The sequence below is a fragment of the Paludisphaera sp. genome (assembly GCF_037189885.1).
Classification (GTDB): Bacteria; Planctomycetota; Planctomycetia; order Isosphaerales; family Isosphaeraceae; genus Paludisphaera.
Genome location: NZ_JBBCIR010000071.1, coordinates 1 through 56,080, shown reverse-complemented (window position 1 = coordinate 56,080; position 56,080 = coordinate 1). Strand labels below are relative to the sequence as shown.

Here is a 56,080-nt window from a genome sequence, read left to right as displayed (position 1 = left end):
CGAACCAGACGCCGCCGATCTCGCCATAGTTCGTGCAAAGCTCGCGGACCTGCCCCTGGTAATAGGCGACGTACTTGGCCCAATCCCCCTTCGGCTCGCGGCCCGCGTGCCGGCCGGTCTTGCCCAGGGGGAAGAAGTCGGGGTGATGCCAGTCCAGGAGCGAGTAGTAGAAGAACAGCTTGACCCCATGCCTGCGGCAGGCCTCGGCCAGGGCGCGGATGGGGTCCTTGCCGTACGGGGTCGCGTCGACGACGTCGTAGTCGGTCAGCTTGCTGTCGAACATGCAGAAGCCGTCGTGGTGCTTCGTCGTGACGGTGACGTAGCGGGCGCCGGCGGACTTCACCAGCTTCACCCACGCCTCGGCGTCGAACCGGGACGGATTGAACTGGGGCGGGAGCTTGCGATACTCCGAGACGGGGATCTTGTCGTTCTCCATGACCCACTCCCCCTTGCCGAGGAGCGAGTAGACGCCCCAGTGGACGAACACGCCGAACCTGGCGTCCTCGAACCACCGGCGGGCGATGGCGTTTCGGGATTGTTCCGGCGGGGCCTCCTGGCCGCTCGCGGCCCCGACGACGGCGGTCGCCGCGATGATCGCGGCCAGCGGGAACCCGGCGGCGAACCGTCCTCGCGTCTCCATGATCCCTCCTCCCGATGCGGCGGCGAGGGGCCCAGGCCCGCGAGACGTCGCGGCGACGAGGGCCCGACGCGCGCCATGATAGCCGGCGCGTCGGCGGGCGTCGCGTCCCGAGGGCGCCGGCGGTCGGAAATGGGCCGATCGGGGCGAATCCTGGTCCGACCGGCGCCGTTCCGTCGCCTAGTTCAAGGTGAGGGCGTGGATCGACGCGCGCGGGCGGGGCCTCGGATCGGCCCGCGGGACGGCGCAAGCTAGCGAGAGGGCCTGAGATGGCGACCGCGACGACCCCGAAGGAACAGGCCGGGACGATCATCCCCCCGCCGGCGGGCGAGAAGACGCCGGCCCGGACGCCGGCCGCGCCGCGGGGGCGGTCGCGGTGGCCGATCGCGCTGGGGCTCGCGCTGGTCGCGGTGGCGGGCGGTGCGTTGGCGACGAGGTCCGCGGCCCTCCGGGCCGACTCCAGGCCGACCACGCCGCTCTACCGCGTCGTCCGGGCGCCGCTGCCGATCACCATCAAGGCCCACGGCGCCCTGGAGAGCGGCAAGAATCGCGAGATCGTCAACAAGGTCGAGGGGCAGACCACGATCCTGTTCATCGTCCCCGACGGCACGATCGCCAAGGCGGGGGACCTCCTCTGCGAGTTGGACTCCTCCGCGATCCGCGACAAGCTGATCACCCAGCGGATCACCATCGAGCAGGCCCGCTCCGACCTGGCCTCCGCCATCAAGACCCGCGAGGTGGCCGAGTTCTCGCTCCGCGAGTACGAGGGGGGCACCTACCCCCAGGCCCGCCAGAACGCCGAGATCGCCCTGAAGACCGCCGAGACCAACCTGGACCAGGCCCTGGGCCGGTTCGCCTGGTCGAGCCGCATGCACGAGCAGGGGTTCGTCGCCAAGTCGCAGATGGTGGCCGACCAGGACGCCAAGATGAACAGCGAGATCACCCTCGACCGCACCAAGGGGCAGATCCACGTCCTGGAGGACTACACCCGTCGCAAGCGGGTGATCGAGCTGAGCGCCTCCGTGCAGAAGGCCCGCAGCGACGAGCTGGCCAAGCAGGCCAAGCTCAACCTGGAGGTGACCAGGCAGCGGAAGTACGAGGGCCTGCTGGAGGCCTGCAAGATGACCGCGCCGATCGACGGCCTGGTCGTCCACGCCAACGACAGCATGATGCGGTTCAGCTCCAGCCCGGAGATCATCCAGGAAGGGACCACGGTCCGCGAGAACCAGACGCTGCTGCGGATCCCGGACGTCTCCCTGATGCGGGTCAACGCCAAGCTGGACGAGGCGGTCGTCAGCCGGGCGGCCCCCGGCCAGGCCGTGCGGATCCGGGTGGACGCCCTCCCCGGCGCGGTGCTGCCGGGCAAGGTGCTGAGCGTCCAGAACATGTCCGACCCGGTCAACCGCGACTTCCCCGAGGCCCGCTTCTACACCACGATGATCTCCGTCGAGGGCGCCACGACCGCGCTGCGGCCCGGCATGGCGGCGAAGGTCGAGATCCTCGCCAGCGAGGCCCAGGGGGTGCTGGCCGTCCCCATGCGCGCCGTGCTCCAGGCGCGGGGCGAGAGCTTCGTCTACGTCGGCGGCGCCGACGGCGCCATGCTCCGCCGCGGCGTCCGGCTCGGCGGCGCCAACGAGGAGATGATCGAGGTCGTCGAGGGCCTCGGCGAGGGCGAGGTCGTCTCGCTCGACCCCATGGCCGTCATGACCGAGGACGAGAAGCGTCAGGCCTTCGCCGCCATCGAGGCCCCCACCGCCGACGACTGGCGCTGATCCATTGCCCGCCCCGGGCCGACCCCCTACACTTGTCACGGCAAGTCGGGGTCCGGATCCCGCGGAGTGTGGCGCCATGCTCATCGTCTCGCTCGCCCTGTCGTCGCTATTGCTGTTCGTCTCCGTCCGGGCCGCGCGCAGGCCCGAGACGGCGGCGGGCAAGGTCGTCCTCTGGACGATCGGCCTCCTCTTCCTATCCACGGCCTACGCGCCGGTCGGCCTCCTGCCGGCGGTCTTGCTCCAGGCGCTGCTGATGCTCGCGACGGCCGTCGCCTGGAGCCTAGCGGGCGGGGGCCCGTCCGCGCTGGTGAAGGCGGCGTGTGCGGCGACGCTGGCGGCGTATGTCCCGGCGTGTTGGTTGGCGCGCAGCGACCATGGGGAATACGCGCGTCTTCGAGGCCTGTACCCTTACGAGTCGATGGAATCCCGGGTCCGCGAACCCCGGCGCGCCGTAGGGGACGCCCCGCCGGGCCCGGACGCCCTGGCCCGGCTGGCGCGTCTTGAAGGCAACCTGCAAGACGGCATGGGCGGATACCGGGCCGCGCAACTCCGCCGGCTCCACGAGGACGCCGTCTGGCTGTTCATCAACTCGCCGGGGTTCGGCGTCGCCCGGATGGGGTTTCCCACCGAGTGGACCCTCAAGCGCGGCGGCCTCATGCCCGCGCCGCGTCAGCTGTCGCCCCGGGCGACGTTCGATGGCTCGCCCGGCGGCTTCGCGGCAATCGACGCGACGGAGGAGGATCCGCTCGGGCGGCTGCTGGACGAGAGCATCCTCGGGTACGCGAACGCGCGAGGCTTCGGCTACATCAAGGACCGTCGCCACATCGCGGGGTTCCAGGGGCACGGGTTCTCCGAGATCCCGGCGGCGGACGGGAGCCGCTGGCGGGCGCGGTCGCTGGAGCTGGTCGGCCTGCTGGACGACGAGCCGGTCGTGTACGTCTCCGACGAGCTGCCCGGCATGGGTCGCCCGCGCGGCGGGACGCGGCCACTCGACCGCTTCGAGGGCCCCGCGCTGGAGATGCTTCGGCGCGGGGAGGATCTGTGCGTCGTCCGCGACGGCGAGGTCGTCCGGATGCTCGGCGCCGTGCGGAGCGGCCGCCGGTGCGTCGAGTGCCACGGCGGCGATCGGGGCGATCTGCTGGGGGCCTTCTCCTACGTGCTCGGCCCGGAGGGCGTCCCGTCGGACTGAGCGCCCTCGCTTCGGATCAGCCTGGCGAGGAGGGCCTCGACCTGGGCGGGGTCGGTGGGCTTGACGAGGTGGTCGTCGAAGCCGGCCTCGCGGGTGCGGCGACGGTCCTCGTCCTGGCCCCAGCCGGTGAGCGCGGCGAGGTGGATGTCGCGAAGGTGGGGGCTGGAGCGGATCCGATGGGCGACCTCGTAGCCGCTCATCCCCGGCAGGCCGAGGTCCAGCAAGATCAGGCTGGGGCGGTATGACTCCAGGATCCGCAGCGCCTCCGGCCCGTCGTGCGCCGCGCGCACCTCGTGGCCCTTGATGGAGAGCAGCATGGCCAGGGTATCGGCCGAGTCGCGGTTGTCGTCGACGACCAGGATGGCCAGCGGCGGCGCGGCCGCCCCGCCGGCCTCGGGGGCGGCGCCGGGCGCGACGGCGGCCGCCGGCCGGACGAGGGGCAGGCGGACGATGAAGGTGGCGCCCAGGCCGGGGCCGGGGCTCTCGGCGACGACGGTCCCGCCGTGCATCTCGACCAGCCGGCGGACCAGGGTCAGGCCGATCCCCAGCCCCCCCTGCGCGCGGTCGAGCGTCGCGCCAACCTGGGTGAACATGTCGAAGATCCGCGGCAGCATCTCCGCGGGGATGCCGGCGCCGTCGTCGGACACGCGGACGACGGCGCGGGAGCCCTCGCGGCCGACGGCCACCTCGATCCGGCCGCCGCGGGGGGTGTACTTCGCGGCGTTGTTGAGCAGGTTGGCGACCACCTGCACCAGCCGCGTCCGGTCCGCTTCCAGCGGCAGCGGCTCGTCCCCGGCGTGGACGACCAGCTCGTGGCCGCCGGAATCGATCATCTGGCGGCTGGTCTCCACGGCCGCCTCGACCACGGCGCGGAGGTCGAGCGGCTCGCGGCGGAGGGCGACCTTGCCGCTGGTCACGCGGGAGACGTCCATCAGGTCGTCGACCAGGCGGACGAGGTGGGAGAGCTGGCGGTCCATCATCGCCAGGAGGTTCTCCTGGGACTCCCCCTCCGGGACGCCCATGCGGAGGATCTGCACGCCGTTGCGCACCGGGGCCAGGGGGTTGCGCAGCTCGTGGGCGAGGGTGGCCAGGAACTCGTCCTTGCGGCGGTCGGCCTCCTGGAGCCGGTGATACAGCCCGGCGTTCTCGATCGCCACGGCGACGCGATCGGACAGCTCCTGGGCGACGCGGAGCTGCTCCGGGCCGAAGAGCTTGCGGGGAGAGCCGCTCAGGAAGGTGAGGCCGCCGATCACCCGGCCTCGCGAGCGGATCGGGACGCAGAGGTACGACCGGACCCCGGCGGCGCGGAGGCGGGCGAGTCGCTCCCGGCCGGCGGGCGAGGCGTCGACGTCCATGGCGTCCAGGTCGGCGACGACCTCCGGCTCGCCGGCGCGGAGGACGTGCGGGACGACCCCGCCGAGGGCCTCGGCGTCGCTGGCGGCGGCGCGGACGGCGGCCGATTCGGGCGACTCGCCCTGGGTGAACGCCAGCCGCCGCCGCTCGCCCGAGTCGTCCAGGACGTCGACGGCGCACCAGTCGGCGAAGCCGCCGACGGCGAGGTTGGCGATCCGCCTCAGGGTGCTCTCGTAGTCGACCAGCTCGGCGAGCGAGGCGCCGGCGTCGGCGAGGAACCGGATCCCCTCCTCCGAGCGCTCGCGGGCGGTCGCGTCCCGGAACAGCTTGCCGAAGCCGACGAGCCCCCCCCCGTCGCGCAGCGGGACCATCACCCCCTCCGCGAAGAACGGCGAGCCGTCCCGGCGGGCGTGCCAGCGCCGGTCCTCGGCCCGCCCCTCGCGCGCCGCCGTCTCCCGCTCCCGGGCCGGGACGCCGGCGGCGCGGTCCTCGGGCGTGAAGATGACGTCGATGGGGCGTCCCAGGGCGTCGGCCGGGGCGAAGCCCGTGACCTCCTCGGCCCCGCCGGCCCAGTCCACGATCAGCCCGTCGAGGTCCATGATCACCACGGCGTAGTCGACCGCGTTCTCCAGGAGCAGCTCCAGCCGCTGGTCCTTCTCGCGGAGCTGCTCCTCGGCCCGCTTGCGGTCGGTCAGGTCGACGCCGTGGATCAGCACGCCGGAGACGACCCCCTCCGGCCCGAGCAGCGGCTGGAAGACGAAGTCCAGCCAGCGATCCTCCATCTCCCCGCCGGGGCCCCGCGCCAGCGGGACCCTGCGCTCCGCGGCGTGGTAGGGCTCCCCCGTCGCGTAGACGCGGTCGAGGATCTCGAAATACCCCTGCGAGGCCACCTCCGGGAGCACGTCGCGCACCGGCTTGCCGGCCAGGTCGCGACGCCCCAGCAGCTCCATGTAGCGCTCGTTGGCCCGCTCGAAGACGTGGTCCGGGCCGCGCAGGACGGCCACGAAGGCCGGCGAGCGCTCGAACGCCTCGGCCAGCCGCTCGCGCTCGTCGGCCAGGTGGGCCAGCAGCCGCTCGCGCTCCTGCTCGGCGGCGCGCCGCCCGGTGATGTCGGTGAAGAGGATGGCCACCGTCCGCTCGGACGGCTCGCCGAGGCGGAAGGCGTAGACGTCGAACCAGCGGCCCAGGGCCTCCGAGCCCTCCACGAACCGCGTCGCCTCGCCGGTCGTCGCCACCCGGCCGTAGGTCTCGATCCAGCGGCGCTCCAGGCCGGGCACCAGCTCCAGGGCCGTGCGGCCGACGGCCCCCGCCAGCCCGGTCCGCTCCTCGAAGACCTCGTTGGCCTCCAGGAAGCGATAGTCCACCGGCCGGTCGCCGTCGAACAGCACCTCGACGACGCAGAAGCCCTGGTCGATCGACGTGAAGAGGCTCCGATAGCGGGCCTCGGAGCGCCGCAGCGCCTCCTCCCCCGCCCTGCGGGCGTCGATGTCGATCACCGCGCCGACGTGCCCGCGGTACTCCCCCGAGGGGCCGAACCGGGGCCGGCCGGAGTCGAGGACCCAGCGATAGGTGCCGTCCCCGCGCCGGACGCGGTGCTCCAGGTCGATGGGCTCGCGACGGGCGGCGGCCTGGCGGAACAGCCGGTCGGCGGCCTCGCGGTCGTCGGGGTGGACGGCGTCGAGCCAGCCGAAGCCCAGGCCCTCCCCCTCGGCCTGGCCGGTGAACTCGCCCCAGGCGCGGGACATGAAGGTCGTCGCCCCCGATGGGTCCGTCACCCAGAGCATGGCCGGCACGACCTCGGCAACCGCCCGCAGCCGGGCGACAATGCCCGCCCGCCGGCCCACGAGCCGGCCGACGGCCGTCCCGGCCAGCGCCCCGCCGCCGACGGCCGCCGCCACCTCCGCCGCGCCGGCCCCCTCGCGGAGCAGCCCGCCGGCGCCCCAGCCGAAGGCCGCCGCGCCCGCGACGATCGCCGCCAGCGCCGCGGCCCCCCCGCCCCGCCCTGGATCCGTTCGCATCCGAGCCCCCCAGCCCGCCACCGGCCTCGGCGGCCCACGGGCCGGCCCCCGCCCCGCGCCCCGGGCGAGGATTACCGGTCTCCGGCGCCATTCTACCGCCGGATCCTCGGCGATCCCAGGGGACGTGGCTCGGATCAGGCGCGCCGTCGCCGAAACGCAACGGCCAGCCCCAGCCCCGCCGCGGACGCCCCCAGCGCCAGGCCCGAGGGCTCGGGGACGGCGACCGACCCGGGGACCGCGATCGTCGGGCTGAAGTTGTTGAACGCCAGGCCGATGCCGTCCACCTTCGTCCCCACGAACGTCAGCCGGATCGCCCGCACGCCGTCCGGCAGGCCCTCGAAGCCGAAGGTCCACGGCAGGCTGTCCAGCCCCGACAGGTTGTTGACGCCCTCCGGCGACAGCAGCGTCCGGAGCACCGACCCGGAACCGTCCAGCACGTCCACCCGCCACTGCTCGAACCGGCCGTCGGCGCCGGCGTCGATGTCCCAGATCTCGCCCGAGAACTCGCGGATCACCTGGTCCGTGTCGTAGTCGATCACGAAAGGCCCCGGCAGCACGCCGATCCCGTCGGGCTGGCGGAGGAAGAACTCCCCGAGCTGGTCCTCCAGCCCCGAGCCCTCGCGCACCTGGTCGTTGAGCCCCCTCCCCGCCGTGGTGGCGACGAACCCGTCCGTGCCGTTGTTCCCGATCCGCTCGAACACCGGCAGCGCGTCCACCCCGTCGTCGAAAACGTTGTTCCCGTTCCTGTCGAAGAACATGCGGACCGAACCGCCCCCTTCGAGCATGTACGGGTTGACCAACCTGCCGCCGTCGGTCGGCGCGGCACCGTCCGGGCGGGTCTCGAAGTCCAGCAGCCCCGCCGCGCGGGCGGGGACGCCGGCCGCGCAGCCGAGGGCGAGGATGAGGGAGAATCGGGCGATGGTCGGTCGAATCATGAGTCTCTCCTGGTGATCCCGGGCGGCGCGAGTCGGAAAAATCACGCGCCACGGCGTGGCGTGATGTTACGATGGAACATCCACCGAACATGACGAAATGGATTAACTCCAATCCGGCCGAGGGGCGTCATGGGGACGATCGACGACGAGAAGACCGACGGCGCCCTGCTGGAACGCCTGGGGGACTGGGCCGACCATGAGGCCTGGTCGGCGTTCGTCGGCCGCCACGACCGCCAGGTCCGCCGGGTCGTCGGCTCGTACCGGCTCGGCGCCGAGGCGTCCGAGGAGGTCTACCAGGCGATCTGGATCGAGCTGGCGAACCGGATGCGCGGCTATCGCTACGACCCCTCGAAACGCTTCCGCGCCTGGCTGGATCGGCTCTGCCGCTCCCGGGCCGTCGACCACTGGCGCCGCCGCGAGGCCGAGCGCGCCCGCGCCGGGGGCGAGCCCCCGCCGACGCCGACCGGGCTCGAGGCCCCCTCCCCCCCGGACGACGACGACCCGACGCGCCAGGCGCTCCTACGCCGGGCCGAGCGGATCCAGGAGGCGGTGAAGGCCCGGGTGGACGCCCGCACCTGGGAGGTCTTCTGGCGGATCGCCGTCGACGACGCGCCGGTCGCCGAGGCCGCCGAGGCCGCCGGCATCTCCTACGCCGCCGCCTTCGCGGCCCAGAAGCGAGTGCGCCGGATGCTCCGCGAGGAGGCCGGGCGGGGGGAGGCCGCGGCGATCGAGGCCGACGCCGGGGCGTCGCCATGACCCCCTGCCCCGACCCCGACGTCCTGAGACGCCTCGGCGCCGACTCGCTCGACGCCGAGACCTACCGCCGCCTGGAGGCGCACCTCGCCTCCTGCCCCTCGTGTCGCGACCGCCTGGATCGGATCGCCCGGTCCGAGGCCACCGCGACGGAACGCGCGGACGCCCCCCCCGCCCCCGCGCCGACGATCCCCGGCCTCGTCCTGCTGCGGGAGATAGGCCGGGGGGGCTGGGGAGTGGTCCACGAGGCGGAGCAGACGACGCTGCGACGGCGCGTCGCCGTGAAGATCCTGGCCGCGGCCCCGGACCTGGACGCCCGGGCGCGCGGGCTGTGGCTCCGCGAGGCCCGCGCGGCGGCCCGGGTGCGGCACCCGAACGTCGTCCGGCTGCACGACGCCGGCGAGCACGACGGCCGACTCTACCTGGTGTTCGACCTCGTCCCCGGCGGCAGCCTGCGCGACCTCGCCGACGCCCCCGTCCCGCCGGCCGTCGCCGCGCGGATCGTCGAGGCGATCGCCGGGGCCGTCGAGGCGATCCACGGCGCCGGCCTGCTCCACCTGGACGTCAAGCCGGCCAACATCCTGATGGACGGCCCCCCCGGCGCGGGCTGGGACGCCCTGACGCCGATGCTCTCCGACTTCGGCATCGCGCGCGAGGCGTCCGAGGTCGCCGGCGCCACGGTGACGCTGGGCGTCCGCGGGACCCCCGCCTACATGGCCCCGGAGCAGGTGGCGGGCCGCCCCGGCACGATCGGCCCGGCGGCCGACGTCCACGCGCTGGGCGCCACCCTCTACGCCCTGCTGACCGGCCGCCCGCCGTTCCACGGGGCCACCCCCATCGAGACCCTGGACCTGCTGCGCGACTCCGAGCCCCCCCCGCCCCGAGCCCTGGCGCCGAGGATCCCCCGCGACCTGGAGACGATCTGCCTGAAGGCGCTCCGGAAGGCCCCCTCGCGGCGGTACCCCTCGGCCCGGGCGCTGGCCGACGACCTGGCCCGATGGCGCGAGGGCCGGCCCATCCAGGCGCGGCCGGCCTCGTGGGGGGAGAAGGCCGCGCGGTGGTGCCGCCGCCACCCCGCCCCCGCGGCGCTCGCCGCGGCGCTGGCGCTGACGGCGCTGCTGGCCGTCCTCGGCCTGACCGCCCTGTGGCGGCGCTCCGAGCAGCAGCGCGGCCGGGCCGAGGCGGCGCTGGCGCGGGCCCTCCAGGGGGAAACGGCGGCCGACCGGCTGGTCGTTGACCTGGTCGGCATGCTCCGCGACGCGGTCGAGGCGCCCGAGCGGTTCGCCAGCGAGCGCAGCGACGACGCCACCCACGCCATCCTGGCCCTGACGTCCCACCTGCGCCGCACCCCCGAGCTGGCGGCGAAGCACGCGACCACGCTCGCCCCCCTGGAGATGGAGCTGGCCAAGTTCCGCTCCGCCCGCGTCGACTTCGACGGCGCCGCCCGGCTCCTGGACGACGCCGTGACCCTCCTGGCCGCCCGATTCCGGGCCAGCCCCGACCCCGACGTCGGCGCCCGCATGGCGAGGGCGATCCTCCACCGCGCCCAGTCGGCCGCCCAGCGCCAGCGTCACGAGGAGGCCGCGGCCGACGCCCGCCTCGCGGCCCGCTCGCTCGCGGCCCTGCCCGACGGCCCCCACGCCGCGGACGAGGTGGTCGACCTGCACGTCACCCGCGGCTACCTCGCCGAGTTGCTGGACGGGGCGGGCCGGGCGGACGCGGCCCGGGATCTCGCCCGGGAGCACGCCGTCGAGATGGACGCGCTGGCCCGCCGCTTCCGCTCCTCACCGGCCGTCGACCTGATCGCGAGGCTCGCCCGCGCCGAGGCGGCGCCCGGCCCCCCGCCCCCCGCCACCGGCTGGACCAGCGAGGCGTTCGCCCTCTTCCCCGGGGGCGAGGGCATGCCGCCGAGCCTCGCGGGGCTGCTCGGCGACCTCAACGCCCGCGAGCTCCTGGCGCGGGCCGTCGCGGCGGACCCGACCGCCGGGCCGGGGGCGATCGCGGCGGCGATCCTCGCGGAGTTCGACGCCCGCTGCGACGCCTGGGACGCCCCCCCCCGGTTCCGGGCCGACCTGGCCGACCGCCTCGGCCACGCGGCGTGCGTCGCCGCCATGGACGCCCGCCGCGCCGGCGACCTCGCGGGGGCGCGGCGCGTCGTCGCCTGGATGGCCCGCCTGGGCGAGTCGCTGGCCGACCGCCCCGGGCTCCTCGGCTGCGGCCCCGTCCTGATCAGCCTGGCGCGCGAGCAGGAGGCCAAGGTCGGCTGGGCCGAAGGAGACCTCGCCGCCGTCGACCGCTCCCTCCGGGCGTCGCTGGCCGAGGCGGCGCTGGCCTTCGACGAAGCCCCCGAGGAGGCGGCCCCCCGCGAGCGCATCGCCTCCATGCGCGAGAAATACGCCCGCCTCGCCGCCGCCGAGCCCGAGCGCCCGCGGCCGCCCGACGGGCCTTGACGACCGCCCGCCCGTCCGTCAGCCGGCGCGCAGGCCCGAGGCCGCCCGCGTCGCGGGGACCGCGATCGGGGCCGCGAAATCGGCGAGGATCGGCCTCTCCAGCGCCAGGTAGTCGGACGACCGCATGAGGAAGCTCTCCAGCCGGGTGTGGCCGGGGAAGACGATCTCGGGGCCGTCCAGCGACGGGTCGACCACCGTCGCCACCCCGAACAGACCGCCGATCGCCGGCCGCGCCCCGGGCTCGCACGTCGGGAACCGCCGCGCGACCTCCTCCGGCGTCGCCAGCCGGAGTTCCGTCGGCGCGACCCCCAGCGCCGCCGCCAGCCGCGTCGTGTCGATCCGCGAGGTCGCCGGCAGGACCGCCAGCCACTCCCGCTCGCCCGCCCGGACCAGGACGGCCTTCGCCACCCGTCGCCCCGGCACGCGGAGACTCGCCGCCAGCCGTTCCGCCGAGGAGGCCGGCGCGTGCAGCAGGTGCTTGAACCAGATCCGACGACCGCGGAGATACTCGGTGAGGTACATGGGCCTGGCCTCCGGGTTTAGGATGAATCCTCGCCCGAATCATAGGCGTCTTCGATGCCGACCCGGCGGCCTATCCGCCTTTTCGCCGCCGCCTCAACCGCCACAATCCGCCCGCCCATCCTAATCCTCATCGACCTCCCGATCGCCCCGCCGGCGGCCCCGACGCCGAACCATTTCGTCGCGGTATTCGTCTTCAGCATGGGGGGGAAACCCCCTATCATTGATGGAGAGGGCTCGCGGCGGGGACGATGATCGCCGCGGCGCCCCGGGGCGGCTCGGGATCGTCGGGGAGACTCGGCGATCGCGAACCGTCCCGGGGGACGTGCCGCGGAGGAAAGTCCGGACTCCAGAGGGCGCGGTGGTGGGTAACGCCCACCGTCCGACGTTCGCGCGTCGGATAGGGACAGTGCCACAGAAAGCAAACCGCCTCGGCGATCGGGCCTCGGCCCGCTCGTCGCGGTAAGGGTGAAACGGTGAGGTAAGAGCTCACCAGCAGGCCGGGCGACCGGCCTGGCTCGGAAAACCCCACCGGGAGCAAGACCAAATAGGGGAGCAGCGGGGCCCAACGGCGGCCAGCGGGATCCGGGCGACCGGCCCTCGCGAACCGTCGTCCCGCACGGGTCGGCCCGGCCCGTCATCGACTCCCGGGTAGGTCGCTCGAGGCGTCGGGTAATCGACGTCCCAGAGAAATGATCATCCGAGGCCGGACGAGACGGTCATCCGTCTCCCCGACCTCGACAGAATCCGGCTTACGCCCCCCGCCGCGACGCCCTCTCTCATCATCTCCCCCCGGCCCGCCGCCGGGGTCGGGGCCTCGCGCGCCTCGTGTTGCGGAGAATAGACAACCGTCGGACGATCGCGGTGGACCGGGAGCGGCATCGGATGAACCTTCCCGACATCCTGCGCGTCGGCCGGACGGATCACCCGCCCTGGATGCTCGCCCATACCCCCCAAGCCAGCAGCCATGTCGCGATCCATATCATGACGGCGGCGACCAGGGCGACGCGTCCCCAAAAGGCGAGTCCCGATGTCACTCCGGTCTCGAGCGTCGATCGGCGTGGCTTTCCGGGATCGTAATAGACGATGACCTCGGATCCAGCGGGGTACTTTTCCAGGAGCGCGGCGTCCGTCGAATTCAATGATCCGAAGAAATGGCGTCCGCCCTGGAACACCCGATCATCCACGGTGTATTCATACTTGAGTCGGATCTGGATCGGCTCGCCGTCTTCATTGCGCGGCTGGTAGTGTTCCAGCACGCGCCCCCTGGACGCCCTGAATCTCGATCGGCTGGAACTGGCGATATACAGCGTCCTGAGCCACATCAGGATCGGCACGCTGGCCGCCAGCGTCGCGATCGCGACGGCCGCCTGATTGTAGGTGGGCATGGGCAATGATCCACCGCGACCGCCAGGACGACCCGCGCCTCGAATGGGATCGCGTCCCGGGTCGCCCTCGCCGCCCTTCCGACCTCGATTATCCTCGGGTGCCGGCCGGGCGTCCAGCGCGACGGCGAGCCCGCCGAGTCGGCCGTTCACCGCTTGATCCTTGACTCCGCCGCCGGGCCGCGCCAGATTACGGGTTCCCTCGAGCCCACGCGCCCCGCCAAACATCAAGGAACCCCCGCGAGTGAATCGCCTAACCTTGATCCCGATGTTGCTCGCGCTCCTCGCGTCGTCCGCCCCGGCCGCGAGCGACGACGCCCTGCTGCTCTGCGGCTTCGAGGAGGTCTTCGCGGTCTCGCCGCGCGCGCTGGCGGCCGGGAAGGTGGAGAAGCTCTGGAGCTGGAAGGCCGAGGGCCGCGAAGGGCTGCCGGAGGCCGTCGCGCGGCGGTTCGGCACCACCGACGATTGCAAGCCGGTCCGCGACGGTCGGCAAGTCCTGATCACCTCGTCGGGGGGCGGCTGCGCGCTGGTGGACTACCCGTCGGGCGCGGTGAAGTGGTCCGCCGTCGTGGAGAACGCCCACTCGATCGAGCTGCTGCCGGGCGACCGCGTGGTCGTCGCCGGCTCGACGGGCGCGAACGGCAATCGCCTGGTGCTGTTCGACCTCGCGCGACCCGACGCCCCCATCTGGCACGCGCCCCTGCATTCCGCCCACGGCGTCGTCTGGGACGAGCCGCGCCGGGCCCTCTGGGCGATCGGGTACGACGAGTTGAGGCGGTATAGCCTGGCGGATTGGGACTCGGACAGACCCTCCCTGAAGCTCGAACGCACTCACCCCCTGCCCGACGACGGCGGCCACGACCTCCAGGCCGTCCCGGGGTCGAACGACCTCGCGGTGACGACGCACGCCACGGTCTCGCTGTTCGACCGCGAGACGGGCGAGTTCCGCCCTCACCCCGCGCTCGGGGGGCGGAAGCACGTCAAGGCCCTGGCCATCCATCCCACGACCGGCGAGACCTATTTCGTGCAAGCGGACTCCCCGGAGTGGTGGTCCCGCTCGCTCCGATCGCTCGACCCGCCCAGGACGATCCCCGTCGAGGGGGAACGGCTCTACAAGGCCCGCTGGCTCATCGACGAGAAGCGGTAGAGAGGAAGCCTCATGCGAATCCGACCCCTCCTCGCCGCGCTGGCGCTCGCCGCCCCGTCGACCCCCGCCGCGATCGGCCAGGCGACGCCGCCGGCCGTGATCAAGGACGCGGACGACCTCCGCGGCCGGATCGCGACCGAGTTGAAGGCCACCGACCCGGACTTCGTCGTCTTCGTGCCGAAGGTCCGCGAGGGGGAGACGGCCGACACCGGCAACGAGCATTTCCTCGTCTTCGACGGCCCCGACGGCTCCCTCATGGCGGTCTGGACGCAGTCCTCGGTCGAGAACTACTCGGCCGCCCTCCCGCCCGACCAGCACATCGCGTTCGCCCGCAGCGACGACGAGGGGGAGACCTGGACCGAGCCGCGCGTCGTCGCCGGCCCGGAGAAGCCCGGCGACGGCCCCATGGCGAGCTGGGGCTACCCCCTGGTCTCGAAAAAGGGACGCATCTACGTCCTCTACAGTCAGCACATCGGCAAATTCGACACGTTCTTCCACCACACCGGGTTGCTCAAGGCCGTCTACAGCGACGACGCCGGCGAGACGTGGTCGGCCCCGCAAGAAGTCCCCGTCGCGCGGAGCAAGCACGACAACCCCGACCCGTCCATGCCGCCGAACATGCTCTGCTGGCAGAAACCCCTGCGGCTGGGCGAGGGGGGCAAGTACCTGGCCGGCTTCACGCGCTGGACCAGCTACGCCGTGATCCCCAACCCGCTGAAGGACTGGCGCGCGGCCGACTCCCGCGTCGAATTCATGCGGTTCGAGAACGTCGACGACTCGCCCGAGCCCCGCGACCTCGAAATCTCCTGGTTCGCCCGCGACGACGACGCGCTGACGGTCCCCTTCCCCGGCCACCCGGAACGGAGCGCCTGCCAGGAGCCGTCGATCGTGAAGCTGCCCGACGGCCGCCTGTTCGTGGTGACGCGGACGGCCGCCGGCAGCCCGTACTGGTCGCAAAGCCGCGACGGCGGCGAGACCTGGACGGAGCCCCGCGTCCTCCTCCGCAAGGACGGCGGCGCCCCGCTGCTCCACCCGCTCTCCCCCTGCCCCATCTACGACGTCGGCGGCGAGGCGGCCGGCAGCGGCCGGTACGCCCTGTTCCTGCACAACCACGACGGCCACTACAAGGGCTTCGGCCCGAAGGACACCGGCATGCACCGCCGGCCGATCCACCTGGCCGCCGGCCGCTTCCAGCCCGACGCCGACCAGCCCGTCTGGTTCGACGAGCCCCGCCTCTTCATGGACCACGACGGCGTCGCCCTGGGCAAGCCCGGCACGCCGGGGCGGCTCGACCTCGCCATGTACGCCAGCTCGACCGTCCGAAACGGCCGCGCGGTCCTCTGGTACCCCGATCGCAAGTTCTTCCTCCTCGGCCGCGTCATCGGCGAGGAGTGGTTCCGCCCGGTCCCCTGAGCCCCGGCGCCGGGGGGATCGGCGCGGGCATTGGCACAGGCATGGGGACCGCATCGACCGTCGGGAAGGCCGGCACGATCATCCCCGGGTCGATGTCCGGCCGGGCCTGGTGGATCATCCCCTCGTCGATCCCCCTCGGCGCGGGGACGATCATCCGGCGGAAGCCCGGCGCCGGCATGGGCCGCGCCGGCCGGAAGTCCCATCGATACGGCTCCCAGCGCAACCCCGGCGGCCCCTCCGGGCGCTCGCCCCAGCCCATCCCCGCCGACAGCCCGACGAGCACCAGCCCCGCCCCCAGCAGCCCGCGCCCGGGGGCCTTCGATCGACGCTGTTCGAAATCCGGATCGATATGACGGGTCGTCATGGCATCCTCCTCGTTCCGAAGGTCTACCTCCATTACGGCCGGACGAGCCATTTCTTAGGATGCGTCCCGCGACCGACACGTCCCATGGGCGCGCCTATCGGGAGAATAATCTCGAAAACCTGAAATCTCGACCCGCACGCCGCGGACCATACGGATGATCGATAAGCAAGTTCTTTGACATCCAGGAATCGGTTAAGGCACGCGGGGGAAGCTCCGATCAATCGCGCCGCCATCGCGTCCGCGCGTCGCACGTCTCGGCGCGCGACGCGGTGCGACGGGGGGACGCGCCCGCGCCGCGGACGACTCGCCCCGAATCGTCGTGACGACTTCGCCCACGAAATCACTTCGAAAACGACGAACGAAGCCAAGCTTAAATCACCCCAAGTCCTTCGTGGCATTTAAGTTGAGAGCGCAACCAATAAACACGCTCGCGACGAACGAACCCACGCTTGTGGAGCCCCCCATGGAGATCCCCCCATGTCCATGCTCGGCCGGTTGTCCAGGGTGGCTATGCTGCTCGTCGTCGCCATCGCCTCCTTCCTCGTTACCGTCGCTGTCACGGGCAGCCTGTTCTGCCTGGGCTACGAGTATTTCGAGACCCAGGCCGCCCTTCGCCAGGCCAACGCCCCGGGACGCGCTGGGCAGCGCGACAAGGGCGAGGATGGCCACGCATACGCCGAGAAGCGCCGGCTCGCCCGAGAGTATCTCCCGGGTGCCGTGGGCTTGATTGCCCTGATCTCCGTCGCCGGGTCCTGGGAGTCAGCCCGGCTCGGGCGAAGCATCAGTCGAGGAAGTCGGGGGCTGGATCGTCCGACCCACACGCGAGCGGGCGACGTGCCCGCGCCGGCCTGCTCGGGGCGATCTTGGTCGGAATGGGCTTCGGCGTCCTGGCCTACTTCGGCCTCGGGTACTTCCTGGTTTTCGTGCTGGACGACTGACGGTCAAGCATCCAGGGCCACCCTCGCAAGTCCGCCGCCGGAGAGAACCTCGGCGTTCCGCGGCGACTAACCTGAAATCGGGACGCGAGAGAATTCCTCGGTGGCCCGCGCATGGGACAACGCACGTGCATTCTTCCACACCGAACAAACACGCTATTCATAACTACGCAAGCGCTTTCATGGACTACGGCATGAACATTGACCCGATCCATGGGATCGCGGATGATCATGGGCGCAAGAGACGGCGACCTCATTTCCCGGAGCGCTCGATGACGCGACTGATCCAGCGATCGGCCATGGTGGGCTTCCTCGTCCTGGCGTGCCAGGCCGGGGTCAGGGCGGATTTCGTGGTCGATTTCGACGATGTGACGGCCCCCGATCTCTATGAATCGGTGACGCCGGGCGGGGCGCACGGGCCGACATTCGCGCGCCCCGGGGTCACGTTCTCGGGCGGCGTCGTCCTGCGGGGGTCGAGCTTCAGCGGGGCCGTGACGTCCTCGCCGAACCTGTACGCCACGTCCGACAACCTAAGGCTCGCCGACGAGAGCAGGCTGCCGGGCGTCATCGGCGGATCGCTGGACGTGCCGGTGTTCGGGATCGGCCTCGACGTCTACAACGCCCTCCCCAACGGCAACAGCATGGCGGCCTTCACGCTGACCGCCTTCGCGGCGGACGGCTCGACGCTCTTCATCGATACCGTGCGGCTCTTCGACCTCCAGCTGGGCCGCCTACAAGGCGCTTCCTCCACCGCCATCGCCCGCTTCACCGTCACGACGACCCAGCGGCCGGTGGGGACCAACTTCTCGATCGACTCCGTGACGTTCACCACGGCCGCCATTCCCGAGCCGACCGGCGTGGTCTTGCTCGGATTGGGCGTCGTGGGGGCCGGGGCGGCCTGCCGTCTCCGGCGAAAGGCCGCTTGACCGGCGGGATCGCTCGCCACGAAGCGCGGGGGGACGAATCCCACGACCCCCTCCAGGGCGACAGGTAGGCGACACGACATCGCGAGCCTCCATGCCGGCCGGAGGTGCCCCGTGGAAGACGATCTCGATCGGATGGACGCCCTCGCCAGGGACTCGGCCCTCCCACGCTCCCGCATCCGCTTCCTCGCCGAGGCGGATGGATCGGTCGTCGATCGGGTCGCCCGTGGGGTGGTGTTCGTCATGGCGTTCTGGAGCGGCCCCTCGCGCCGGGCGTTCCGCCACCTGACCGAGGTGCTGGCCGCCCTGGACCCGGAGGGTCGGCTGGAGTTCGTCGTCGTGGACGCGGATGGATGCCCGGCGCTCCACGACCGGGCGGAGTTCATCGGCCGGATGAGCGGGGCGGGCGAGACGGCATGGGTCAGGGATGGGCACATCCTCTGTGACTCGGGCCATGGCTATAACCCCGAATGTTTCGGTCCGAACACCAGCAAGCTGCTGGCGGCATGCCATGGCTCCGGAAATCCTTGAGCGGCCCGGGCGACGAGGCCGGTCGGAGCTAGCTCGCGAGATCCCCCATCGCCGAAAGCTCGATGACCAGGATGAGGCATGGGCCCCGACCGAGCCGAATTTCGCCTTGCGTAACCTGGATCGGCGGCCGGACATCTCGGGCGTCGGCGACTACTCCCCGGGCCCCAGCGCCGCGACGGCGTCCAGCGGCACGCGGACGAGGGCCGAGCCCGGGGCGGTCTCCAGGGCGAGACCGTGCTCGAGGTCGACGTCGACGAGGCGGCCGGCGAGGATGGCCGTCGGCGTGGCGACGCGGACGGGCCGGCCGAGGTGCTCGCAGCGCGACCGCCAGGCGGGGGCCAGCGCGGAGGGGCCTTCGCGCAGGCCGGCTTCGTACCAGCGATCCAGGCGTCGGATCAGGTCGCGGGCCAGGTCGGAGCGGTCGAGGGGACGGCCGGCGAGGATGCCGAGCGACGTGGCCGAGTCGCGCAGATCCGGGGGGAACGCCTCGGCCGGGACGTTCACGTTCAGCCCGATCCCCACCACCGCGGCGGCCGGGCCGTCCGGCCGGATGACCCGCTCGACCAGCACGCCGCAGAGCTTGCGGCCGTCGACGCGGACGTCGTTGGGCCACTTCACGACCGCGTGACGCCCCGTGCGCTCGGACGCGACCTCGGCCGCGGCGATCGCCCCCACCAGCGTCAGCCAGGCCGTCCCCGCGCCGGCGTCGCCGGCCGAGGGCGCCAGGTTCTCGGGGGGGAACAGCAGGACCGACATGAGCAGGCAAGAGCCGGCGGGCGCGACGAACGACCGGCCGCGACGCCCCCGGCCGGCGGTCTGCTCCTCCGCCAGCACCACCAACCCGTCGTTGGCCGTCGTCGCGGCCCCTCGCGCGGCGAGGTCGTTGGTGCTCTCCACCCGGCTCCACACCGCCACGCGACGGCCGACGCGCGTCGTCCCCAGCTCGTGCTCGATCTGGTCCGGGCAGAGCCGGGGCGACGGCCCGCGATAGGCGACCTCGCCGTCGCGACGCTCCAGGTCGAAGCCGAACGCCGCCAGCGCGTCGACCGCCGCCGCGACCTTCGAGCGATCGCCGGGCAGTTCGTCGAGCCGCGCGAACCCCGACGCCGCGCGCAGGCGATCCAGCAGCGCCACGTCCAGGACCGGCGGCGAACGATCGGCCCAGGTCCTCATAAGCATCGGCCCATGCGGTTCACGGACCGTCTTGATCCCGGGAGCCTGGCCTCGATAACGGTCTTCCCCCCTGGCGGGGGAAGACAGACTCCGAAGGAGTCCGATGAGGGGGAGCTTGCCCGGGGGGCCTCGGAGTTCGCGCCTCCGCGCAAGCCGTCATGGGCGGAAAACGCTCCGCGAAATCCGTTGGCCATCCCGTTCGTCCCCCCCTCATCCGGCCCTTCGGGCCACCTTCCCCCTCCAGGGGGGAAGGCCGTTGGATCGCGATCGGCGGTCATGGGGCCTCGAAGGACGCGTCGAAGGCGACGTCCAGCGCCACGGCCGAATGCGTCAGCGCGCCGACGCTGATGCGGTCGACGCCCGCCCGCGCCCTGGCGGCGATCGTGTCCAGCGTGATCCCGCCGGACGACTCCAGCAAGACGCCCGGCGCCCGCGCGTCGCGACGCCGGACGGCCTCGGCGAGGGCGTCGGGGCCCAGGTTGTCCACGAGGATGATGTCGGGGCCGTGGGCCAGGGCGACGTCCAGTTGGTCGAGCGTGTCGACCTCCACCTCGACGACCGTCCCCGGCGGGACGGCGGCGCGGGCGGCGGCGATGGCGCGGGCGATCGCGTCCCCCTCGCCCGTCGCGGCGAGCCAGGCCAGGTGGTTGTCCTTGATGAGCACGGCGTCGTACAGGCCGATCCGGTGGTTCGACCCGCCGCCGCACCGCACGGCGTACTTCTCCAGCATCCGCCAGCCCGGCGTGGTCTTGCGGGTGTCCAGCACCTTCGCGCGGGTCCCCTCCACCTCGGCGACGAACCGGGCCGTCAGCGTGGCGACCCCCGAGAGGCGCTGGACGAAGTCGAGCGCCGTCCGTTCGAGGGCGAGGATGGAGCGATAGTCCCCCTCGATCTCCGCCACCAGGTCGCCGGCCCGGAGCGCGTCGCCGTCGGCCTTGCGCGGGCGCCAGCCTGGGACGCCGAACTCCTCCAGCAGCATGGCGACGACGGGCAGGCCGGAGAGGATCCCCGGCGTGCGGGCGACGAGCCGGGCCGACCCGCGGGCGCCTTCGGGGATGATGGATCGGCTGGTGATGTCGCCGGCGTCGCCGAGATCCTCGGCGATCGCCATGCGGATCAGCTCGCGGGCGTTGGCGCGTTCGGCGTCGCCGAAGCCGGGCTCGGGGGGGGGCATGTTCGGTCCTCGATTCGGGCGGCCCGACGTCATTGGGGGGCGGGGCCGTCCGCGTCCGTGGGGGGGACGATCCGGGGCCTGGGGAGGGCGGCGTCGGGGGGGGATTCCAGGACGGGCGTGTCGATCTCCACCCGCCCGGCCGGATCCTCGCCGCGGAGGGCGCGGGCGGCGATGTACACGGCCTTCCGGAACAGCCGGTCCTGGGCGTAGATCCCGGCCGCGGCGTACGTCCCCACCGAGGCCTGGGATTTGGCCGTCGGCTCGTCCCAGGTGTATCCGGCCGGGACGAACGGGCGATCGGTCCCCACGCTCTCCGTGGCGGCGTCGGCGGCGGCGACGAGCGACGCGCCGTCGGTGGCCAGGACGAGCGTCACCCCGGGACGCGACTTGACGGCCTCCGCGACGGCCTCCGCGACCGCGTCGCCGGCGGCCGTCGCGTCGGCGTCGACGCGAAGCTCATCGACCTTCGCGACCCCCGCGGCCCCGAGGGCTTCCTTCAGCGCCGCGACGCGGTCGGCCACGAACGGGTCGGCGTCGGGCCGGACGACGACCAGAGCGCCGGACTTGGGGTCGAGCTTGCCGTTGGTCGCGTTCCGAATCGCCAGCGCGACGATCCGGCCCGCCGACGCCTTGAACGGCGAAGGGGCGATGACGACCTCGCGGCCGGGGCCCTCGGAGTCCCCGGCCAGCGACCGGCCGAGCGCCAGGACGAGCAGCCCCTTCGCCCGCGCCTCGGCGACGGCTTCCTCCAGGTCGGCGTCGGGGTCGGCGGGGGCCTCGACGATGAGCGCCGGCGGCTGGCGCCGGGTCGCCGCGCGGACGGCCTCGGCCTGCTCTCCGGGCCTCGGCTCGGCGACCTGGATCTTGACCGTGTCCAGCCCGGCCTGGACCATCGCGCCGGACCTGACCGCCTCGGCCGCCACCTCGTCGGACCTGGGGACCGGCACGACCTCGAAGGGCTTCGTCCCGGCGCGGACGACGTTCCCCCACGCGGCCTTCGACGTCGGCGACGGCGGCGGCCCGCCGCAGCCCGAGGACGCCGCCAGCGCGACCGCGATCGCGACAATGCCCCCCAACCCCGCGCCAGCTCGACCGAGACGCGCCATGCCCCAATTCCCCCGCGACGACCTGGGATCCCGACACGAACGTAGTGTATCCCGACTCGCCGCGCGCGAACATGGGGAGGATCGGAACGTCGGGGCTTGCTCCACCTGAGGCGATCGGCGAGCGGACGCGCCCCCCTTCACCGCCGAGACGCCTCCCCCCCCGAGCGGGAGGGGGGCACGACCGGAAGACCGACCATGACGCCGCCATCCCGCCGGGAGTTCCTCGCCGCCGCGACCGCCGCCCCGTTCGTCCTCCGATCGGCCGAGGACGGGCCGCCGGCGGCCTCCCCCGCGCTGCTGGAGCGGATCGAGGCCTTCCGCCCCGGCCGGCTCGGCGCCGACTTGGCCGCCCTCCGCCCGCGCGACCGCATCGGCGCGAGCCACGTCGCCGGTCTGTACGCGCCGGGACAGGGCAGGCCATTCCTCGTCGAGGGGGCCGAACGCCTCATCGCCCTGGGGACGCGGGCCGCCAAGTTCTGGTTCACGCCCCGGACGATCGCGTCGAGCTACCCATGGGGGTCCGACTGGGGCGGGGGCCGCGACACGTTCGTCGAGCTGGCCCGGACGGACGACTTCCGCGCCGTGTTCGACCTCCCCTTCTCCGTCATCGCGCTGGAGGCCCTGCTCCCCCATGATGAGGCCTGGCGCGACCGGGCCCCGGACGGCCCAGAGGCGGTCGAGGAGTCGGAGCGGGCGATATACGACCTGGCCCGCCACCTCCTCGCCGAGTATCGCGACCGGCCCGTCACCTTCATCCTCCAGAACTGGGAATCGGACTGGCGATTCCGGGGCGCGACGGCGGAGACCTGGAGCCCCCCGGCCGAGGAGGTCGAGCGGCTGTCGGACCGCATGGTCCGCTGGCTCGCGGCGCGGCAGCGGGGCGTCGAGCGGGCGCGGGCCGAGCACCCCGGGGCGCGGTGCCGCGTGGCCCACGCCGCCGAGGTCAACCGCGTGCTCGACGGCTTCCGCGGCGTGCCGAACGTGACGCGGAACGTCCTGCCGCGCGTCGAGCTGGACCTCGTGTCGTACTCCTGTTACGACGCCCTCGCCTCGCCCGCCACGCTGGCCGTCGCGATCGAGGAGATCCGGAGGCACGCGCGCCCCGGCCCGCTGTTCGGCCCCGGCGCGGTGATGCTCGGCGAGATCGGCGTCCCGGAGAACGAGCAGCCCGAGCGGATCGCCGAACGTTGGGACGGCTGGATCGGCGTCGCGCTGGCCCTCGACGTGCCGTACGTCTTCCAGTGGCAGCTCTACTGCAACGAACCCCGCGCCGGCCGACCCCGACCGGACGTGCCGATCCGCCGCGCGGACGAATGCCGGGGCTTCTTCCTCGTCCGGCCCGACGGCACGCTCGGCGAGACGGGCCGCCTGTTCGCCGGATGGTGGCGGGCCTGACGCGGGCGTCCCGTCATCACCCCCGCTTCTTGCCGGCGCGGGCCTTGGCCTTCGCCTTGGAGCGGGCGCTCTGGGCCTGGGGGCTGGGGGCGGGGCGGGCGGGGCCGCCGGAGCTGGCGGAGCGGAGCTGCTGGATCTTGTCGCGGAGCGCCGCGGCGCGTTCGAACTCCAGCTTCTCGGCCGCGTCGAGCATCTCGGCCTCCAGCGCCGCGAGGTATTCCTCGCTGGCGTCGGTGGCCTCGTCGCGACGGACGACCTCGCGGGTGATGGTCCGGGCGTGGATCTCCTCCTCGATCCCCCGCCGGATCGCCTTGACGATCGATTCCGGCGTGATGCCGTGCTCGGCGTTGTAGGCGAGCTGGTGCTTCCGCCGCCGCTCGGTCTCGTCGATGGCCCGCTGCATCGAGGGGGTCATCTTGTCGGCGTACAGGACGACCTCGGCGTTGACGTGCCGGGCCGACCGGCCGATCGTCTGGATCAGCGAGGTCTCGCTGCGGAGGAACCCCTCCTTGTCGGCGTCCAGGATGCAGACCATGGACACCTCGGGGAGGTCCAGCCCCTCGCGCAGCAGGTTCACGCCGACCAGCGCGTCGAAGGCGCCCTCGCGCAGCTCCCGGAGGATGGTCACGCGCTCGATGGCGTCCAGCTCGGAGTGGAGCCACTTGCAGCGCAGGCCCTGCTCCTTGATGTACCGCGAGAGGTCCTCGGCCAGCCGCTTCGTCAGCGTGGTGACGAGGACGCGCTCGTTCCTGGCGGCCCGCTTCTTGACCTCCTCCAGCAGCGCCGGGACCTGGCCCCTGGCGGGCTCGACGCGGACGACCGGGTCGATCAGGCCGGTGGGGCGGATGACCTGCTCGACGACCTCGCCGCCGGACGCCGCGATCTCGTAGTCGGCCGGCGTGGCCGAGACGAACATCCGCCTGGCCGGCTTGGCTTCCCATTCGTCGATGCGGAGCGGCCGGTTGTCCAGGGCGCTGGGGAGCCGGAAGCCGTGGTCGACCAGCGTCAGCTTGCGGCTGTGGTCGCCGGCGAACATGCCGCGGATCTGCGGCAGCGTGACGTGCGACTCGTCCAGGATGAACAGGCTGTCGGGGGGGAAGAAGTCGAGCAGCGTGTTGGGGGTCTCGCCCGGCTTGCGGCCGGAGAGGTGCCGCGAGTAGTTCTCGATGCCGGAGCAGTAGCCGACCTCCAGCAGCATCTCCATGTCGTAGCGGGTCCGCGCGGAGAGGCGTTGGGCCTCCAGCAGCTTCCCCTGCTCCTTCAACTGCTGGACCCGCTCCTCCAGCTCCTTGCCGATCGCGTCGACGGCCCCCTGGATGCGCTCCTCGGGCAGGACGAAGTGCTTGGCCGGGTAGACGTACAGGTCGTCATGGGTCTGGACGACCTGGCCGGTGAGGGTGTCGATGGTCGCCATCCGCTCGACCTCGTCGCCGAACAGCTCGATGCGATAGCCGATCTCCTCGTACGCCGGCCAAAGCTCGATGACGTCCCCCCGGACGCGGAACTTGCCGCGCTCGAAGGAGACGTCGTTGCGGTCGTACTGGATGTCGACGAACTTCATCAGCAACTCGTCGCGGTCGACGATGTCGCCGAGCTTCAGCCGGACCATCATCTTGCGATAGTCTTCCGGCGAGCCCAACCCGTAGATGCACGACACGCTGGCGACGACCACGACGTCGTCCCGGCTGACGAGGGCGCTGGTGGAGGCGAGCCGGAGCCGCTCGATCTCCTCGTTGATCGAGGCGTCCTTCTCGATGTAGATGTCGCGCTGGGGGATATAGGCTTCGGGCTGGTAGTAGTCGTAATAGCTGACGAAGTAGCGGACGGCGTTGTGGGGGAAGAACTCCTTGAACTCCGCGTAGAGCTGCGCCGCCAGCGTCTTGTTGTGCGACATCACCAGGGCGGGCCGGCCGTACTGGGCGATGACGTTGGCCATCGTGAACGTCTTGCCCGAGCCGGTGACGCCCAGCAACGTCTGGGCCCCCTTCCCCTCGCGCAGCCCCGCGACCAGCTTCTCGATGGCCTGGGGCTGGTCCCCGGCCGGCTTGTAGGGGCTGACAAGCTGATACTGGCTCATCGCGTGGCTGCCTCGTCGCGGCTTCCGAGCTTCCCATGAACGTCGGTCCAGGCACCCTAGTATACTGACGGTCGCGGGAAAAGTCTCCGGGAAGGGCCATGGGCCGTTCGATGCCGCCCCCGTCGGAACCCGACGACGATGCCCCTTCTCCCCGCGTCGGAGAAGGCACCCAACGGCCGGACGGGGGGGCGACCAGAAGCCGGCGGCGCCATGATCCCGTAGGCCGGGTCGAGACCCAGCTCGGACGAGGAGTATCCCATGCTGTGTCGCGGCCCAGCCTACGGGACTGGATTGGGGCTATCGACGCGACAAGCGCGGCCCACGGCCGCCGCGATCAATAAGCCCGGTCCGGTGCCGAGCGCGAGAGCCCCCTGGCTGAAAACCTCCCAGGTCGCTCCCTCGGCCAGCAGGAAAGCCAATCCAACGCCGAGGAAGATTGCGCCGCCCACGAGGCAGAACCGACGGAACGTCTCGTCGCCCCAGCAGCCGACGATGGTGAAGCACCAGCAGATTGGAATCAGCAGCAACGCGCCGACACGGCTGATCCATGGCCATTCGTCCCACTCCGCAGAGAGGGCGAACGATGCCATGGATAGCGCGGAGCTAAAAGCCCAGGCCAAGGCGAATAAACGCTCCGACACGATGGTACGTTCCCGCCGTGAATGACCCGCGACTCCCCGGGGTAAGTGCCCCTGCCCCTTCCCGGAGCGGATCGAACTGAAGACAATCGTCGGGCCTTCGGTAGACCAGGGAAGCATCCGGTCAGGTATCTGGGTTGTTGTGGCCCTCACGGCGGCAGCTCGTGGACACGATCAGGACAAGTTTCATGAACCGACCGCCCTATCCGCTCGCCGTCCCGCCGCCCATCTTCCGCAGCGCCGCAGCGTGACGCAACGCCCGTTCGGCCACCCCTCTGGCCGGCTCGACCACTTGCATCCGAGAGCAGTTGCTAAATGAAAGCCCCGACCACGCGAGCGTCGCCCACCAAGTCCTACATGTGGCTCGTTCGGATCTTCCCGCTGACGCCGATCCGCGATGACGACCACGCCCGCGACGCATCGAGGATGCTCGCTTACGTCCTGTCGCTGAGCGAGGAGGATCCGGGGGTGGTCGATTATCTCGACGTCCTCACGACCCTCGTGGAAGCTTATGAAAGCCGCGGCCCGATCCCGGACGGCTCGCCAACCGACGCGCTGGTGATACTGATGGAGCAGCGGGGGTTGACCGCGTCGCGGCTGGCGTCGGAAGCCGGGATCGGCCGAGCGTCCCTGGCAAGCGCCCTGCGCGGCGTCCGGCCCATCTCCGCCGCGCAGGCCGTCAGCCTCGGCGAGTACTTCGGCGTCGCGCCGCAAGTCTTCCTCCCGGATCGTGGCCATGACTCCCCGCGCCCAACGGCCCAACCCGGCGAGAAGTAATTTCGCGAATCATGAAATCTCCGCCCCCTCGCCGCGGAGCGTTAGGGGTGATCGTAAAGCCGCTCTTTGAAAACCTGGAATCGGTAGAAGGGCGAGGCAAGGCCGTCGCGACGCACGCGCGGTCTCGGCGCCACCGCGATCCGACCCCGGCGCGCGGTCGGCCGGGCCGAGTTGACCAGGCTCCCGGACGCGCGGGCGGGACGCATGGCGACGATCGCCGATGGGGATCGAAAACGCATTCGAAATTGACGAACGAAGCCAAATCGATTTCGCCTCAATCCACTACGCCAAATTGACTTACAGTGAATTCCGTCGAGTGGCGCGATAACGAACGAAGCCAACGGCGGGCGACCCCGCGTTGACGCGGTCATAAGAGTCGATCCGTCGTGAAGCGGGCGACCCCGCGTCGGTCGGCGGGCTTGCGGGCGGGCCGACGGGTCGCCACCATCGATGGGACAATTGACGTCCCATCCGATCGGAGCCCCACCATGATCGAACCGGCCCGGATCGCCGCCCGCGGATTGCTGCTGACCCTGGCGCTCGCCGCCGTCCCCATGTACCAGGCTTCGGCGCAGGCACCCGCCGCCGGTCGGGCTCGCCCCGACGCCGCGACGGGATTGAAGCCGGGCGACGGCGGGCCGGCGGTCGAGGATCTTCAGCGTCGGCTCAACCTGAAGCTGGAGCCTTCGCCGAGCCTGGGGGTCGACGGCGACTACGGCGAGGCCACCCGCGCCGCCGTGTCGCGGTTCCAGCGCGAGAAGGACCTGCCGGTCACGGGCGTCGTCGACGCCGAGACCCTCAAGGCGCTGGGGGACGAGAAGCTCGACGAGCCCAAGATCCCCGCTCCGGAGGTCGTCAACGCCGAGACCCCGGCCAAGCAGCCCGCCGATCCCATCGACGGCCCGCCGTTCGTCTCCGCGAAGGCGTGGGCGATCGTCGACGGCCGCACCGGCTCGCTGCTCGAGGGCCACCGGCATGACGAACCGCTCCCCATGGCCAGCACCACCAAGATGATGACGGCGCTGATCGTCGGCCGGATCGTCCAGGCCGAGCCCGAGGCGCTCCGCGAGGTCGTCACCTTCTCCGAGCGGGCCGACCGAACGCCCGGGTCGACCGCCGGCGTCCGCGCGGGGGAGAAGGTACCCGTCGAGGAGTTGCTGTACGGGATGATGCTCCCCTCGGGCAACGACGCCACCGTCGCCTTCGCCGAGCACTTCGGCGGCCGGCTGCCCGGCGAGGGGGAAGCTTATGACCGCTTCGTCGCCGCCATGAACGCGGCGGCCGAGGAGTTGGGCATGTCCCAGACCCGCTTCGCCAATCCCCACGGCCTCCCCGCCGATGGCCACCACGCCGGCGCCGGCGACCTCGCCCGGCTGGCGATCGCCGTGCTCCAGGATCCCCTGCTCGCGAAGGTCGCCGCAACGCCGAGGCGCGGGTGCAAGCTCGTCGACGCCGACGGCAACGAGCGGAACGTCGTCTGGAACAACACGAATCGCCTGCTCGGCATCGAGGGATACGACGGCGTGAAGACCGGCACGACGAACGCGGCCGGCAACTGCCTGGTGGCCAGCGGGAGCCGGGGCGACGACCGCCTGATCGTCGTCGTCCTGGGGGCGGCCACGTCGGACGGCCGCTACCTGGACGTCCGCAACCTGTTCCGCTGGGGATGGGGCCGGCTCGGCGGCCGCTGACCCTCGCGCGAAGGCCGGATCAGCGGCCCTCGGGGGACGCTCCCGGCCCGACGCGCAGGTGGGGGGCCAGCCGCGCGAGCGTCGCGGGGCCGACTCCCCGGGCGCGACGGGCGACGTCGGGGAGGTCGAGGAACGGGGCCTCGGATCGGCGGGCGTCGATCTCGGCGGCGAGCGCCGGGCCGACGCCGGGGAGTGCCGAGAAGACCTCGATCGGCGCGGCGTTGATATCCAGCACCAGGGCCGGCGGGCGCGCGGGCTCGGCCCGTCGCGAGGGGGCCAGGGCGGCGACCGCCAGCCCCGAGCCCATCGCCAGGGCCGTCAGGACGCCTCGCGCGGCGGGCGACCAGGGGCCGGCCGCCGCGAGGGTCGTCTTATTGTGGGTGGTCATGGGCGGCCCCGCCGGGTCGGGACGTGGAGTCCGTCTCGCGACGAGGTTACACCTGGCCGGCGGCGGGCCGCAAGGCCGTCGCCCGTTCGCTGGATCGGCGACGGAGCCGGACGACGCCCACCCCCGCCACCAGGATCGCCCCCGCGAGCATCAGGAACGCGGAAGGCTCCGGGACGGCCGGGAGTTGCGGGACGACGGGGTTGGGATTCGTGCCCGTCCCGCCGCCGTCGGGCGGCACCGGCGGGACGATCGGTAGCGGGGGGACGATCGGCGCCGGGGGCGGGTCGATCGGCGGCACGGGGACATCCGGGGGGATGAACGGCGGCGGGACGATCGGGACCGGAGGCCGGTTGTACTGGGTCTCGATCATCTTGCCGATGTTGGGATGGTAGAAGTTGAAGCGGTTGGCGTTGAGGCTGTGGCGGAATTGCAGCATCCGCCACATCCGCGTGTCCGGGAGCCGGCCGTCGTTGGCGGCCTGGTATTTCTGGGCGGCGAAGATCGGCGCTGCATGCCGGATCTCCCATTTCGACGGCGGGACGATGAAACCCATGTTCGCGACTCCTCGGCGCCGCTGCGGCGCCCCCCATCCATCCGTGAATACGAGGCTCAGGCGGCCCGATGCTTCACTTCGGTAACTCAGATGGATCCCAAGACGAATAGGCCCTTCCCGGCCGGCCAGGCGCGCGGAATCCCCGGCGAGAAGGCGACGACCGGGTCGGTCGCGGCAAACCTCGCTTCAGGCGATTCGAAGCCCCTCCGCCATCCTGGGCGGGGAGGCCATGTCCGCGCTTACGTCCTGCCGGATGGCTCCAGGTCGGGTGGACAGACAGCCTTCCACATGCAAGCAACCGTCCAGCCACATTCCGTCAGCTTCTACGGCTCTTCCCAACTCGTTGTGCCGCGCGATCCCGAGAAATCGGAAAATCGCGGAAATCAACATCCTCTCCCTGAATGTCGCTTTTGATCATCGCGAGGCGTCCTCTCCTCCCGGATGTGGCGACTTTAACCCAAATTCCCAAGGCTGAAAAGTCTTCTTAGTCGTCCCGAGGAAGGCTCCATGCAGTCGACCTATCTTGTTGCCCCCCATGGGCGACCGCTCAGTCCACGCCCCCTCGCGTCGCCGCGATGGGCGCGGAATTTTCAAGATATTTCGCCGGCCGGCCGACGCGCGTGGGGTTGCGGGGTCCGGTGGTTGGGTGGAGAAATTCGATCCCCGGGGTTTCGGACGCTTGGAGCGGCCCGACGCGCGCTGTAGACTCGGCGACGATGACACGCCAGAACCCCCGCGGCCGAACGGGATGGGCCGCGGCCCGCTGACTCGCCCCGCGTTGCAGACGGAGAGACGCCTCGGGAGTCGTCCGGCAAGCCCCCCCGCCCTCCCGGCGCGACCCGCCCCCACGGGCGACCAAGCGTCCGGGACCCGGGCCGCCGATCGAACCGACGAGGAGCCGCGTTATGGCCGACGCCCCGCCCCCGAAGGTTTACCGTCGCGGACGGTCGCCGGGGCCGGGCCGGGCGTCCCGTCGTCTCGCGATCGCGCTGGCGGCCTGGGCCGTCGCGGCGTCCGGGGCGTGGGGGTCGTGGGGAAGGGATGGCGATCCGTCGCGCCAGGGTCTAAGGGTGGGAGCCGCCGGCATGTGGGGACCTCATTCCGGGCCGTTGCTGATCGAGTACTACGAGGCGTTCCTGCGCGACCGCGACCTCGCCCGGTTCGGCGAACGGGTGGCCGCGCGGTACACGGAGGAGACGCTCTGCCGGGTGCTGGCCTCGTCGCCGCGGTCGTCGGCCCGGCGGGGGGCGGTCCTGGCGCTCGGGGTGCTTGGGACGTTCGACGGCTGCAACGCCCAGCTCGGCCGGGCGCTGCGCGACGGGGACTCCGTCGTCCGCACCATGGCCGAGCGCGCCGTGTGGGTCGTCTGGTTCCGCGCCGACACGCCCGAGAACAACCAGACGCTGGAGGAGGTACGGGCCCTGGTCGCGGCCGAGCGGCCGGACGAGGCCATCGAGCGGGCGTCGCGGCTGATCGCCCGCGCCCCGCGGTTCGCCGAGGCCTACAACCAGCGCGCCATCGCCTACTACCAGCAGGGCCGGTTCGCCGAGAGCGCCGAGGACTGCATCCGGACCCTCGCCCTGAACCCCTGCCACATCGGCGCCCTGGGGGGCCTGGCCCAGTGCCAGCTCAACCTGGACCGGCCGCGCGAGGCCCTCAAGACGCTCCGCCGGGGCCTGCGGCTCCAGCCCTACAGCGAGGCCCTCGGCGAGGCCATCCGGGCGGTGGAAACCCGCCTGGAGTCCGACGGCACCCGCTGACCCGAGCACGAATCATGGCCGTCCCCTATTATGACAACCTGGAGGCCACGCCCGTCGGCGGCCTCACCTGCATGGTCGAGGTCGAGCGGATCTACGGCTTCGACTGGGGACGATTCGGCGCCGCCGACTGGGACGCGCTGGCGCGATCCTACGAAGGGCTCCCCGGGGGGCTGAGGTGGTCCCCGGACGGACTGCCGATGTGGTTCGGCGACGACGAGGATCTGCCGCCGTTCCTCACGGCGTCGGTCGAGCCCCCCGGCTTGCAGGTCTTCGGGGTCCTCCCCGAGGCCGACTGGCTCGCCTGGGACGCGCGGTTCCTCGCCGCGACCGCCGGTCTCCCCGCCCGCGATCTCGCCTGAGCCGGGGCGGGCGGCGTCAGGCGTCGGGCTCGGGGCGGCGGACCGGGGTGGGGCGGACGAGCGAGGGGTGGTGCGGGCCGGCGAAGGCCGACACGACCTCCGGCAGCGCCGCCAGGTGCAGGTGGACGAAGCTGCCGACGGCGTGGTGCCGGAAGTAGAAGTCGCCGTCGCCGGAGAGCCGGCCGGCGCACGAGGGGCACTCGAACGCGGCGGGGCTGAACGTCAGGTTCCAGCGCCCGCTGCGATAGCCCCGGACCTGGGTCCCGCGCGGGCCGAGCCAGGAGTCGCGCGTCAGGGTGCGGACGACGCGCTCCGGCGGCCGGGGGGCCGGGGCGAACTCGGCGTCGACCGGGAGGATCCCCGCGCCGGGGAACCGCTCGCCGTCGACCACGATCGACCGGCCGAGGTAGGCGGAGCCCCCTCCCTCGGTATAGATCCGCTGGCCGCGGCAGACGTGCTGGCGCAGCGAGGCGGCCATGCTGAAGTTCGACGCCAGGGCGCCCGCGTATCGCTCGGCCAGGCCGCAGCCGATCATCACGAGGTCGACGCGGTCGGGGAGCGAGCCGTCGCACAGCGGCGAGAACTCGACGAGCTGGGCGCCCATCGCGGCGAGGGCCTCGAACGTGTCCGGGAAATAGCAGCCGAACGCCTCGTCGCGGGCGAACGCGACCCGGAACGCCGGCGCGCCGGGTGGCCGACGGAGGGCGGGCCGCTCGACGAAGTCGGGGTACGGGCGGCTCGCGGCCAGGGCCTCGATCGCCGGCAGGTCGGCGTGCCGCAGGAAGCTGGCGGCCAGGGCCTCGACCGCCTCGCGCGGGAACGTCCCCGGGGGGGCGGATTCCACCTCGCGGCGGGCGGCGGGGAGCGACTCCACGGCCCCGACGACGGGGAGCCCGCTGGTCAGCCGGACCAGCCGCCGGCATCGCTCCAGCTCCTCGGGCGAGTCGACGCCGTCCAGGATCACCGCGGCGGCGCCCCGCGGCGGGCGAGGCAGGTGGAACGTCCCGCAGCGCGAGCCGCCGACCGACGCCACGGCCACCACCGGCAGGTCCAGCAGGCCCACGAGCGGCCCGAGATCCCCCGAGGCGGGGCCCGCCGGCCAGACCTCGGGGCAGGCCGGGGTCTCGGCCGCCCCGCCGCCGTCGCGAGGGCCGTCGAAGGTGCCCTCGACGACCGCGAGGCCCGCCGAGCGGACACCGCCGGCCAGGAGCGTGAGGCAGACGTCCGGCGGCATCAGCCAGGTGTCCAGGTGACGGCCGGGCATGCCGGTCGCGTGGGCGACGACCTCGGTGGGGGTCGGGCACGCCCGCGCCCGGAAGTGCTGGACCCGCAGGCCCCGCGCGGTCAGGCCGGCGATGAGGGCCAGGCCCGCGATCGAGGGGTCGGGCCCCGACGTGGACGTCGCCAGGGCGATGCGGGGGACGGGCGTCGTCATGGAAATTCGCGATCCACCGCGCCGGGCGAGCGAGCCGGCGCCTGACGTCGAGATGTCGCGGGCCGGACCGGGGGCTCGATTCGACCCCCGCGTCGTCGCCGTGGGCTCGGGGCTCGGCCGGTCGGGTTTCCGGGCTTGGGCGGGCTCGCCGCCGTCGAAATCCTGGCCCCAAGGACCGTCCGTCGGCCCGTCCCAATGATAGGGATCCCGCCCCCCAGGTCAAGGAGGCCGCGGGGCCCCGCCGGGCGCGACTCGGCTTGCCCGCCGGGGCGTCGGCGAGTAGTCTACGCCCCGCCCGGCGTCAGGACGAGCCGCCGGCCGCTCGACCGCACCACCAGACGAGCCCGATCCGGGAAGGACCCCGCGCGATGTCGCAGAACGAGACCGCTCGCCGCCCCGCCCGCTTCGACGCCCGCGCGGCCACCGCCGCGGCCGTCATGTTCGGCCTCCTCGGCGGCGGCGCCACGCCGCGGCAGGCCGGCGATCCCCCGGCCGCCCCCCCGACGGCGAGCCAGCCCGGGCCCGCCGACGCCGCCACGCCCCCCGCGCCCAAGCCCGCGGCGGCCGAGCCGCCCCCCCAGGCCCCGCGGGTCCCGGCCGCGCCGTCGCAAGCCGCCGCCGGCGCCGGGGCGCTCGCGCCGGAGGACGTCCAGGCCCTCCGGGCCGACGCGACCGCCCGGCTCAAGGAGCTGGCCCCCCCCGCCGACGGCGAGGAGAAGGTCGAGCCCGACCCCGAGCGCAAGGTGGCCGACAAGGCGCTCGTCGAGATCCTGGAGGCCCGCCTCCGGAAGCTCGACGACCACGACAAGCTGGCCGCCGACCTGGCCGAGGCCGCCAGGCCCGAGGCCGACCCCGCGCGCAAGATCGCCGAGGCCAAGGCCGAGATCGCCGACGTGGAATCCCGGCTGACGCAGCCGATCGAGGCCCTCACGCCCCCCCTGTTCCGCGGCGACGGCCCGGTCGACCCGGCGTCTCGCGATCAGATGAAGGAGGTCATCGCCGCGGCGCGGAAGGACGTGGCCGACTACCAGGAGAAGATCGCCGCCGCCCCCGCCGACCCCGAGAAGGAGGCCAGGGCCGCGATCGCCGCCCTGAAGGCCGAGCGCGACAAGGTCTCCCAGAACCTGGAGTCGATCAAGGCCCGCGCCGAGGCGTTGGCCTCGGCGCCCGAGCCCGAGGCCCCCGCCGAGCGCAGGCAGGCGGCGGAGCGGGCCGTCGACGTCCGGGTCGACGTCGCCGTGGAGGCGCTGCGGCTCCAGGTGGCCGAGCGGAAGCTCGCCCGCGCCGCGAAGTCGGCCGAGGCCGCCGCCGTCGACCGGACCCGCTGGGTCGTCCGCGATCGGCTCGCCCGCCGGATGCTGGAGCCGATGGAGGCCCGCTTCCGCAAGATCGCCGAGGCCCAGGAGCACGACCTCCAGCGCCAGGCGCGGACCGAGCTGGCGAAGGCCGACCGCGAGCTCGAGCCGATCGCCCGCTACCGGGCCGAGCGCCAGGCCGAGCTGCTGGACCTGGAGGCGGCGGTGGTCAAGACCGAGCAGGTCGCCACCGTGAGCGTCGAGCCGTCCCTGGAGGAGATGAAGAAGCAGGCCACGGTCGCCTCGTCGAAATTCGCCCGCATCCGGCAGCTCGTCGAGGGGGAGGAGAAGCGGCCCGGCCGCATCGATGTCCTCCACATCAACGCCGACTACAAGCGGCTCCAGCCCGAGCGCCGGCGGATCGAGCGCGAGGAGCGGGCCGTGGTCTCGAAGCGGCTGGCCGACCACGTCAACATGCTGGCGAGCGTCGAATTGAGCCAGATCGAGGACGGGCTGCTGGACCAGATCGACCTCGACGACCTCCTGGACCGCCTCCCCCCCGATCGCCACGCCGAGGCGACCGCGGCGTGGCGGGAGATGGAGGATAAGCACACCGGCCTGCTGCGGCGCCGGCGCGACGCGCTGGAGCAACTGGTGCGGCGGGAGCAGGCGACGCTCGACGAGATCGACCGCCGGCTGGAGATCCTGGAGGAGGCGACCAGCTTCATCCGGACCCACCTGTTCTGGGTCCGGGACCAGGACCCGATCGGCGGCGTGACCGTCAGCCTGGCGGCGGGGGAGGCCCGCCGGCTGGCCCGCGTGGCCGCCGGCCTGGCGCACGGCACCGCGACGACGACCGGCTGGAAGTCGGCCAAGCCGGAGTTCCTGGCCGCCGCGGCGGCCGTCGCGCTGCTCCCCCTGGGCATCCTCCGCGTCCGCCTCGCCCTGAAGCGCAAGCTGGCGGAGATGCTCCCCCCGCCGTCGCCCCCGCCGTCGCCGGCGGCGGTCGACGGCCCCGTCGCTCCCCAGGCCTGACCTGATCCGATCCGATCCGCGCCGAGCATCCACCTTTCGCGAGGGACTCCGTCGTCATGCTGGCCGTTCGATCCTTGCTGATGGGCGTGCTGTGGGCCTCCGCCTGGCCGCTGTACCTGGCCGCGACCGCGCAGGCGGCCCGGCTCGGCCCGTGGCCGAAGGCGACCGGGACGCTGGCCGCGACCGTCCTGAACGCCCTGGCCCTGGGCCTGTTCGCACGCGGCCTGGGCGCGTGGTTCTTCAAGCCCGGCGGGTGGTGCGAGCGCTACCTGGAGACCCCGGCGAGCGTCACGCGGCAGTTCCGCTACGCCGGCCGGCTGCTGATCCTGGCGGCGATGGCCCTGCTGGTGCCGATCCACCTGTTCGCCCACGGCGAGATCGCCCACCAGGGGACCGCCGTGACGGCGCCCGCCCTGTCCCGGTTCCTCTACCTGGCGTTCGAGCTGATCGTGCTGGCGTCGCTGGCCTACCACCTGCGCCCCGGCTCGCCGCTGATGACATGGATCAACCCCGACGTCCCGACCGCCGGCGAGGCCGAGCCCGGCACCGAGGCCGTCGTCGTCGTGACGACCCGCCAGGCGTTCGGCTCGGTGGGCGAGGCCTGGGTGACGTGGTGCTGCCGCCGCGCCCGGCTGATCGCCCGGCTGATCGTGATCTTCGGCGTGGTCGTGGTGGTCCTGGACGTCCGGGGCTACAGCTTCGCCGCCTCTCGGCTCGCGCTGGGGGGGGTGGAGAGCCTGGCGGTCTTCTCGCTGTCGTGGGCCATCCACCGGGTCGTCGCCCGTGTGATCTCCTGGCGGCTGCGGGCCGACACGCGGGCCGGCCGATTCTGGGCCACGGCCGCCTCGCTCTGGACCGCCCGAGCCAAGGGCGCCCACGCCGCCGCGACCCCCCCGGGAGGGAAGCCCGCCGAGCCGATCGACTGGACGCTGCGCGCGTCGCAGGCCTCCACGTTCACGATCATCCTGCTGGCCGTGGCGATGCTGGGGTGGATCTGGGGGATCGACCCGGCGCTGCTGGGCTTCCTGTCCAAGCAGCCCCTCCCCTGGAAGGCGGCCGAGGGGAACCCGGTGATGCTGGGCGACCTGGCGCTGTCGCTCTCGGCGATCGCCGTGGGGGTCCTCGCGTGGCGGTTCATGCCGGCGATCCTGGCCGTCGTCCTGTTCCGCCGCGTCGGCGACGACCCGGGCGCGCGGTACGCGATGGTCACGCTCGCGCGCTACGCCGCGATGGGCCTGGCCGTCACCATCGCGCTCCAGGCGATCCACTTCGAGCTGTCGCAGATCAGCTTCCTGCTGGCGGCGCTGGGCGTCGGGCTGGGGTTCGGGCTCCAGGAGGTCGTCGCCAACTTCATCTGCGGGCTGATCCTGCTGCTGGAGCGGCCGATCCGCATCGGCGACACGGTCTCCGTCGGCGGGACCACCGGCAAGGTCGACCGCATCAACACCCGCGCCACCACGATCATCAACGGCGACAACCAGTGCATGATCGTCCCCAACCGCGAGCTGATCACCGGCAAGATCGTCAACTGGACGCACAAGGATAAGATCATGCGGGTGGGCATCCGGATCGTCGTCGCGCACCAGGCGGACGTGGAGGCGGTGACGTCCCTGCTGACGACGATCGCGAAATCGGACTTCGACGTCCTCTCCAAGCCCGCCCCGTCGGCCTCGCTGGAGGAGCTGGGCGAGTCCGGCATGGTCTTCGGGATGTCGGTCTTCGTGGCCGACCCGGGCCTGATGGGGGGGGCGAAGCATCGGCTCTGCAAGGCGATCCGCGAGCGGTTCGCCGCGGCCGGGATCGCGCTGGCGAGCCCCGTCCGCGAGATCACCCTCGCCGGCCTGCCCGAGGAGCTGACGCGTCTGATGGGCGACCGTCGGATCCGAGGCGACGAGGCCGAGCCCGCCCCGCGCGGCCCGCATCAGGCCGTCGAGGCGCGGGCGACCGCCCTGGACTGACGGCCCTCGTTCACTCGCCGCCGGCGGCGGGCTCGGCCGGAGCCGGATCCGGAGCCGGCTCGGGGCCGTCGCCGAGGTAGAACGCCTCGCAGAGCTTCCCCAGGAGCTTGCCGGCGTCGGCCGTGGTGGGGACCTCGCCCCCGTCGCGGGCCTCCAGCACGACGCCGTTGATGAAGAAGGCGATCACCAGGGGTCGCCCGGCGGCGGTCTCCATGTATCCGGCCAGCGCCTTGCTGGTGAGCAGTCGTCGGCCGATGAGGGCGTCGTCGACGTACATGGTCCCGGTCTTGGCCCGCGCGTGGCCCCGCGCCGGGCTGCCCTCGGCCACGGCCTCGGCGAGCGTGCCGTCGCGGCCGAGGATCGGCAGCGCGGCGTCGTAGGAGGCGAAGTCGGGGCGGGCGGCCATGGCCCGCAGCAGCGCGACGGTGGCGCGGGGCGTGGCCATGTCGGCCCACTGGCCCCCCGCCCCGCCGCCGAACGAGACGGCCAGCGGGTCGAGCCCCAGGCCCTGGAGGATCTCCCCCTGGCGCCTGAGCCCGGCGGCGAGGGAGCGCTCGCCCTTGTTAACCGCCACGAGCATCGGCAGGGCGCTGGCGTGGACGTTGTGGCTCACCTTCAGGATGACGCGGAGGAACTCCCGGAACGGCGGCGAGGTGTACTCGGCCACCTTCGGGAGCCCGGCGACGGCCGATCGCGGCGGCAGCGCGGACTCGGGGTTGTCGGCCAGCGGGGACGCCTCGACGTGGACGCCGCGACGCCGCAGCGCCTCGATCAGGAGCGCCCGCGCGAACGACGCCGGGTCCTCGACCTCGACGGTCTCCACGAACGACTCCGGCCCGACCGGGACGCGGCCCCGGACCTCCAGCCGGCGGGGGCCGACGAACCGGGCGCGGATCCTCGGCTCGCCGTCGGCCGCGGTCTCCACCAGGGCGTCGATGGCGAGATACCGGGACGCCGGCGAGACCTTCGCGGCGGCGGGCTCCCCGGCCGCCTTCCCTGGCGCGACGATCACGTCGACGAGGTTGTCGTTGATCATGATCGGCGAGACATGACCGGGGCCGCTCCCCGAGCTGGGCGTCCGTTCGAACAGGCGGGCGTCGACGAGGACCTCGCCGGCGATCTTCCGGATGCCCGCGGCCTGGACCTCGCGCGCCAGGTGGTCCAGCCCGGCGAGCGGGTCGCACTCCACGAGGAACCGCGACGCCTTGCCGCCGGAGGCGTAGATGTGGTCCTCGTCGGCGAACAGCAGCTTGCCGTCGGGGCCGGTGCGGCCCCCCATCGCGGGGTCGCCCTGGGCGACGAGGATGAGGTCGCCGTTGAGCGTCCCCCGGTCGTCGACCTCCCCGCGGCGGACGACCGGCGTCTGGAAGCGATGATCGGCCCCCAGCTCGACGAACGCGGCGGCCGAGGAGAAGAGCTTGGCGACCGACGCGGTCGAGAACAGCTCGTCGGCGTTCTTCTCATGGAGCGTCTCGCCCGTCCTGGCGTCGACGACGAGGATCCCCCAGTGGGCGTCGCGGAAGGTCGGGTCGTCGAGGACCGCCTTCACGCGATCGCGCGTCGTCGCGGTCGCGGACCCGGAAGAGGCGGGCGGCGCCGGCTCCTGGCCTCGCGCCGTCGCGGCTCCCGTCGCGACGGCCGCCGCGACGGCCAGCGTCGCGAGCCCTCGAACCCATCCCGAACGCCCGCAGATCGATCCGCAAACGGCCTGCCGCATCGCTGGTCCCCCGCGCCGCCACGTCGCCGCGCGATCCCTCCTCACGCGCCGAGCCCTGGGACGGTCAGTATAGCGGAACGGCCCCCCCGCGGGCAGCGCGACGCGGCCTCAGCGCGCGCCGGCGTCGGGACGCCGCGAAGGCCCCCCCCCCGAGCGCCGCGATCGCGGCCGGGATCGCGGCGGCGGGCTCGGGGACGACCCCCGGGGGCCTCGGCACCACGAACCCGAAATCCGCCGTGACGGTGCGCTCGTCGATCGGATAGGAATGGAAGTAATCGTCCTCGGCATACCGCGCGGCGGTCACGACGATCCGCCCCCCCGTGAAACGGCCGAACGGGTCGTGGGGCCAGAACAAATAGGTGCCCGGCGAGACATAGATACTCCCGGTCTCCCATTGCAAGTCATACCAATTGGTGTAGTGATTCGAGTAGAGCCCTAGAGTCTCGCCCCGTCCGTTGCGGGGATCGATCCAGTTGAACGACGTCATGTACCAGTCCTGGCCGTCGACGCTCATGTCCAGCACCACGTGGACGGGGACCATGCCGCTCGTCGAGGAATCGGGCAGGTGCACCTCGGTCTCGACGAACACCGTGAACGGGCCGGCCCACGCCGCGCCTCCCCCCGTCAACACCATGAGCGTCAGCGCGGCGAGCAGGCGTCCGGACGTCGCGAGGCGCGCCCGGGGCGGGTGCTTATGGATCACGATGAAGGACTCCGTTGTTGTCGCGAACCCGATCGTTCGTACAGGATCGCACGCACCATAGCATCACGCGGGGATCGGTTTGAAGCAATGATTCCCGATTTCTACATATATGGCTTACCAACGCGCGCTCTCGCTTGATTGAACCGCCAACCCCAGCCCGAACGCGTTATGAGGCGGCATGAATAAAGGACGACGCGCGGCCGCGCCGCCCGTTGGGCGGCGCGGTGATCGAGGCCGCGACCGACGCGCCTTCGCCCCCCTCGGCGGTGACGGCCGGGCCCTGGGGGGTTACAATGCCCGCGCGGCCCCGAACGGCCGCGGAGGGGGATTCATGCGGCGAACGATCGGGAGAATTGGCGGTGCCCTGGGTCTCCTGGGGGCGCTGGCGGCGACGGCCGCCGCGCCGGCCGGCGAAGGGGACGCCGTCGCGCCGGCCTTGACCGTCGAGTTCGTCCGGCCCGACCGCCAGGCCGAGGCCGTGCTGGACCTGTTCCGAGGCTCGCGCGCGGCGAGCCCGGCGACGGCGATGGCCTCGTGGCGGCGGGCGACGGGCGACCACGAAGGCCCGGGCAAGGCCGCGCAGGCCGTCATGGCGCTGTTCAACCCGGAGACGGCCCGCGAGTGGCGGGCGATCCACGGCGCGAGCCTCGCCATCGGGCTCGACGCCGACGGCCGGCCCCGGTGGTCGGCGGCCATCCCGCGCGACGACGGCGAGATCGCCGCGCTGGTCGCGTCGCTTCGCCTTTCCGGCGGCTCCGACGAGACGCCCACCCCCGAAGGCTGGCCGGTCCGCCGCCTGGGGGGCCCCGGCGCGCCGCTCGCGGTCGTCGCCCCGTCCGGCGGCGTGGCCCTCGCCGGCGACCGGGCGGATCTGGACGCGGCCGTCGCCCGCCTGGCCCTCCGCGAGACGCCCGACGACGCCGACGGCTTCCACCTGGCGCTGCGGCCGGAACTCCTCCCATCGCCAGCCCCCGCCGCATGGGCCCGGCCGGTCGCGGCGATCCGCGCCTCCGGCTTGCTGAACGCGAGCGGCGTGGTGGGGCTGCGAGACGACAGCCTGGACCTCGACCTGGCCTCCGAAATCGCCCCCGCGAAAACCGCCCTCCTGGACGTGCCGCCCATCGACCCGGCGTGGCTGTCCTGGCTGCCGGCCGAAGCCGAGGCCGCCGTCGCCCTCTCCGCCGGCCGCGGCCCGGCCTTCTGGGACGCCCTGTTCGAGCTGGCCGATCGCGTCGACCGGGCCGACCCGGCGCGGGAGGGATTGCAGCCGCTCCGCGCCCGTCTGAACCTCATGGCGCTGATCCGCGGCGTCCGGCCCGAGGTCGACCTCTGGCCGCTGGTCCGGGGCGTGGCCGCGGGGACGTTCGCCGACGAGTCCGGCACGCCCGGCGCGGTCGCGGCGATCGTCGCCGGCTCTCCCGAGGAAGCCGAACGGATCTTCCGGCGCGTCGTCCTCCCCATGGCCCCCCTTCTGGGAGGCAGGCCGGGCGCGGGGACCGACCCCGGCGCGGTCGTCGCGATCGGCCGGGCGTCGGGCATGCCCGTCGAGGCCGCCACGCGCGGGTCGACCGTCCTGATCGGCTGGGGCGAGGGCGCGCTCGACCGGGCGCTGAAGTCGGCCGAGACGCCCGATCGCTCCGTCGCCGCGCTGGTCTCGATCGACGGCCGCGCCGCCGGCCGAGTCGGCGTCTTCCGGCCCCGGCTGGGCGCCGCGACGAGGCTGATCGACCGGGCGCCCGCCCTGGCCGCGACGCTGGCCGAGGCCGCCCCCGTGATCTGGCGGGGGGGCTGGGACGGCGGCCGGGCGTGGGACGTGGTACGCTGGGGCGACCTCCGGCGCGTCGTGGCCCGGTTCCTGGAGCGAGTCCCCCAGGCCCCGCCGGAAGCCCCCTGAACCCCTCGCGGACGGCCATGCGATTGATCGACCTTCGGTGCGACTGGGCGCTCCAGTACGCCGCCGAATCCACCCAGTACGACCCCGCCGACTACCCCGAGATCCCCGCGCGCGTCGGCCGCCTCGACGGCTATCTCACCGGCGCGACGGCGGCCGTCGTCTCCTGTCGCCGCGCCCCGGACGACTGGGCGCGCCGGGCCGACCCATGGCGCGACCTGGGCGAGATGATCGCTCGCCACGAGGCGGAGTTCTCGGGACGGCTCCTGGCCGGGCCCGAGGACGCCGAGCGCTGGCGCGCCGAGCCCCGCGGCGGACTCTGCTGGGGTGTCCTGGCCGTCGTCGGCCTCGAGGCCCTGATCAAGTCGCCGGCCGACCTCGACCGCCTCGCCCCGCTCTTCGCCCGGGGGGCGCGCGTCTTCGGGGCGGTCCCCGGCGACCTCTCCCGGCCGTTCCTCGAACGGCTGCTGGAGCTGGCCCCCGAGGGCGAGGGCCCGAGGCCGGCGCTCGACGTGGCCGACGCCGACGCCGCCACCGTCGCCGCCGCACTCGACTGGTACGAGGCCGAGCCGACCCGCGCGTCGCGACTGCCGTTGCTGCACTCGGCCGTCGGCCCGGACGCGGCGACGGACATCGTCCGCCGGCTCCGCGCCCTGGGCGCGACGCTGGGCGTGGCGCCCACGCCGACCGCCGAGGAGTTCCGCGCGACGATCGAATCCCTCGCCGCCCTCCCCTTCCGCGACCGGCCCGGCTACGAGGGGATCGGCGTCGCGACCGACTACCTCCGGCTCGACCGGACGGCCCCGGAACTGTCCAAAGTCGGCCGCCTGGCGGCCTGGATCGCCGAACATTTGCCGAAGGACGCCGCGCGGGCCGTGGCCTTCGAGAACGCCCGCCGCTTCCTGCTGGCGATCGCCGGCCGCTGAGCCGGCCCGAAACGACGAAGGGGCGGGCCCGCCCGGGCCCGCCCCTTGATCTCTTCAACGCGCGGAGTCGGCGTCAGTCGAGGTCTTCCTCGTCGTCGTCGCCGAGGTCGTCGAAGTCATCGTCATCATCGTCGTCGTCGAAGTCGTCCTCTTCGACGTCGATGTCGTCCAGCTCCTCGTCCAGCTCCTCGTCGATCTCGTCGTCGTCATCGTCGAAGTCGTCGTCGATATCGTCTTCCTCCTCGAGGTCGTCGATCTCGTCGTCATCCTCCTCGTCCTCGACGTCCTCGATATCGTCTTCCTCGTCTTCCTCGCCGGGGTGGCGGGCGACGAGCAGGGCGGTCTCGGCGTCCCAGCGGACCCGCGGATCGTCGGGGTCGGCGGGGGGTTCCAGGAGGTCGATGGGCGTGGTCTCAAGGTCGAGCATGGATCCGTTCCTCGGGCCAGGGGGGAATTTCGGGCGGGCCGGGGGCCCGGGGATCATGGCCCCGGGCGTCCGCCCGCTCCGCGAGTCGATCAGTGGTGCGAAGTTGACTGGGGTGATTCGGGTCCGTCGCGATGCGGGGTGACCCGGGGCCGACCGCCGCGACTAGGTTCGTTCTCGGGATTGTTCGGCATGACCTCGCCGACGCCTTGAAGAGAGTGGGAAGCGGATCGGCCGGTCGGCCCGCCGGGCCCTCCGGATAATCCTCGCGACCCGCCCCCTCGACGCGGCCGTCTCGTTGGCTCAGACCAGCGGGGCGACCCGGCCGGTGACGGCCGAGCGGGCGACGGCCTCGCTCAACCGGACGGTCTCCAGCGCGTCCTCGGCCGAGCAGCACGGCGGGCCCTGGCCGCGCAGGGCGGCCAGGACGACGGCGTCGATCGAGGTCGCGGGCCCCGGCGTCTCGACCCTCTGGACGGGCGATCCGCCTCCCGGGTCGATCTCGAGGATGGAGTCGGTCGCGTGGATCCGGCCCCGCTCGCCGAAGAAGTTCAGCTCGAACAGGCTGCCGCGCGAGACGCCCGAGAGGGCCAGGGTCGCGGGGACGTCCCCCTCCAGGCGGATCGTCGCGGCGGTGACGACGTCCAGCCCGGGGTCGACCCGCCCCTGCACCGCGAAGACCTCCAGGGCGCGACGGCCGGTGGTCCAGAGCAAGGCGTCGATCAGGTGATCCCCGACGTCGGCCAGCAGGCCTCCCCCGGACATCTTGGGGTCGAATCGCCAGGAACTCTCCCCTCCCTGCTCCCGCTGGCGGGCCAGCCAGGGCTCGGCCATGGCGGCCGTGACCAGCCGCAGCGGCCCGACCGCGTCGGCGGCCAGCCGCGCCCGGGCCTCGATCAGGCTGGGGCGGAGGCGGTACTGGTGCCCGACGGCCACATGGAGCCGCCGACCCCGCGCCAGGCTCACGATGTCGGCCGCCTCCTGGCTGTTGGTCGACAGGGGCTTCTCGATGAACACGTGCGCGCCGGCCTGCAGCGCGTCCATGGCCTGGCGATAATGGAGCAGGTGGGGCGTGAAGATCCCCACGGCGTCGGGCCGCTGGTCGAGCAGGCCGCGGAACTCGTCGAAGACCTCGGGGGCCTCCCCCTGCCGGTCGGCGATCGCCGCGGCGAGCGCCTCGGCCGTTTCCCGCACGGCGTCCGCGACGCCCACGATCCGGACGTCCGGGTCGGTCAGAAGCCGCTCGACGTGGATGCGGGCGGCCTGGCCGCACCCCGCGACCCCGATCCGCAGCAAGGAATTCGACATCGCTCTCGTCGCCTCGGGAGGAACGCCTCGGCCGTCGTCCGTCGGCCGCGTCCGATGGGTCAGCGTCACGAGTTTATCCGGGCGAGTCAAGGCCTTGGATCGATTTTCCCGCCCCCGCGCCGGCGCGTTGCGCAACGCGTTTCCCACCTCCCCCCGCCCGCGACTTTCCCGACGGATCGCCTTGACGCGAACCCACGACCGGGATTATCGTGTCTCTATCGCGTCCGACGGTGGCTGTGGCCTAGCGGTTAAGGCGCCAGATTGTGGATCTGGAGATCGCGGGTTCAAATCCCGTCAGCCACCCTCTCTAATTTTTCCGCCGAACGCGAATCGAGCGTCCCCGCCGGCGGATCAGCCCGGAGGTCGTCGCGCGGTGGCACCCTCGCCGCCGTGGGCCTCCCATCGTTCGCGAGGCGTTACGCCGCCCGGACGGCACTTCAACGGTCATGATGGACGACCATCGAGAATCGCCCCGCGCGGCGTCGACTCGTCGAGCGGACGCCGGGCCGGATCGACCGCGCGCCGCCCGCCGTTCCGAGCGCGTGAGCACCCTCCATCGGGCGGGCGGCCTGCTGGCGGGCCGTAAGTCCTCAGGCACCGCGTCCGCGCGCCGCCAGCCCCGCCCCGATCGCGCCCACGAGGAGCATGGCGATGGACGCCGGCTCGGGGATCGCCGCCGCCCGGATGTTGTCCACGCCGATTTGGGCGGCGATCGGCGGCCCGGGGAAACCGGGGTCCGGGCCGTGGTAGAGCCGGATGACGGAGGCCGAGGTGAGGGCGGCCTCGACGCTCCCCAACGACGCGGTCAGGTCGTCCAGGCCGACGCGGAACGTCGCGGAGGTCCAGCCGCCGCCCGCGGCCAGGAACACCGAGTCGTTCGTGGACGCGACGTCCGTCGGCCCCGTCGCCCCGACGCTCTCGAAGAGGAGGCGCAGGGAGACGTCCGAGGACCCCAGGTTGATCAGGTCCATGGTGATCATCGCGACGCCGGCCGAGAGATAATCCCCCGTCCATCGCGAGTCCAGGTTCAGGGCCACCAGCCTGCCGCCCGCCCCGGTCACCCCCAGCGAGGTCAGCCGCAGGTAGTGGTCGTCCGCGCCCCCCGGCCCGCCGGTCGGCACGTTGATCGGGAGGGCTTCGGCGGGCGGGCTGCCCATCCCGAGCAGGTTGATGAGCCAGCCCTGCGTCGTCCCGTCCTCGAAGTCGTCGACCTGGCCGACGATCGGGTCGGCCGAGGCGGGGGACGGGAGCAGAAGGCACGCGCAAGCGACGAGCGCACAGGCCAGGCGGTGGGGAGTTAGCATCGGTTCGTCCCTGGGTCGGAGTGTCGGAGCAAGAGTTCCAGCCGTTGCGCATTAGATGGTAGCGAAGCGCCTTAGTCAATATGGGCGCGGATACGACGTATGTGTTGATCGGGAGCCACGCCCCTCGGCCCGATCGCGCCGCGTCGAGCGGCCTCGACGGATCGCGACTCCCTACCGGCTCCAGGGCCGCGCCCGTCGAGGGGCGGTCGGTGGCGAGGCCGCGGCGCGCCCTGTAGAATCCGATCCGCGACCGGACGGCCCGATCCCGTGGGGCCGAGGGCGGACGCCAAGCCATGAGGGAGATGCCGATGACGCGCGTGGGGATCGGGTTGGTCGGCTGCGGCCTGTTCGGCGAGAGCCATCTGCGGGCGGTTCGCGGGATACCCAACGCGGAGGTCCGGGCCGTCTTCGACACCGACCGCGACCGCGCGGAACGGATCGCCGCGGAATTCCAGGTGCCGCGCGTCTGCGGCGACCTGGACGAGCTTTGCGGCCTGCCGGACGTCGATCTGGTCGACGTGGTCACGCCCGAGTCCGGACACGCCGCGCCCGTGCTGTCGGCCCTGGCGCGGGGGAAGCACGCCTTCGTCGAGAAGCCGATGGCGACCGACCTGGCCGACTGCGCCCGGATGATCGAGGCCGCGCGGGCCGCGGGCCGTATCCTGATGGTCGGGCATATCCTGCGGTTCGAGGCCAAGTACGCGATGCTCAAGGAGGAGGTGGCGTCGGGCCGCCTGGGCGACGTCGTCTCGATGCACTCCCGACGGAACCGGCCCAAGGAGGCCCTGCCCCTCTACGGCCGCGTCCACCCCATGCTCGAGACGGGGATCCACGACCTCGACATGATGCTCTGGTACGCCGACCGGCCGGTGCGCCGGGCGCGCGGCTTCGCCCGGTCGGTTACCGGGAGCAAGCACCCCGACACCTTCTGGGGCGTGCTGGAATTCGAGGGGGGCGCGATCGGGGTGATCGAGACGATCTGGCTGCTGCCGAGCGCCGGCGGCGTGGCGCTCGACGACGCCTTCCGGGTCGTCGGCTCGCGCGGGATCGGCGATCTCCGCCTGACGCCGGGCGCCCTGAGCTTCTGGCGCGAGGACGGGCACGAGATCCCCGACGTCAGCTACGAGCCGCGCGTGCTGGGCGCGACCCGCGGAGCGCTTCGAGACGAGCTTTCCTACCTCTGCGACTGCGTGGTCGCGGGGCGGACGCCGGAGGTCAACTCCGGGATCGAGGGCTCGCGGGCGGTGCGGGTCGCGCTGGCGCTGATCGAGTCGGCGGCGACCGGCGCGGACGTCGTGATCGAGGACTGGGCCTGAACGTCGCGGGGGATCGATCATGACGGACGTGCAACTCATCGGCCTGGCGGTCGTGATCCTGGCGGGCGTGTTCCAGGGGAGCTTCATGCTCCCCAGCAAGTGGATGGGCGGCTGGGCCTGGGAGAACTACTGGCTGGTCTTCGCCGCCGCCGCCTACCTGATCTGCCCCTGGGTCCTGGCGATGGCGACGATCCCGGACCTGCTGGGGGTGTATCGCGACGTCTCGGCCGGGGTGGTCCTGCGCGTGCTCCTGTTCGGGGTCGGCTGGGGGATCGGCGCGGTGACGTTCGGGCTGGGCGTGGAGGCGATCGGCCTGGCGCTGGGGTTCGCGGTGATCCTGGGCGTGGCCGCCACGAGCGGCACGCTGATCCCGCTGCTGGTCCGACCGCCGTCGGACTTCACCACGGCGCAGGGCGTCGTCACGGCGTCGTCGCTCGCGGTGATGCTGCTCGGGGTGGTCGTCTGCTCGTTCGCCGGCCGCTGGAAGGAGGGAGCGCCGGCGGCGACGTCGCGGCGGACCTCGTACCGGGTTGGCCTGGCCATCTGCGTGATGTCCGGGCTGCTCTCGGCGTGCGGGAACCTGGGGTTCGCCTTCGGCGAGGAGATCTACCGCCGCGCGGCCGGCCCCGACGTGCCGGAGTACCTGGCTCCCAACGCCCTGTGGCCGCTGCTGACGCCCCCCCTGTTCCTCTGCAACGCCGGCTACGCGCTCTACCTGATGCGGCGCGACGGCACGGCCCGCAACTATCGCGACCCGCGATCGCTCCGGAACGTCGGGTTCGGCGCGCTGATGGGCGTGCTCTGGATGGCCGGGATGGCGCTCTACGGGATCGGCGCCGACCGGCTGGGCCGCCTGGGCCCCTCGCTCGGCTGGGCGATCCTGATGTCGAGCATGGTGCTGGTCGCCAACGCCCTCGGCGTGCTGACGGGAGAGTGGCGGTCGTCCCCCGGCTGGGCCCGCCGGCGGCTGGCCGCGGGCCTGGCCCTCCTGCTGGTCGCGATCGCCGGGCTCGGCTACGCCAACTCGCTCCAGCGAGACGACGGCGGATCGGGCGTCGGTTCGGCTTCCGGGGCGGATGGTTGACATCGCCCCTGCAGGGACCGGACGCCGCGACCCCTTCGCGCCTCGCGTCGGGTCGACCGGAGGCCCATCGCCGGCCTCCACCAGGGAAGGGCCGGCGGTCGGCCGGGGATGACGCGTCGGTATCCCCGATCGACCGGAGAGCGGCCGACGTCAGGGTTGCTCCTCTTCCAGGCCGTGCTCGCGGCGATAGGCCGGGATCTGGCGATCGAGCGTGTCGTCGATCAGGTCGAGCTTCTCCTGGATCGTGTCGGGAGTATAGATATAATCCTGCTCCCACTCGTAGCCGAGCCGGGAGTCGCGACGGGCGGTCTCCCGGGCCGACGTCGTCCGCCCCTTCTCCTCCCGCAGCAGCGCGGTCATCGACCGGAGCAGTTCGCGCCGCTCGGCGGCGTCGGTGGACCTGGCCAGCGCCAGGCGCTGCTGCTCGAATTCGAGGATGGCGTGCCCGCTGAGCATCATCCTCCGCAGTTGCTCGGCGAGCAGGACCTCGCGGAACGCGGCCTGGCGCTTCGCCTCGGGGGCCCGCAGCGCGGCCCGGCGATAGCGGAGGAGGCCCTCCTCCATGCGATCCGCGGAGAGCTTCAGGTACTTCTGGAACACGGGCACCGTGAAGAAGGCGGTGTAGCCCCGCGCCGCGTCGTGCTGGTTCGTGAAGTCGGGCCAGAAGACGAGCCGACTGGGGACGTACGGCCAGTATGGGTTGAGTTGGGACTGACCGCTCCAGAGGCCCTGATCCGACCACGAGTGGCCGAGCGTCATGGCGCGGGGCTTGGGCTTGGCGAAGAACAGGGGCGAGGCCACGGCGTTGTTGCTCCCCCAGTTCGGCCCCGTGTCGGGATAGACCCGGATGGCCTCGCTGAAGGACTTCCACGCCGCGAGCACGTCGTCCTCGCCGCCCGCCCCGAACTCGCGGCGGGCGATCCGCCGCAGCAGGTCGTCCAGCGGGGGCGCGTCGCTCCAGGCGTACCAGGCCCGCATCTCGGCGACCCAATTGGGCTTGAAGCCGTAGCTCCAGGATTCCAGCGTCCCGTCGACCTTCCACTCCTCCAGGGCCTTGTAGCGCTCGTGCCACTGGTAGGGGAACGGCAGGTAGGGGAACGTGCCGAACTGCCAGCTGGCGAAGGTGTCGGCCTTCGAATAGACGGCGCGGAAGTTCCGCTCGCGGGCCGCCCGCAGCTGCGCCTGGGTGACCTCCGCCGGGCCGACCTGGCTGATGGCGTAGTCGCGCAGGTACCCCTTCTGGCCGTCGAGTTCGAAGCTCTTGCCGTTCTCGAAGGTGAGCAGGGGGATCGTGGATTCGGGCAATTGGGTCATCACATACGCCTTCGTTTCCGCCTGGTCGGGGCTGAAGGCGACGTTGTATTCCCAGGGGAGGATCTCCACCTTCGGGTTGATGCGGTGGGCCTCCTCGGCGACGATCGCGACGGCCTTGGACCACTCGCGGACCCAGGCGCGAAGGTCCTCGTCCCCCTGCCCCCCCGCGCCGAACCACTTCCTGTAGTAGAAGCCCTCCGTCAGCAGGACATAGCCGCGGATCTCGGGGAACTCGGCGAGGACGTCGCGGACCAGTTTGCGGAGGCCCTCGACGTTCTCCGGGGTCCCGGTGTAGTGGTAGAGCAGCGGCGCGTACACGTCGATCCCGAAGCGGGCGGCGCGACGGGTCAGATCCTTCATGGCCCCCGGCGGATGCTTGCGGATGTCCCTGTCGCTCCAGTGGGGATCCGCGCCGGGCGCGTTGTTCGGGTTGCGGTAGATCGAGCAGTGGATGGCGTCGAAGCCGTACAGGGGGAGCGTGGCCAGGTAGCGGTCGGGCCACTCCATCCAGCCGAGTCCGGACAGCGTCATCCGCGCCTGATAGAGGCTGTGCCGGACGGTGTCCAGGTCGCGGGGGAGGTAGGGCGCCTCCCGCAGGCTGAATCGCATGACGAGGTTGTACAGCCCGTACATCGCCCCGCGATCGTCGTGGCCGCACACCGCGACGGCGTCGCCGGCGACCGTGATCCGGTAGTCCTTCGAAGCCTTGAGCGGGTCGCCGAGGCCGGGCATGGCGTCGCGGGCCGCGGCGACGATCGTCCTCGGGCGTTCTCGCCAGCCGTCGATCCGATCGGGGCGCTTCAGCGCGACCTCGACGCCCATCGCCTCCTTCAGGTAGCGCTGGAGTTCCTCGCCGGCGGCGACCAGGGGGGCCGACGCGTCGGCGGGGATCTCGACGCTCCAGCCGGCGCCGATCTCGATCTCATCGTCGCGGGGACGCTCGTCCGGGTCGCGCGGGCGCGGCGGGAGCCCCTCGGCGTGCTGGCGGTGGAAGTCGTACGGCTCCTCGATCGCGAGCGCCGGCAGGGCCCGCGCCTCGAACTGCTCCTCCGTGACCTGCCCCTGGGACGCTCCCGCGACGCCGAGCCAGAGGGCCAGCAGCCCGAGGCCAGCCGGGTGAATTCTCATGATAGCCACGCATGGTAATGTGTTCGATCGACCGCCGGGGGCGGTCGGGGCCCGGGGGCTGGCTCGCGAATGGGACGATCCCATCGTCGCGGGGGGTGGGGCGGCTCGGGCGGGCCGAGCCTTATTGGACACCGTCGGACGCCGCCGCTCAAGGGACAAGGATCATGGCATGGCGATTGCCGACTTCGGTCTCCTTGAGGGTCCGCGCCGGTCGCGGGCGCGACGGCGGCCCTTCTCGGGCGAGGAGCGATCCCGATGGATTTCCGTCTCAAGGGCTCCGCGCGGGATCGGCTGCGGAGCATGGCGAAGAGGCCTCGCAGCCGCAAGCAGCTCTACCGGGCCGAGGCGCTCCTGGAGCTGGACGAGGGGCGGCCGATCGAGGAGGTCGCCCGCCGCCACCGCGTCGGCGTCGAGAAGGTGGAGGCCTGGGTCGAGGCGTTCGCCGAGCGCGGGCTGGCGTTCCTGGACGAGCCGGACGCGGGCCGACCGCCGACGCGGGACGACGGGGATTCGGGCCGGGACGACCCATGACGGCCGGGAGGTTCCGGGTCGATCGGAGGCTTCGCCATGTCGGGATGGGATCGATGGCTGGCCCTGATCCAGGGGGCATATTTCCTGGCAACCGGGCTCTGGCCGATACTCAGCATCCGGACGTTCGAGGCCGTCACCGGGCCGAAGACGGACGACTGGCTGGTGAAGACGGTCGGGGTGCAGGTCGGCGTGGTGGGGGCCGTCCTGACCATGGCCGGCCTCAACGATCGGATCACGCCGGAGGTCGTCACGCTGGCGGTCGGGAGTGCCCTCGGCCTGATGGCCATCGACGTCTGGTACGTCGCGCGAGCGGTGATCCCGCGCGTCTACCTGCTGGACGCCGCCGCGGAGATCGTTCTGGTCGCGGCCTGGGCCTCCGCCCGGTCGACGGGGTGAGGCCCAGGAGGCCCGCGATCATGAGAACGCGGGCAGCACGCGCCGGGCGAACGTCCGGAGGAACCCGTCCGGATCCGGGCCGACATGGTGCAGGTAGACGTGGTCGAAGCCCAGCTCCTCGTCCCCCCGCAGCCATTCGACATGGCGGTCGATGTCGGCCGAGACGCGGAGCTTGTCCTTGATCTCGCCCAGCTCGACGTCGCGGGTGAGGCGGTCGAACTCCTCGGGGGTCGCGACGTCCTGGTTCTGCTCCAGGGTGACGGTGATCATGGGCCATCGGCGGCGGGCCTCGACCAGCGCCGTCCGCTCGTCCTCGGCGTAGCTCAGGGCGGCCTGGAGGGCCATCGGCTTGCCCTCGCCGCCGCCGCGGCGGAAGGCCTCGACCACCTGCCGGATCTGGTCCTTCTCCTTGCCGACGGTGATGAGGCCGTCGGCCCAGCCGCCGACCCACTCGGCCGTCTCGGCGGTGATCGCGGCGCCGTAGATCCGGGGCGGGACCTCGGGCCTCGTGTAGAGCTTCGCGTCGTCGACCCGGAACCAGCGGCCGTGGTGGTTGACGGTCTCGCCGGCCCAGAGGGCGCGGATCACCTTGACGGCTTCCAGGAGGCGTTCGCGGCGCTCGGGCTTGGTCGGCCATGGGTCGCCGGTGACGTGCTCGTTGAGGTACTGGCCGGTCCCCATCGCGACCCAGTAGCGGCCGGGGAACATGTCGGCCAGAGTGGCGGCCGCCTGGGCGACGATGGCCGGGTGGTAGCGCTGGCCAGGGGCGCAGACGGAGCCGAAGGGGAGGCTCGTCGCCTGGAGCGCGGCCCCCAGCCACGCGAAGGCGAAGGCGCTCTCGCCCCCCTTGTCGGTCCAGGGGTTGAAGTGGTCGGAGCACATCGCCGCCGGGAATCCCAGCTCCTCGGCCAATCGCGCCTGCCGCAGCAGCTCGCCGGGGGGGAACAGCTCGTGGGAGGCGTGGTATCCGATCTTGAGCATCAGTCGGCGCTCCTGGGGATGGCGCGGAAGACGAGCGTGGCGCGGGCGGGGACGCGCCAGGGGGCGTTGTCCTCGAACGGGGGCGTGCCGCCGCCGCCATACCGCGGGTGTTCGCTGTACCAGGCGACGTCCCAGCGGCGGCCCCGCGGGGGCGCCATCAGGGGCTCGCTGGTCGGGGCGGGGGCGAGGTCGCGACCCAGGTTGACGATCACGAGCCGGTCTTCGGGGCCCCCCTCCGGATCCAGGTAGCGGAGGACGAAGGCCTCCGGCCCGATCACCGCGCCGTGGATCAGGTCGCCGCGCTGGGCGCTGAAGGTGGGGTCCTCGCGCCTCAGGGCGAGGAGGTCGCGATGGAATTCCAGCAGCTCGGGACGCCGGGCCCGCTCGGCCGGGTCGAGCTTGCAGGCCTCGAACGTCGCGGGGTCGGCCGGATCGGCCAGGTGTTCCCTCAGCTCCGGCCGGCCGGCGCTCTGGAACAGGCCGTGGAACTCCTCGCGGCCCTGCTTGACGAGCCTGGACAGCTCCTCGCCGTGGTCGGCGAAGAAGAGGAAGCGGGTCGTCGCCCCGTATTCCTGACCCTGGAAGAACATCGGCGTGTGGGGGGCCAGCAGCCAGGCCGCCGCCATCGCCCGGTACTGGGACGCGCTGGCGAGCACCCCCAGCCGCTCGCCGCGCGGCGAGTTCGACACCTGGTCGTGGTTCTCCAGGAAGGTGACGAACGACGGCGAGGGGACGCCCAGCGCCGGGTTGCCGCGCGGCTTGCCGGTCCAGCCGAAGAACTGCCCCTGGAACAGGAAGCCCCACTTGGTCGCGGAGATCAGCTCCTGGGGCGTCCCCTGGAAGTCCGCGTAATACCCCTCGCCGCGCCCGCTGAGGGCGACGATCGCGGCGTGGTGGTAGTCGTCGTTCCACTGGGCGTCCAGGCCGTATCCGCCCCGCTCGGGGGGCCTCACCCGGATCGAGTCCTGCGTCTCGTCCTCGGCGATCAGGAGGACCGACCTCCCCGCCGCCCTGGCCCGGGCGTGCCGCGCCAGCTCCGCGAGGACGTGGTCTTCCGAGTGGTCGAGGATCGCCTGGGTGGCGTCCAGGCGCAGGCCGTCGAGGTGGAACTCGTCGACCCAGTATCCGGCGTTGGAGACGAAGTACTCCCGGACCGCGGCCGACCCCTCCTCGTCGAAGTTGAGCGACGCGCCCCAGTCGGTCTTCTCGAGGGTCGAGTGGTAGTACTCCTCGGCGAACTGCTTGTGGTAGGCGCCGTCGGGGCCGAGGTGGTTGTAGACGACGTCCAGGATCACCCCCAGGCCGAGGCGGTGGGCCTCGTCCACGAAGCGGCGGAAGTCGTCCGGGTCGCCGTAGACGTGATACGGGGCGTAGAGGTCGACGCCGTCGTAGCCCCAGCCGAAGCGCCCGGGGAACTCGGCGACCGGCATGACCTCGACGGCGGTAATCCCCAGCTCCTTGAGCGCGGGCAGCTCGCGGATCGCGGCGTCCCAGGTCCCCTCGGGGGTCAGGGTGCCGATGTGCATCTCATAGAGCACCTGCCCCCGCAGCTCCAGCCCCTTCCAGCCAGCGTCGGTCCACTCGAACTCGCCGGGGTCGACGACCTGGGATGGCCCGTGCGGCCCCTCGGGTTGGAACCGCGACGCGGGGTCGGGGAAGTCCGATTCGTCGTCCAGGCGGTAGCGGTAGAGCGAACCGGCCCGCGCGTCCGGGGCGACGCACGAGAAGTAGCCCCCCGGCTCGGGACTCATCGGCACGACCGCGGGCTCGGACCCCGCGTCCCACGTCGGCCCCTCCTGGACGAGCACGGCGACGGCCCGCCGATTCGGGGCCCAGACTCGGAACGAGACGCCCCCGTCGGGAAGCACGTCCGCCCCGACCGGCAACCGTCGCCCCTCGACACGGCCCCCCTCGGCCTTCCCCCCTTGCTCGACTCGCGATGGCGCTCGCTGACTCATCTCGTTGCAATCCTTGGCTATGAGCGATGAAAGACGGATAGCCCGCCCGCGCGTCCCGGGGCGCGACCGGGCGACACGGTCAGCAACCATCGGGCCGATCTCGCGCCGATCCGGGCGATCCGCGCCCCTGTCCCCGCGCGCCGCGCGTGACCACATCGGCTGAATCCTACCCGGCGGGGCGGGCCGCGGCCTCCCCGACACCCCGCCCGACGACGCGCGGCGTCACGCCGCGTCCTCGCGAAAGTTGGCTTCGTTCGCGCGCGCCCCGCCGCCGCGAAACAGCCGCAAGCCATTCCACTCCACAAGCTTAGCGCACCGACGAGTTGGCTTCGTTCGTCAATTTCGAATAGCGCGCCGTCCGCCGCCTCCGCGTTGGCGACGGATTTCCCCAGCGCCCCGATCGACGGGTCGCTCCGTCGCCTCGGACGCGTTCGCTCCTCATGGCCCGGCACGACGACCACACCAGGCGCGCGGTAGGGCGGCTATCCGAGGCTTTCCATCGTCCGGATTGTCAAGGAGCGAGATACCACGTCTTCCCCCATATGCTCCGCGGGCGAGGCGTCGGGATTTCAGGACTTGGGAGAATTACTGCGAGGAGTCGACGATCGTCGGCGCGGCGTCGGAGAGGGCGCCGGGATGTCGCGCCGGATCCCGACCGCGCCCGCGGCGGGATGGGAAGGGCGGGTTCCCGGCGATAGCGGTGGCCTGATCGCCATGAGAGGCATCGGATGGCATGTTGATTGCTCCATTAATGAGGATAGGCCGTGTCATGTGCCCGTCGGAGGGACCGGCCACGGGTCTCCGCGCAGTTCAAGGAGCGACCGCGATGATCGGAAACCGAGCGGATCACCTGGGGGACGAGAATCCCGAAGGGAGGAGCGAGAGCAAGCCCGACAAGGCCAACGCGGCGGCCCGCGACGAAGCCGGCCGGGCCTCGACGCTCGGCGGGGCGTCGGACGGCGGCAAGGCCGCCGATAATCCCGATCGCGGCGCGACCAACGTCCGGGGCGACAAGGACCCGCCCCGCTCGGGCCCGGACGCGGGCGGCGGCGACGCGACGCGGGGCGGTTGAGGTCGGGTCGCGGGGACGGCGCGCGGGCCGAGGCGCGGCCGGCCGGCCCTCGCGGTCCACTTCGATAACCACGACAGGAGACGAGCCATGCGATTGTTACCCACCTGGCTGCACGGGGCGATGGACTATGTCCTGGGGGCGACGCTGATCCTCGTCCCCTTCGCGTTCCGCTTCCCCACCGAGGAGTCGGCCATGGTCCCCGTCGCCATGGGCCTCGGCCTGATCCTCTACAGCGCGCTGACGGACTACGAGCTGGGCGCCTACCCGGTCATCGGGATGAGGGCCCATCTCGTGCTCGACGTGGCCGGCGGGCTGTTGCTGGCGGCTTCGCCGTGGATCTTCGAGTTCGCCTCGCGGATCTCGACCCCGCACGTCGTGTTCGGGGCGCTCGAAGTCGGCGTGGCGCTCCTGACCCAGACGGTCCCGGCGCGAGGCCCCGCCGACACCCGGATCGTTTCGGCGAAGTGACCTTCATCATCACAGGCGGACGGCGCGCCCGCGCGTCCGATCCGACAAAATAGGGACGATCGACATGCAACACCAGGACGACCTTCGGCCCGACGCCCCCTCGACGAACCTCCAGGACGGCGCCACGCCGACGGCTTACGACTCGGCGGTCGCTCGCGAATTGCTGAAGGGGCTCGCGGACGAGGAACTCATGCGGATCCCCGTCCTGCTCCCCGGGACGCTGACCGAGCGCGACCAGGAATGCCTGGATCTGGCCGACCCCACCGTGCCGGAACGCCTGGTGTTCGCCGGGACCATCGTCGCGGAGAACGCGTTGCTTGTCCCCCGGGGCCAGGTCGACGACCTGCTCTGGAACTAGCTGCGGGGCGAACCCGCGCCGGAGCCCACGAAGGCATTGGCCTCCTAGGGGCCGCGGACGACC

47 protein-coding genes, 1 tRNA gene and 1 other RNA gene (1 of these 49 cut by a window edge) are annotated in these 56,080 nt (G+C 72.5%); 26 read left to right on the top strand and 23 right to left on the bottom strand.

All coding sequences use genetic code 11. The features are described from left to right. Window positions 1-640 carry the 5' portion of an alpha-L-fucosidase gene (locus WG209_RS19255; protein ID WP_337176709.1) on the bottom strand. Its footprint begins 755 nt before the window's first position, so the window shows 640 of its 1,395 coding nt (coding positions 1-640); the start codon lies at window positions 638-640; its stop codon lies beyond the left edge, outside the window. Window positions 641-906: 266 nt separating this feature from the next. On the opposite strand from WG209_RS19255, the gene WG209_RS19250 reads away from it, so the two are divergent. Together WG209_RS19250 and WG209_RS19245 are read left to right on the top strand one after the other, a co-directional pair. Continuing rightward, a complete protein-coding gene (locus WG209_RS19250) occupies window positions 907-2,409 on the top strand; it encodes an efflux RND transporter periplasmic adaptor subunit (protein ID WP_337176708.1) in 1,503 nt (500 codons plus the stop codon). Between the two features lie 76 nt (window positions 2,410-2,485). Further along, window positions 2,486-3,598, top strand: coding sequence for a hypothetical protein (locus WG209_RS19245; RefSeq protein ID WP_337176707.1), 1,113 nt, complete (start codon window positions 2,486-2,488; stop codon window positions 3,596-3,598). Here WG209_RS19245 and WG209_RS19240 read toward each other — a convergent pair. Continuing rightward, on the bottom strand, window positions 3,562-6,969 hold the full coding sequence (locus WG209_RS19240) for a PAS domain S-box protein (RefSeq protein ID WP_337176706.1): 3,408 nt from the start codon (window positions 6,967-6,969) through the stop codon (window positions 3,562-3,564). The genes WG209_RS19245 and WG209_RS19240 overlap by 37 nt on opposite strands. Before the next feature lie 134 nt (window positions 6,970-7,103). Then, window positions 7,104-7,904, bottom strand: coding sequence for a hypothetical protein (locus WG209_RS19235; RefSeq protein WP_337176705.1), 801 nt, complete (start codon window positions 7,902-7,904; stop codon window positions 7,104-7,106). Between the two features lie 129 nt (window positions 7,905-8,033). Between WG209_RS19235 and WG209_RS19230 the strand changes: the two genes are divergently transcribed. Both WG209_RS19230 and WG209_RS19225 read left to right on the top strand, forming a co-directional pair. Then, the gene (locus WG209_RS19230) at window positions 8,034-8,660 is read left to right on the top strand and encodes a sigma-70 family RNA polymerase sigma factor (RefSeq protein ID WP_337176704.1); all 627 of its coding nucleotides are present in this window, start codon (window positions 8,034-8,036) and stop codon (window positions 8,658-8,660) included. Beyond that, window positions 8,657-11,107, top strand: coding sequence for a protein kinase (locus WG209_RS19225; RefSeq protein ID WP_337176703.1), 2,451 nt, complete (start codon window positions 8,657-8,659; stop codon window positions 11,105-11,107). Before WG209_RS19230 ends, WG209_RS19225 begins: the two co-directional genes overlap by 4 nt. An 18-nt stretch (window positions 11,108-11,125) precedes the next feature. Here WG209_RS19225 and WG209_RS19220 read toward each other — a convergent pair whose 3' ends face one another. Together WG209_RS19220 and WG209_RS19215 are read right to left on the bottom strand one after the other, a co-directional pair. Then, window positions 11,126-11,629 carry a YbaK/EbsC family protein gene (locus tag WG209_RS19220; protein WP_337176702.1) on the bottom strand — a complete coding sequence of 168 codons (504 nt, stop codon included), beginning with the start codon at window positions 11,627-11,629 and terminating at the stop codon, window positions 11,126-11,128. Window positions 11,630-11,646: 17 nt separating this feature from the next. After that, window positions 11,647-11,829 carry a hypothetical protein gene (locus tag WG209_RS19215; RefSeq protein WP_337176701.1) on the bottom strand — a complete coding sequence of 61 codons (183 nt, stop codon included), beginning with the start codon at window positions 11,827-11,829 and terminating at the stop codon, window positions 11,647-11,649. 85 nt (window positions 11,830-11,914) lie between these two features. Here WG209_RS19215 and rnpB point away from each other — a divergent pair. Beyond that, window positions 11,915-12,394: RNase P RNA component class A (gene rnpB, locus WG209_RS19210), an RNA gene on the top strand. A gap of 155 nt (window positions 12,395-12,549) precedes the next feature. On the opposite strand, the gene WG209_RS19205 is transcribed toward rnpB, so the two are convergent. After that, window positions 12,550-13,014 carry a DUF3592 domain-containing protein gene (locus WG209_RS19205; RefSeq protein ID WP_337176700.1) on the bottom strand — a complete coding sequence of 155 codons (465 nt, stop codon included), beginning with the start codon at window positions 13,012-13,014 and terminating at the stop codon, window positions 12,550-12,552. 241 nt (window positions 13,015-13,255) lie between these two features. Between WG209_RS19205 and WG209_RS19200 the strand changes: the two genes are divergently transcribed. Together WG209_RS19200 and WG209_RS19195 are read left to right on the top strand one after the other, a co-directional pair. Next, entirely contained in the window at window positions 13,256-14,158 is a 903-nt protein-coding gene (locus WG209_RS19200) for a DUF6528 family protein (RefSeq protein ID WP_337176699.1), read from the top strand. Window positions 14,159-14,170: 12 nt separating this feature from the next. Then, a complete protein-coding gene (locus WG209_RS19195) occupies window positions 14,171-15,571 on the top strand; it encodes a sialidase family protein (protein ID WP_337176698.1) in 1,401 nt (466 codons plus the stop codon). Here WG209_RS19195 and WG209_RS19190 read toward each other — a convergent pair. After that, the gene (locus WG209_RS19190) at window positions 15,537-15,935 is read right to left on the bottom strand and encodes a hypothetical protein (RefSeq protein WP_337176697.1); all 399 of its coding nucleotides are present in this window, start codon (window positions 15,933-15,935) and stop codon (window positions 15,537-15,539) included. The genes WG209_RS19195 and WG209_RS19190 overlap by 35 nt on opposite strands. 1,207 nt (window positions 15,936-17,142) lie before the next feature. Between WG209_RS19190 and WG209_RS19185 the strand changes: the two genes are divergently transcribed. Together WG209_RS19185 and WG209_RS19180 are read left to right on the top strand one after the other, a co-directional pair. Continuing rightward, window positions 17,143-17,796, top strand: a complete 654-nt coding sequence (locus WG209_RS19185; protein ID WP_337176696.1) for a PEP-CTERM sorting domain-containing protein — start codon at window positions 17,143-17,145, stop codon at window positions 17,794-17,796. Window positions 17,797-17,907: 111 nt separating this feature from the next. Then, a complete protein-coding gene (locus tag WG209_RS19180; protein ID WP_337176695.1) occupies window positions 17,908-18,324 on the top strand; it encodes a hypothetical protein in 417 nt (138 codons plus the stop codon). A 150-nt stretch (window positions 18,325-18,474) separates the two neighbouring features. On the opposite strand, the gene WG209_RS19175 is transcribed toward WG209_RS19180, so the two are convergent. The 3 genes from WG209_RS19175 to WG209_RS19165 form a co-directional block, all read right to left on the bottom strand. After that, window positions 18,475-19,503, bottom strand: a complete 1,029-nt coding sequence (locus tag WG209_RS19175) for a biotin--[acetyl-CoA-carboxylase] ligase (protein ID WP_337176694.1) — start codon at window positions 19,501-19,503, stop codon at window positions 18,475-18,477. 268 nt (window positions 19,504-19,771) lie between these two features. Continuing rightward, a complete protein-coding gene (gene nadC / locus WG209_RS19170) occupies window positions 19,772-20,671 on the bottom strand; it encodes a carboxylating nicotinate-nucleotide diphosphorylase (RefSeq protein WP_337176693.1) in 900 nt (299 codons plus the stop codon). 29 nt (window positions 20,672-20,700) lie between these two features. Next, complete coding sequence (locus WG209_RS19165; protein WP_337176692.1) at window positions 20,701-21,747, bottom strand: hypothetical protein; 1,047 nt, start codon at window positions 21,745-21,747, stop codon at window positions 20,701-20,703. Window positions 21,748-21,972: 225 nt separating this feature from the next. On the opposite strand from WG209_RS19165, the gene WG209_RS19160 reads away from it, so the two are divergent. Then, window positions 21,973-23,172, top strand: a complete 1,200-nt coding sequence (locus WG209_RS19160; RefSeq protein WP_337176691.1) for a hypothetical protein — start codon at window positions 21,973-21,975, stop codon at window positions 23,170-23,172. Window positions 23,173-23,188: 16 nt separating this feature from the next. Here the strand turns inward: WG209_RS19160 and uvrB are convergent, their stop codons facing one another. Both uvrB and WG209_RS19150 read right to left on the bottom strand, forming a co-directional pair. Next, the gene (gene uvrB / locus WG209_RS19155) at window positions 23,189-25,249 is read right to left on the bottom strand and encodes an excinuclease ABC subunit UvrB (protein WP_337176690.1); all 2,061 of its coding nucleotides are present in this window, start codon (window positions 25,247-25,249) and stop codon (window positions 23,189-23,191) included. 278 nt (window positions 25,250-25,527) lie between these two features. Further along, the gene (locus WG209_RS19150; protein WP_337176689.1) at window positions 25,528-25,839 is read right to left on the bottom strand and encodes a hypothetical protein; all 312 of its coding nucleotides are present in this window, start codon (window positions 25,837-25,839) and stop codon (window positions 25,528-25,530) included. Window positions 25,840-26,202: 363 nt separating this feature from the next. Between WG209_RS19150 and WG209_RS19145 the strand changes: the two genes are divergently transcribed. Further along, complete coding sequence (locus WG209_RS19145; RefSeq protein ID WP_337176688.1) at window positions 26,203-26,664, top strand: helix-turn-helix domain-containing protein; 462 nt, start codon at window positions 26,203-26,205, stop codon at window positions 26,662-26,664. A 488-nt stretch (window positions 26,665-27,152) separates the two neighbouring features. Then, window positions 27,153-28,355 carry a peptidoglycan-binding protein gene (locus WG209_RS19140; protein ID WP_337176687.1) on the top strand — a complete coding sequence of 401 codons (1,203 nt, stop codon included), beginning with the start codon at window positions 27,153-27,155 and terminating at the stop codon, window positions 28,353-28,355. Window positions 28,356-28,374: 19 nt separating this feature from the next. On the opposite strand, the gene WG209_RS19135 is transcribed toward WG209_RS19140, so the two are convergent. Together WG209_RS19135 and WG209_RS19130 are read right to left on the bottom strand one after the other, a co-directional pair. After that, window positions 28,375-28,743 (bottom strand): helix-hairpin-helix domain-containing protein, encoded by a 369-nt coding sequence (locus tag WG209_RS19135; RefSeq protein ID WP_337176686.1) that lies wholly within the window; start codon window positions 28,741-28,743, stop codon window positions 28,375-28,377. Between the two features lie 46 nt (window positions 28,744-28,789). Beyond that, window positions 28,790-29,296 carry a PEP-CTERM sorting domain-containing protein gene (locus WG209_RS19130; protein WP_337176685.1) on the bottom strand — a complete coding sequence of 169 codons (507 nt, stop codon included), beginning with the start codon at window positions 29,294-29,296 and terminating at the stop codon, window positions 28,790-28,792. A gap of 1,085 nt (window positions 29,297-30,381) precedes the next feature. On the opposite strand from WG209_RS19130, the gene WG209_RS19125 reads away from it, so the two are divergent. Both WG209_RS19125 and WG209_RS19120 read left to right on the top strand, forming a co-directional pair. Next, window positions 30,382-31,056: a tetratricopeptide repeat protein gene (locus WG209_RS19125; RefSeq protein WP_337176684.1), complete on the top strand. Its 675-nt coding sequence runs from the start codon at window positions 30,382-30,384 to the stop codon at window positions 31,054-31,056. A gap of 14 nt (window positions 31,057-31,070) precedes the next feature. After that, window positions 31,071-31,415 carry a hypothetical protein gene (locus WG209_RS19120; protein WP_337176683.1) on the top strand — a complete coding sequence of 115 codons (345 nt, stop codon included), beginning with the start codon at window positions 31,071-31,073 and terminating at the stop codon, window positions 31,413-31,415. 16 nt (window positions 31,416-31,431) lie between these two features. Here WG209_RS19120 and WG209_RS19115 read toward each other — a convergent pair whose 3' ends face one another. Further along, window positions 31,432-32,850: a cobyrinic acid a,c-diamide synthase gene (locus WG209_RS19115; protein WP_337176682.1), complete on the bottom strand. Its 1,419-nt coding sequence runs from the start codon at window positions 32,848-32,850 to the stop codon at window positions 31,432-31,434. Between the two features lie 368 nt (window positions 32,851-33,218). Between WG209_RS19115 and WG209_RS19110 the strand changes: the two genes are divergently transcribed. Together WG209_RS19110 and WG209_RS19105 are read left to right on the top strand one after the other, a co-directional pair. Then, window positions 33,219-35,180: a hypothetical protein gene (locus WG209_RS19110; protein WP_337176681.1), complete on the top strand. Its 1,962-nt coding sequence runs from the start codon at window positions 33,219-33,221 to the stop codon at window positions 35,178-35,180. Window positions 35,181-35,236: 56 nt separating this feature from the next. Then, a complete protein-coding gene (locus WG209_RS19105; RefSeq protein WP_337176680.1) occupies window positions 35,237-37,138 on the top strand; it encodes a mechanosensitive ion channel domain-containing protein in 1,902 nt (633 codons plus the stop codon). A gap of 10 nt (window positions 37,139-37,148) precedes the next feature. Here WG209_RS19105 and dacB read toward each other — a convergent pair whose 3' ends face one another. Together dacB and WG209_RS19095 are read right to left on the bottom strand one after the other, a co-directional pair. Continuing rightward, window positions 37,149-38,687, bottom strand: coding sequence for a D-alanyl-D-alanine carboxypeptidase/D-alanyl-D-alanine-endopeptidase (dacB, locus tag WG209_RS19100; RefSeq protein ID WP_337176679.1), 1,539 nt, complete (start codon window positions 38,685-38,687; stop codon window positions 37,149-37,151). Between the two features lie 232 nt (window positions 38,688-38,919). Continuing rightward, window positions 38,920-39,558 (bottom strand): hypothetical protein, encoded by a 639-nt coding sequence (locus WG209_RS19095; protein ID WP_337176678.1) that lies wholly within the window; start codon window positions 39,556-39,558, stop codon window positions 38,920-38,922. A gap of 331 nt (window positions 39,559-39,889) precedes the next feature. On the opposite strand from WG209_RS19095, the gene WG209_RS19090 reads away from it, so the two are divergent. Further along, complete coding sequence (locus WG209_RS19090; RefSeq protein ID WP_337176677.1) at window positions 39,890-41,452, top strand: hypothetical protein; 1,563 nt, start codon at window positions 39,890-39,892, stop codon at window positions 41,450-41,452. 17 nt (window positions 41,453-41,469) lie between these two features. Continuing rightward, window positions 41,470-42,375 (top strand): Zn-dependent dipeptidase, microsomal dipeptidase, encoded by a 906-nt coding sequence (locus WG209_RS19085; RefSeq protein WP_337176676.1) that lies wholly within the window; start codon window positions 41,470-41,472, stop codon window positions 42,373-42,375. A gap of 73 nt (window positions 42,376-42,448) precedes the next feature. On the opposite strand, the gene WG209_RS19080 is transcribed toward WG209_RS19085, so the two are convergent. Together WG209_RS19080 and WG209_RS19075 are read right to left on the bottom strand one after the other, a co-directional pair. Beyond that, window positions 42,449-42,802 (bottom strand): hypothetical protein, encoded by a 354-nt coding sequence (locus WG209_RS19080; protein WP_337176675.1) that lies wholly within the window; start codon window positions 42,800-42,802, stop codon window positions 42,449-42,451. A gap of 300 nt (window positions 42,803-43,102) precedes the next feature. After that, complete coding sequence (locus WG209_RS19075) at window positions 43,103-44,107, bottom strand: Gfo/Idh/MocA family oxidoreductase (RefSeq protein WP_337176674.1); 1,005 nt, start codon at window positions 44,105-44,107, stop codon at window positions 43,103-43,105. 230 nt (window positions 44,108-44,337) lie between these two features. On the opposite strand from WG209_RS19075, the gene WG209_RS19070 reads away from it, so the two are divergent. Continuing rightward, window positions 44,338-44,410 (top strand) — tRNA-His (locus WG209_RS19070). 287 nt (window positions 44,411-44,697) lie between these two features. Here WG209_RS19070 and WG209_RS19065 read toward each other — a convergent pair. Continuing rightward, a complete protein-coding gene (locus WG209_RS19065; RefSeq protein ID WP_337176673.1) occupies window positions 44,698-45,411 on the bottom strand; it encodes a PEP-CTERM sorting domain-containing protein in 714 nt (237 codons plus the stop codon). Between the two features lie 308 nt (window positions 45,412-45,719). On the opposite strand from WG209_RS19065, the gene WG209_RS19060 reads away from it, so the two are divergent. Together WG209_RS19060 and WG209_RS19055 are read left to right on the top strand one after the other, a co-directional pair. After that, window positions 45,720-46,727: a Gfo/Idh/MocA family oxidoreductase gene (locus WG209_RS19060; protein WP_337176672.1), complete on the top strand. Its 1,008-nt coding sequence runs from the start codon at window positions 45,720-45,722 to the stop codon at window positions 46,725-46,727. 19 nt (window positions 46,728-46,746) lie between these two features. Beyond that, a complete protein-coding gene (locus tag WG209_RS19055; RefSeq protein ID WP_337176671.1) occupies window positions 46,747-47,811 on the top strand; it encodes an L-rhamnose/proton symporter RhaT in 1,065 nt (354 codons plus the stop codon). 150 nt (window positions 47,812-47,961) lie between these two features. Here the strand turns inward: WG209_RS19055 and WG209_RS19050 are convergent, their stop codons facing one another. Then, window positions 47,962-50,253, bottom strand: a complete 2,292-nt coding sequence (locus WG209_RS19050) for a hypothetical protein (RefSeq protein WP_337176670.1) — start codon at window positions 50,251-50,253, stop codon at window positions 47,962-47,964. A 255-nt stretch (window positions 50,254-50,508) separates the two neighbouring features. Here WG209_RS19050 and WG209_RS19045 point away from each other — a divergent pair, with 255 nt between their 5' ends. Together WG209_RS19045 and WG209_RS19040 are read left to right on the top strand one after the other, a co-directional pair. After that, window positions 50,509-50,784 (top strand): helix-turn-helix domain-containing protein, encoded by a 276-nt coding sequence (locus WG209_RS19045; RefSeq protein ID WP_337176669.1) that lies wholly within the window; start codon window positions 50,509-50,511, stop codon window positions 50,782-50,784. Window positions 50,785-50,820: 36 nt separating this feature from the next. Beyond that, on the top strand, window positions 50,821-51,180 hold the full coding sequence (locus tag WG209_RS19040; protein WP_337176668.1) for a hypothetical protein: 360 nt from the start codon (window positions 50,821-50,823) through the stop codon (window positions 51,178-51,180). Window positions 51,181-51,198: 18 nt separating this feature from the next. Here WG209_RS19040 and WG209_RS19035 read toward each other — a convergent pair whose 3' ends face one another. Then, window positions 51,199-52,161 carry a TIGR03885 family FMN-dependent LLM class oxidoreductase gene (locus tag WG209_RS19035; protein WP_337176667.1) on the bottom strand — a complete coding sequence of 321 codons (963 nt, stop codon included), beginning with the start codon at window positions 52,159-52,161 and terminating at the stop codon, window positions 51,199-51,201. Beyond that, on the bottom strand, window positions 52,161-54,119 hold the full coding sequence (gene treZ / locus WG209_RS19030) for a malto-oligosyltrehalose trehalohydrolase (protein ID WP_337176666.1): 1,959 nt from the start codon (window positions 54,117-54,119) through the stop codon (window positions 52,161-52,163). Before treZ ends, WG209_RS19035 begins: the two co-directional genes overlap by 1 nt. 826 nt (window positions 54,120-54,945) lie before the next feature. On the opposite strand from treZ, the gene WG209_RS19025 reads away from it, so the two are divergent. The 3 genes from WG209_RS19025 to WG209_RS19015 all read left to right on the top strand — a co-directional run bounded on the left by WG209_RS19025 (window position 54,946) and on the right by WG209_RS19015 (window position 56,017). After that, complete coding sequence (locus WG209_RS19025) at window positions 54,946-55,191, top strand: hypothetical protein (RefSeq protein ID WP_337176665.1); 246 nt, start codon at window positions 54,946-54,948, stop codon at window positions 55,189-55,191. Between the two features lie 87 nt (window positions 55,192-55,278). Further along, entirely contained in the window at window positions 55,279-55,659 is a 381-nt protein-coding gene (locus WG209_RS19020) for a hypothetical protein (protein ID WP_337176664.1), read from the top strand. A gap of 64 nt (window positions 55,660-55,723) precedes the next feature. Continuing rightward, window positions 55,724-56,017, top strand: a complete 294-nt coding sequence (locus WG209_RS19015) for a hypothetical protein (RefSeq protein ID WP_337176663.1) — start codon at window positions 55,724-55,726, stop codon at window positions 56,015-56,017. Window positions 56,018-56,080 lie beyond the last annotated feature (63 nt).

What these genes read in the sequence shown, in the direction of transcription:
- WG209_RS19205 (WP_337176700.1), bottom strand. Translation starts at nt 13,014, where the DNA reads ATGCCCACCTACAATCAGGCGGCCGTCGCGATCGCGACGCTGGCGGCC.
- WG209_RS19150 (WP_337176689.1), bottom strand. Translation starts at nt 25,839, where the DNA reads ATGGCATCGTTCGCCCTCTCTGCGGAGTGGGACGAATGGCCATGGATC.
- WG209_RS19120 (WP_337176683.1), top strand. Translation starts at nt 31,071, where the DNA reads ATGGCCGTCCCCTATTATGACAACCTGGAGGCCACGCCCGTCGGCGGC.
- WG209_RS19125 (WP_337176684.1), top strand. Translation starts at nt 30,382, where the DNA reads ATGTGGGGACCTCATTCCGGGCCGTTGCTGATCGAGTACTACGAGGCG.
- WG209_RS19130 (WP_337176685.1), bottom strand. Translation starts at nt 29,296, where the DNA reads ATGGGTTTCATCGTCCCGCCGTCGAAATGGGAGATCCGGCATGCAGCG.
- uvrB (WP_337176690.1), bottom strand. Translation starts at nt 25,249, where the DNA reads ATGAGCCAGTATCAGCTTGTCAGCCCCTACAAGCCGGCCGGGGACCAG.
- WG209_RS19185 (WP_337176696.1), top strand. Translation starts at nt 17,143, where the DNA reads ATGACGCGACTGATCCAGCGATCGGCCATGGTGGGCTTCCTCGTCCTG.
- WG209_RS19240 (WP_337176706.1), bottom strand. Translation starts at nt 6,969, where the DNA reads ATGCGAACGGATCCAGGGCGGGGCGGGGGGGCCGCGGCGCTGGCGGCG.
- WG209_RS19025 (WP_337176665.1), top strand. Translation starts at nt 54,946, where the DNA reads ATGATCGGAAACCGAGCGGATCACCTGGGGGACGAGAATCCCGAAGGG.
- WG209_RS19245 (WP_337176707.1), top strand. Translation starts at nt 2,486, where the DNA reads ATGCTCATCGTCTCGCTCGCCCTGTCGTCGCTATTGCTGTTCGTCTCC.
- WG209_RS19230 (WP_337176704.1), top strand. Translation starts at nt 8,034, where the DNA reads ATGGGGACGATCGACGACGAGAAGACCGACGGCGCCCTGCTGGAACGC.
- treZ (WP_337176666.1), bottom strand. Translation starts at nt 54,119, where the DNA reads ATGAGTCAGCGAGCGCCATCGCGAGTCGAGCAAGGGGGGAAGGCCGAG.
- WG209_RS19040 (WP_337176668.1), top strand. Translation starts at nt 50,821, where the DNA reads ATGTCGGGATGGGATCGATGGCTGGCCCTGATCCAGGGGGCATATTTC.
- WG209_RS19220 (WP_337176702.1), bottom strand. Translation starts at nt 11,629, where the DNA reads ATGTACCTCACCGAGTATCTCCGCGGTCGTCGGATCTGGTTCAAGCAC.
- WG209_RS19085 (WP_337176676.1), top strand. Translation starts at nt 41,470, where the DNA reads ATGCGATTGATCGACCTTCGGTGCGACTGGGCGCTCCAGTACGCCGCC.
- WG209_RS19215 (WP_337176701.1), bottom strand. Translation starts at nt 11,829, where the DNA reads ATGCTGAAGACGAATACCGCGACGAAATGGTTCGGCGTCGGGGCCGCC.
- WG209_RS19090 (WP_337176677.1), top strand. Translation starts at nt 39,890, where the DNA reads ATGCGGCGAACGATCGGGAGAATTGGCGGTGCCCTGGGTCTCCTGGGG.
- WG209_RS19135 (WP_337176686.1), bottom strand. Translation starts at nt 28,743, where the DNA reads ATGACCACCCACAATAAGACGACCCTCGCGGCGGCCGGCCCCTGGTCG.
- WG209_RS19235 (WP_337176705.1), bottom strand. Translation starts at nt 7,904, where the DNA reads ATGATTCGACCGACCATCGCCCGATTCTCCCTCATCCTCGCCCTCGGC.
- WG209_RS19145 (WP_337176688.1), top strand. Translation starts at nt 26,203, where the DNA reads ATGAAAGCCCCGACCACGCGAGCGTCGCCCACCAAGTCCTACATGTGG.
- WG209_RS19055 (WP_337176671.1), top strand. Translation starts at nt 46,747, where the DNA reads ATGACGGACGTGCAACTCATCGGCCTGGCGGTCGTGATCCTGGCGGGC.
- WG209_RS19250 (WP_337176708.1), top strand. Translation starts at nt 907, where the DNA reads ATGGCGACCGCGACGACCCCGAAGGAACAGGCCGGGACGATCATCCCC.
- WG209_RS19110 (WP_337176681.1), top strand. Translation starts at nt 33,219, where the DNA reads ATGTCGCAGAACGAGACCGCTCGCCGCCCCGCCCGCTTCGACGCCCGC.
- WG209_RS19225 (WP_337176703.1), top strand. Translation starts at nt 8,657, where the DNA reads ATGACCCCCTGCCCCGACCCCGACGTCCTGAGACGCCTCGGCGCCGAC.
- WG209_RS19190 (WP_337176697.1), bottom strand. Translation starts at nt 15,935, where the DNA reads ATGACGACCCGTCATATCGATCCGGATTTCGAACAGCGTCGATCGAAG.
- WG209_RS19160 (WP_337176691.1), top strand. Translation starts at nt 21,973, where the DNA reads ATGACGCCGCCATCCCGCCGGGAGTTCCTCGCCGCCGCGACCGCCGCC.
- nadC (WP_337176693.1), bottom strand. Translation starts at nt 20,671, where the DNA reads ATGCCCCCCCCCGAGCCCGGCTTCGGCGACGCCGAACGCGCCAACGCC.
- WG209_RS19060 (WP_337176672.1), top strand. Translation starts at nt 45,720, where the DNA reads ATGACGCGCGTGGGGATCGGGTTGGTCGGCTGCGGCCTGTTCGGCGAG.
- WG209_RS19140 (WP_337176687.1), top strand. Translation starts at nt 27,153, where the DNA reads ATGATCGAACCGGCCCGGATCGCCGCCCGCGGATTGCTGCTGACCCTG.
- WG209_RS19195 (WP_337176698.1), top strand. Translation starts at nt 14,171, where the DNA reads ATGCGAATCCGACCCCTCCTCGCCGCGCTGGCGCTCGCCGCCCCGTCG.
- WG209_RS19035 (WP_337176667.1), bottom strand. Translation starts at nt 52,161, where the DNA reads ATGCTCAAGATCGGATACCACGCCTCCCACGAGCTGTTCCCCCCCGGC.
- WG209_RS19015 (WP_337176663.1), top strand. Translation starts at nt 55,724, where the DNA reads ATGCAACACCAGGACGACCTTCGGCCCGACGCCCCCTCGACGAACCTC.
- WG209_RS19075 (WP_337176674.1), bottom strand. Translation starts at nt 44,107, where the DNA reads ATGTCGAATTCCTTGCTGCGGATCGGGGTCGCGGGGTGCGGCCAGGCC.
- WG209_RS19105 (WP_337176680.1), top strand. Translation starts at nt 35,237, where the DNA reads ATGCTGGCCGTTCGATCCTTGCTGATGGGCGTGCTGTGGGCCTCCGCC.
- WG209_RS19020 (WP_337176664.1), top strand. Translation starts at nt 55,279, where the DNA reads ATGCGATTGTTACCCACCTGGCTGCACGGGGCGATGGACTATGTCCTG.
- WG209_RS19175 (WP_337176694.1), bottom strand. Translation starts at nt 19,503, where the DNA reads ATGCTTATGAGGACCTGGGCCGATCGTTCGCCGCCGGTCCTGGACGTG.
- WG209_RS19045 (WP_337176669.1), top strand. Translation starts at nt 50,509, where the DNA reads ATGGATTTCCGTCTCAAGGGCTCCGCGCGGGATCGGCTGCGGAGCATG.
- WG209_RS19065 (WP_337176673.1), bottom strand. Translation starts at nt 45,411, where the DNA reads ATGCTAACTCCCCACCGCCTGGCCTGTGCGCTCGTCGCTTGCGCGTGC.
- WG209_RS19050 (WP_337176670.1), bottom strand. Translation starts at nt 50,253, where the DNA reads ATGAGAATTCACCCGGCTGGCCTCGGGCTGCTGGCCCTCTGGCTCGGC.
- WG209_RS19080 (WP_337176675.1), bottom strand. Translation starts at nt 42,802, where the DNA reads ATGCTCGACCTTGAGACCACGCCCATCGACCTCCTGGAACCCCCCGCC.
- WG209_RS19115 (WP_337176682.1), bottom strand. Translation starts at nt 32,850, where the DNA reads ATGACGACGCCCGTCCCCCGCATCGCCCTGGCGACGTCCACGTCGGGG.